Origin of the sequence: Streptantibioticus rubrisoli, assembly GCF_024436055.1 — a bacterium.
Taxonomy (GTDB): Bacteria; Actinomycetota; Actinomycetes; order Streptomycetales; family Streptomycetaceae; genus Streptantibioticus_A; species Streptantibioticus_A rubrisoli.
The window spans coordinates 449,336-505,599 of the sequence record NZ_JANFNH010000001.1 but is presented as its reverse complement, the minus strand read 5'-3'; the positions used below and the strand labels follow the sequence as shown (position 1 = coordinate 505,599).

Below are 56,264 nucleotides of genomic sequence, written 5' to 3'. Positions count from 1 at the left end.
GGGCCGCCACGCCCGCGATGGCCTCCTCCCCGCCCCAGGCGGCGACCGCGTCGGCTGCGGCGCACAGCCGCTCCAGCCAGCTGGTGCGGCTGGAGGGGAAGCCGAGCACGACCACCCGACTGGCGATCTGCCCGGTGGGATCGAGTTCACCGAGACTGGCCAGCAGTCCGTGGGTGAAGCGTGAACCGCCGCTGGTCTTGGCCACGTTGACGTTTCCGGCGAGCAGCCCCTCGACCACGCTGAGCGCTCCGGCGGCGGGCGCGTTGCCAGGGGTGATGTGCACCAGCAGGCCGACCGGCAGCCAGGCCTCGAAGACCTCCCGGCGCAGGTCGAAGCGGGCCAGCCGACCGGGGTCGATGCCGCCCAGCTCGCGGGTCAGCTTGGTCTCCAGGGCCTCCCGGCCGAGGGCCGCGGCGATGTCGCGCAGGGTGCGTGCCGACTCCTCCTCGGGCACCGCGGCCTGGCGCAGCAGTGCGGTGAGCCGCTGGGTGTGCGGGTCGTCCGGGTCGCTGAGCGCGGTGGCCAGGCGGTCGCACGCGGCGATCACGAGGAGTGGGCTGAGGGGGCGGGCCAGCGCCTCGGGGACGTAGTCGTCCAGCGCGTCGAGTCGGCGTTCCGCCTCGGCGTCGTCGACCCACTCGCCCTGCCAGTAGTGTCCGTCGGGCAGCAACTCGCTGGTCATGACTTCCCCTTGATCAGTTCGGCGGCGGCGATGGCACAGCTGCGGTTGCGGCTCAGCCCGGCCCGGCCGTGCACGGTGAACCAGGGCGTGGGCAGCCCGCAGCCGCACTCCTCGGGGCCGTACTGCGTGACCAGGTCGCCCATGAGCACGGACTGGGCCGGGACCGACGTGATGTACGGGGAGATGAACTGGGCGTAGCCGGGCTCCCCGTGGGGCAGCGGCTCCAGCGTGCGCACCGAGCGGACCAGCATCCTGGACCAGGTGGGTACGTGCAGGCGGTGCCGTGGGCACTCCATGTAGAGCACGGAGTGCTCGGCGGCGCCGAAGCCGTCGCGGATGCGTTCGTCGGGGATGCCCAACTGGTCGTGGATGCGCTGGTACAGCTCGGGTTTGGCCACCTGCTTGTCGGCGTGGCCCTTCCAGCCGCCGCCGAAGACGACCAGCGACCGCGGGTCGAGCTCCAGCGGCGGGATGCCCAGCTCCCGCATCCGGTCGAGGGTGAAGGAGAGGAAGGCCGGGAACCCCAGGATGCGTACCGGCGCGCCCTCCTCGGCGTAGCGGATGAGCGCGCGAACGCAGCCGAACGGGTCGAACTCGTGGCCGCCGCCGGTGTGCTTGAGCGCGTACTCGACCGACCGCACCGGTGCGAAGTGACACAGGTACTCGTCGGTGAACGAGCTGCCCAGGTTCAGCCCGGGACGCGGCTGGTAGTTGGAGAGCAGGTAGTTGACCGGCTCGCTCTCGCCGATCCAGCCGTAGTGGTCGAAGATCCGGGCGACCATGCGCTGGCCGTTGCGCAGCGTGAAGTCGTCGAAGAACATCTGCGACTTCTGGCCGGTGGTGCCGGAGGAGGTGACGTGCAGCTTCACGTCGTCGGCGGGGATGGACACCACTTCGTGCGCCTTGTAGAAGTTGGCGTGCACGAACGGCAGCCGGTGCAGGTCGGCCACGTCCTCCAGCGGACGGTCGGCGGCCGCGCTGGCGGCCAGCAGCCGGTCGAAGAACGGGGAGCGGGCGGCGTGCCAGGCGTTGGACTCGTTCATCGCCCGCGCGAACAGCCGGTCGCTGTCCGGGCCCGCGAGGTACGGCTCGGCGATGTCGCACAGCCGTTGCACGGCGGCGAGGGCGTCGGGATCGGGTACCGAGACCGGTCCCAGGTACTGGTTCACTGGAAAACCCCGCAGGTGTTGAGGTATTGCTGCTTCCACAGCTCGATGTACTGCTCGGTGAAGGGCTGGAACGCCATGTCGATGGCCAGGTCGTGGAAGTCCAGCGGCTGGAGGGTGCGGGCCATCACGACGTGGTCGCGGAACCGTGTGCCCTCCCGGCGCATCGCCGGGTAGGCGGCGGCGGGCAGGAAGCCGTGGGCGAGCAACCGGCACAGTTCTTCGTAGCGGTCCAGCGGCACCAGGGTTTCGATGTAGGAGGCGCCGTAGCCGCCCAGCCGCTCGATGAGCGGTTCCAGGTCGTCACCGAGGGCGGAGAATCCGGGAGCGGTGCCGATCAGCGCGCAGTACCCGTCGGACCGGCTGAGTTGGGCGTACAGCTCGTATGCCCCGTCGGTGGCGGCCAGCATGATGTTGGGCGCGTGGAACGGGTAGAAGCGCCGGGCGGGGTCGGGCATGACCTCGGCGAAGCGGCGCAGGACGAACTCGGGCGCGTCCACGAGCTCGACGGCGCGGTCCGCCGGGCGGCCACCGGTGACGCGCGGCGGTACCTCGTCGGTGACCTCGGTGTCGAGCGCGAACCCGGCCGAACGCAGTGCCTGGACCAGGCCGCCGAGTTGGGCCGGGACCCGGGGCACCGGAAGGCGTCGTTCGAGCACGCCTTCGCGGTGGCGGGCCAGCAGCACCATGGTCTCGTGCCGGGCGGCCTTGCGGAGGTTGGGGAAGATGCCCAGGGCGTGGAAACCACTGCGCAGGCAGATGCGTTGGGGTGCGGTGGAGTTGGTGCGCGCGGTGGCGTAGACGGAGTCGGCGGGCTGCTCGCCGCTGAGCAGGGTGTCACTGAGTTGCTGGACCGCCTGCCGCGCGGCGCCCGAGCCCCGGGCGTCGGGGTGGATCACCAGGCCCTGGAGCTTGCCCAAGCCGTTTGACGGGTCGTGGTTGCCCACGATCGACCCCACCAACCGTCCGGTTCCCGGCTCGTCGGCGACCAGCCAGGTGGTCAGCGGTGCGCAGATCTCCCGGGCCATCACCTCCGGGTCGGTGCCGAGCGGCAGCGCGTAGTCGCGCCCGTAGACCCGTCGGTAGAGCTGGAGCAACCCGTCGATGTCTTCCAGAGTCGCGACGCGGAAATCGAGGGCCAAGGTACCTCCACACGGACATGGCACACCGGCGGATCGACGCTGGTGTGCACGGGAAGGCGTTCCGCGGACGGACATGGGCTGCCCGGTCGGGGCATCCCACAACGTCCCGAAAACGGCGGAAGCGTAGGGAGAAGCGATGTGTTGGCAGGATCTGCCGACACATCACACACTAGCGTGCGAAGTCAGTTGAAGATCGTACGGAGCGTTACTGACCAGGCATTATGGAGGCGGTGTGCGACCAAGCTCACAGATTGGTCACATCCGGGAACTGAACGCGACAGGGCGGAATTTGGGGTGCCTCGGCGGCAATTCCCGCTCCTGCCAGGGTCGTTGGTCCAAGCGCGGGTGAAGTCCACTGCGGTCCGGTAGCGCCCCGAAGGGCCGCGGGGCTGTGTTCATGTGCGGCTCCGCCGCCTGGGCGCGACCAGCCGCAACGGCGCTGTAGACGATCGACGGCACATCGCCGCACTCCCAGCGGAGCGCCTAGGCACTGCCGGGCAACGGCTGTTCGGCCCAGATGGTCTTGCCGTCGGAGGTGTAGCGGGTGCCCCAGCGTTGGGCGAACTGGGCCACCAGGAACAGCCCCCGGCCTCCCTCGTCGTTGTAGCGTGCGCGACGCAGGTGCGGGGAGGTGTTGCTGCCGTCGGACACCTCGCAGATCAGGTGTACGTCGCGGATCAGCCGCAGGCTGATCGGCTCGGAGGCGTAGCGGATCGCGTTGGTGACCAGCTCGCTGACGATCAGTTCGGTGGTGAACGCCAGCTCCTCCACGCCCCAGCGCTCCAGTTGCCGCCCGGTGATGGCCCGGGCGTACGCGACCGCGGTGGGCTCGCTGCTCAGGTCCCAGGTGGCGAAGTTGTCGGCGCTGAGCGCGTGCGGGCGGGCGACGAGGAAGGCGACATCGTCATGCGGACGGTCCGGCAGCAGGGTGCGCACCATGCCGTCGCATATCTCCTCCAGCGGGCGGTCGGGGTGGGCCAGCGCGAAGCACAGCCGCTCCAGGCCGGTCTCCACGTCACGGTCCGGGGAGGCGGTGATCAGACCGTCGGTGTAGAAGGCGAGCACACAGCCGTCGGGAATGGGTACCTCCGCGGCCTCGAACGGCAGACCGCCGAGGCCGAGCGGAGGTCCGGCCGGGATGTCGGGGAACTCGACGGCCTTGTCCAGGTGGGCGATGGCCGGTGGCGGATGCCCGGCGCGGGCGAAGGTGGCGGACCGGCAGATGGGGTCGTACACCCCGTACAGGCAGGTGGCGCCGAGCACCCCGGTGCCGGGCCGGTCCGCGGCGTCCTCCTCGGCGGCCAGCCGCAGCACCAGGTCATCGAGGTGGGAGAGGAGTTCGTCGGGCGGCAGGTCGAGGTCGGCCAGGGTGTGCACGGCGGTGCGCAGCCGTCCCATGGTGGCGGCGGCGTGCATGCCGTGGCCCACCACGTCGCCGACGACCAGGGCCACCCGGCTGCCGGACAGCGACAGCACGTCGAACCAGTCGCCGCCGACCCCTGCCTGGGTGTCGGCCGGCAGGTAGCGGTAGGCGGCCTCCACCGCGGTGTGGGCGGGCAGGTCCTGCGGGAGCAGACTGCGCTGCAGGGTGAGGGCGGCGCGGTGTTCGCGGGTGAAGCGCCGGGCGTTGTCGATGCACACCGCGGCGCGGGCGGCGAGTTCCTCGGCCAGCAGCAGGTCGTCGGCGTCGAAGGGCTCGGCGTTCTTCCAGCGCATCAAGGTGGCCACTCCCGTGGTGATGCCACGGGCGCGCAGCGGGACCACCATGTGGGAGTGGACGCCCACGTCGTGCAGGTGCTTGGCGCGTGGCGGGTCCTTGCGCAGCCAGGGCGTGGACAGGTCCACCACGGCGTCCAGCACCGGCCGGCCGGTGGCCAGGCAGCGGGCCTGTGGTGACACCTGCGGGTAGTGGGCCGGTTCACCGAGCGCCACCAGGACCTTCGGCGGGCCCGGCCGGATGGACCGATGGGCGGTGCGGCGCAACTCGGTGGCGTCGGAGACCAGCACCACTTCCGGGTCCTGCTCGCAGATCACGGAGGCCAGCAGGTCGACGGCGACGAAGTCGGCGACCCGCGGGACCAGCACCTCCGCCAGTTCCTGGACCGTGCGGTCGAGGTCCAGGGTGCTGCCGATCAGCACGCTGGCCTCGTTGACCAGGGCGAGGCGCTGCCGGGCGCGATGGTGGCTGGTGACGTCGAGCACCGCGTGTCCGACGCCGACGGTGCGCCCGGCCGAGTCCTGCAGCCGGAAGGAGGAGCCGGACCGTACGTGCTGCCGGTGCGGGTCGGTCGCGGAGTCCACCTGCTCGACGGTGACCAGCGGTTCACCGGTCTCCAGTACCTCCCTGGCCCGCTCCTCCGCCAGCGGTCCCCCGGCTCCGGGCAACGTGTCGCGCAGGCGGCGGCCCAGCCGCAGCCGCGCCGGGACGCCGTCCATCCGCTCCAGCGCGGGGTTGATCATCAGGAACCGCAGTTGCGGGTCGACCACGGCCAGCCCGAACGGGGACTGGGTGAACAGCCCGCGCAGCACCGCCTGCTCGCGCTCCCATGCCTGCGTGGTGGCCAGGTCGGCGGCGACCACCAGCCAGCTCGCGCCCTTGCGGTCGGCGCCCAGCGGGCACGCCTGCGCGCCGACCTCAAGGCTGTGCCCGTCGCGGTGGCGTACCGACAGCGACGCCTGCCAGCCGCTGCCGGTGCGGTGGCGCAGCTTCGGTCCCTCGCCGGGGGTGGCCAGCAGGTCCGTGGCGGGGCGTCCGATGACCTCCTGCTCCCGGTAGCCGAGCAGTTCCTGTGCGCCGCGACTCCACCCCTGGATCAGGCCCTTGGGATCCACCACCAGGACGGCGGCATCGGTGACGTCGAACGGGCAGCGCCGAGTGTCGCCGCCGGACGCCTCGGGAGTGTTCATCGCCCTTGGCCGCACCTGTCAATTATCGCCCCTCCGGCGATCAGCCGCATGGCACGGTTCGGGCCGCGGGACCGGCTGGCGGTGGCACTCCGGCCGGTGCGAGGCGGTGCCGCAACTCCTCACCGGGGCGGGCGACTTGTCACTCCACCACCAGTTCCACCGGGATGTTGCCCCGGGTGGCCTTGGAGTACGGGCAGAAGGCGTGCGCCTTCTCGACCAGCTCGCGGCCCGCCGGACCCTGCAGCGACTCGGGCAGTTCGACGCGGAGCGTCACCGCCAGCCCGAAGCCGCCGTCGGTGTCCTTGCCGATGCCCACCTCGGCGGTGACCGAGGCGTCGCTGGTGTCAACCTTGGCCTCACGGCCGACCGCGCCGAGAGCGCTGGCGAAGCAGGCCGCGTATCCGGCGGCGAACAACTGCTCGGGGTTGGTGCCGTTGCCGTTCCCGCCCAGCGCGGGCGGGAACGCCAACTGGAGGTCGAGCCTGCCGTCCGAGCTGACGGTGCGGCCCTCTCGGCCGTTGGCGGTGGCGGCTGTGGTGTAGAGCGCGTCCATGGGAAAGCCTCTCAACTCCTGGCATGTGCATTGTGCACAACTAAGTTGTGTACAACTAAACAGCACGCGCGAGCCCTGGTCAAGTCCGACTGGCCGGGTCCCTTCCGGTGCCGGAAGATGGTGCACGGTTCTTTGCGTGCCGGAGCCGCAGCCCTGAGGAGGCGGGCGCCCATGAGTGAACCCACACCGAAACCGCGGCTGATCGGCGAGCTCTCCGCGGAGTTCGCCGGAACGATGGTGCTGATCCTCTTCGGCTGCGGCGTGGTGGCACAGGTGGTGGCGGCAGGCGCCCTGACCAGCCCCAAAGGCGGCCTCGGCAACCACGACAGCATCGCCTGGGCCTGGGGTTGGGGGGTGACGTTCGGCGTCTACATGGCGGGACGCATCAGCGGCGCCCACCTCAACCCCGCGGTCACCCTCGCGCTGGCCGCGTTCAAGGGCTTCCCCTGGCCCAAGGTGCTGCCCTACGCGGTGGCCCAGACGGCCGGGGCCTTCGTCGCGGCCCTACTGGTCCGCTGGAACTTCACCGAGGTACTGGCCCGCGCCGACCCCAAACACACCACCGCGACCCAGATCGTCTTCTCCACCCTGCCCGGCAACGGCTCACTCACCGCGGGCATCCACGAGTGGGGCGCCTTCCGCGACCAGGTGATCGGCACCGCGCTGCTGATGATGCTGATCCTCGCGGTCACCGATCTGCTCAACACGCCCCCCCGCGCGAACCTGGCGCCGTTCGTCATCGGCCTGATCGTGGTGGTGATCGGCATGGCGTTCGGCGCCGACGCGGGCTACGCCATCAACCCGGCCCGTGACTTCGGCCCCCGGCTGGCCAGCTTCATCACCGGCTACCGGGGCGCCTTCCGCGACCAGTGGGGGAACCTCTACTTCTGGGTGCCCATCGTCGCACCGCTGATCGGCGGGCTGGTCGGCGCGGCCTTCTACAAGCTGTCCATCAGCCGCTATCTGCCGGTCCCCCAGCCCCAGGAACCCGGCGAGATCCCGACGCCGCCCGGCAGCGGACCACCCACCGCGTGAGAGGCGACCAGCCATGGCGGACTTCGTCGGCGCGATCGACCAGGGGACCACCAGCAGCCGCTTCATGATCTTCGACCACGACGGCAACGAGGTGGCCAGGCACCAGCTGGAACACACTCAGATCCTGCCGCGCCCCGGCTGGGTCGAGCACGATCCGGTGGAGATCTGGGAGCGCACCAACGTCACCATCCAGACCGCCACCCGTACCGCCGGGATCGCCCCGTCCGACCTGGCCGCCATCGGCATCACCAACCAGCGCGAGACCACCGTGGTGTGGGACCCGCGCACCGGCCAGCCGTACTGCAACGCCATCGTCTGGCAGGACACCCGTACCGACACCATCGCCTCCGCGCTGGAGCGGGACGGCCACGGCGACCTGATCCGCCGCCGGGCAGGACTGCCGCCCGCCACCTACTTCTCCGGCGGCAAGGTGCGGTGGATCCTGGAGAACGTACCCGGCGTGCGCGAGGCCGCCGAGCGCGGGCACGCGCTGTTCGGCACCACCGACTGCTGGGTGCTGTGGAACCTCACCGGCGGCCCCAGCGGCGGCATCCACGCGACCGACGTCACCAACGCCAGCCGCACCATGCTGATGGACCTGGAAACCCTCGACTGGGACGAGGAGTTGCTCGAACTGTTCGGCATACCCCGCGCCATGCTGCCGAAGATCAACCCCTCATCCCACCCCGAGGCGTTCGGCCAGGCCCGCACCACCAGACCGCTGCGCACCGCGGTCCCGATCACCGGAGTGCTGGGCGACCAACAGGCCGCCACCGTCGGGCAGGTGTGCTTCGCGCCCGGCGAGGCGAAGAACACCTACGGCACCGGCAACTTCCTGCTGCTCAACACCGGTACCCAGCCGGTGCGTTCGGAGCACGGCCTGATCACCACGGTCTGCTACCGGTTCGGCGACTCCCCCGCCGTCTACGCGCTGGAGGGGTCGATCGCCGTCACCGGATCCGCGGTGCAGTGGCTGCGCGACCAGATGCGCACCATCCGGGACGCCGCCGAGAGCGAGACGCTCGCCCTTACCGTCGAGGACAGCGGAGGCATCTACTTCGTACCCGCGTTCTCCGGACTGTTCGCACCGTACTGGCGTTCCGACGCGCGCGGCGCGATCGTGGGGCTGGCCCGCTACCACACCAACGGACACCTGGCCCGGGCCACCCTGGAAGCCATCTGCTACCAGAGCCGCGACGTGGTCGAGGCGATGTTCCAGGACTCCGGGGTCCACCTGGACGTGCTCAAGGTGGACGGCGGGGTCACCGCCAACGACCTGTGCATGCAGACCCAGGCCGACATCCTCGGGGTCCCGGTCAGCCGCCCGGTCGTCGCCGAGACCACCGCGCTCGGCGCGGCCTACGCGGCCGGGCTCGCCACCGGCTTCTGGCGCGACACCGACGAACTGCGCGCGCACTGGCACGAGTCCAAGCGCTGGTACCCGCGATGGAGCGAACAGCGGCGCGCCGAAGGCTACGCGGGCTGGCAGAAGGCCGTGCAGCGCACCCTCGACTGGGTCGAGGTCCCTTAAGCGCACACCGGTGGTGTGGCCCGGGAGCCGCCCCGCGAGGGAGCAGCATACAGAAATCCGTGGCGCCAACTGCCAGTTGCCGCAAAGAGAATGATTATGCGTCAGGCACAGGCGGAGCATGGCTATGCTGCTTCGCGGCTCAGCGTGTTGCGGCAGTTACGCCGCGTCGCCCCTGTGTGCTGTTGGGGTTGCCGCTGATGCCGTATCCGCCTTTCGTTCATCCAAGTCTGCTGACGGTTTGAGGATGCTGATGGTTCCTGCTGGATCGTCATCCGGAGTCCCCCGGCCCGCCTCGGTTGTCCCGTGGTTACTGCCTGCCGCCGGGACCGCTTTGTGCGCGACCGTCGCCGTCGCGGTCGCCTCCGCGCAGGCGCGCGGGCTCGTCGCCTGGTGCGGTGCCGTGGCGACGGTGGCGGTGGCCCTGGTCACCGCGGAGACGGCGCGCCGGGGACGCGTGGTCGCGGTACTGCGCGACCGGCTCGCCGAGCAGGAGGCCACCCTCAACGCCCGGCTCGCCCAACAACGGGCCGACACCATGTGGTTGGCGGACGTCCTGCTCCCCGAGGCGGTGGGCCGCATCCAACGGGGCGAGTTCCCCGAGGACGTCATCAGGGCGGTCGCCGCCAACCAGCAGGGGCGCGGCGATCCCGAATCCAACGCCGTCAACCTGAAGGTGGTGCGCACCGTCCTGGAGGCGGTCTCCGCCGAGGAGGACATGCGTGACTCCGCGCAGCGCGCCTTCGTCAACATCGCCCGGCGCGTACAGGCCATCGTCCACCAACAGGCCCGCGGCCTGCGGGAGATGGAGGACCGGCACGGCAACGACCCCGAAGTCTTCGGTGACCTGCTGCGGTTGGACCACGGCACGGCGCTGATCGGCCGCCTCGCCGACAGCATCGCGGTGCTCGGCGGTGCCCGGCCCGGCAGGCAGTGGAGCAAGGCGGTACCGCTGTTCAGTTGCCTGCGCGGTGCCATGTCGCGGATCCTCGACTACCAACGGGTGGAACTGCACTCGGTGTCGGAGATCGCCATCATCGGCCCCACGGTGGAACCGCTGATCCACGCGCTGTCCGAACTGCTGGACAACGCCACTCGTTACTCGCCGCCGGAGACCAAGGTGCATCTGACCGCGGTCGAGGTGCAGTCCGGTATCGCGGTGGAGATCGAGGACGGCGGGGTGAGCCTCAGCGAGGAGGCCCGGGCCCGCGCCGAACGGATGCTGGCGCAGGCACAGGCCGGTATCGACCTCAACGACCTGGGCGAGACGCCCCGGCTCGGTCTGGCGGTGGTGGGACGGCTGTCCCAGGCCTACGGCTTCCAGGTCTCGCTGCGGCCCTCGGCGTACGGCGGGGTACGGGCGGTGCTGATCGTCCCGCAGGAACACCTGACCACGGCCGCGGCGACGGGCAGGGCACACGGCATCGGCGCGGTCGCCATCACCAAGCAGGACCCCACGGCGCCCAAGATCTCGATTCCGCGGCCCATCACCGCCGCCAGCCCCCGTCGCGGCATGCCGCGCGGCACCATGGACGACGATGTGCCGGTGGTGACCGAGCGCACCGCCAACGGGCTGCCGCAGCGGCGTCGCCGCACCCCTGTGCCGCCGCCGCGAACGCGTTCTGTCTCGGCCCCCGCCGCCAAGTCCCCCGCCGCGGACGCTTCGGAGCAGGGCAAGGAGCCACCGGGTATGTGGCTGGCCGCTTTCCACAGCGCCGTGAACGGCGATGCGTCAACCAGCGCTCCAGTCCACGACAACAGTGACGAGTCATCGGATAAGGGTGAATAGCCATGATGCAGTTGCGGGCCAACATGGACTGGATGCTCAAGGACCTGGCGGAGGGCGTTCCGTTCACCCGTCAGGTGGTGGTGCTCTCCTCGGACGGTCTGCGGATGGCGCAGTACGGCGCCGACACCGACGCCGCCGACCGGCTCGCCGCCGCCTGTGCCGGGTTGCAGAGCCTGGCCGCGGCGGTGGCCGCCGAGTTCCCGCACAGCAACGGCCTGATGCGGCTGGTCGTGATCGAGATCAACGGCGGCTTCTTCTACCTGATGGCGGCAGGCGCCGGCGCGTATCTGGCGGTGCTCGCCGACGAGGGGGTCGACGCGGGCCTGATGGGACAGCGCATGCGGGACCTGGTGGCCCGTATCGGTGAGCACCTGAGCAGCCCGCCGCGCAACGACGGGCAGGCCACATGAGCGATGCGGAAGAGAAGAAGAACGAGCCGGAGTGGAACGAAGGTGACCCGGAACGCCTGTACGTGATCACCAAGGGACGCAGCGGTTCGACCGCGAAGGCCACGATCGACCTGGTCACGCTGATCGTCTCGCGGTCGGGGCCGACATCGGGGATGCAGCCGGAGCACTCGGCGATCGTACGGCTGTGCCAGTCCCCGCTGTCGGTGGCCGAGATCTCGGCGTACTTACATCTGCCCGTCAGCGTGGTGAGCGTGCTGGTCGCGGACCTGCTGGCCGACGAACGGGTGGAGGCGCGTGCGCTGGTACCGCCCGCCCAACTTCCCGATGCTGCGCTCATTGAGGCGGTGATGCATGGACTTCAAAAGCTCTGAACTGGTCGACGCCGACAGCGTTGTCGGGCCGCGGGCCGAGGACACGTTGCCCTCGTCGGCCACCGCCGCGGTGAAGATCGTGATCGTAGGGGGGTTCGGGGTCGGCAAGACGACCCTGGTCGGCTCGGTGAGCGAGATCCGTCCGCTGACCACCGAGGAGACGATGACCCAGGCCGGTGTCGGGGTGGACGACATCGCCGGGGTGGAACGCAAGACGGCGACCACCGTCGCCATGGACTTCGGCCGGATCAGCATCAACGAGGAACTGGTGCTCTACCTGTTCGGCACACCCGGCCAACAGCGCTTCTGGTTCCTGTGGAACGGCCTGTTCCGAGGTGCGTTGGGAGCCGTGGTCCTGGTGGACACCCGCCGCCTGGAGGTCAGCTTCGATGTGATCGGACGGCTGGAGGAACGGGACGTCCCCTTCGTCGTCGCCATAAACACCTTCCCGGACGCCCCCACATACCCCACCGAGGAACTACGCGCCGCCCTCGACCTGCCCGCACACGTCCCCATCGTCGACTGCGACGCCCGCAAGCGGGCCTCCAGCCGCGACGTCCTGTTGACCCTGATGCGCTACCTGCACTCCCTCGCAGTTACTCCGGAGCACTCGTGACCACTACTCCGTCCAACTCCCCTCTCGCCCCGCCCCCCGGCTGCCCCGCCCACCGCGTCGGGCCCATCGGCCCCGGCGGGGTACGGCGCCTCTACGGCCCGGAGGCGGAGGCCGACCCCATCGGCCTGTACAACAAGCTCCGCGCGGAACACGGGGCGGTGGCACCGGTGTTGGTGCATGGTGACCTGCCCGCGTGGCTCGTCCTGGGATACGCCGAGAACCTCGAGGTGATGCGGACGCCGTCGCGGTTCTCGCGGGACTCACGGCGGTGGCGCGAACTCCAGGAGGGGCGGGTGCCGATGGACTCGCCGCTGTTGCCGGTGGTCGCCTGGCAGCCACTTTGTGTCTTCGCCGACGGCGAGGAGCACGAACGGCTGCGTGCCGCGGTGACCGAGAGCATGGGCCGCTTCGACCGGCGCGGGATCCGGCGCTACGTCGTTCGGTTCGCCAACCAGCTCGTGGACGGCTTCGCCGCCGACGGCAAGGCCGAGTTGGTGGAACAGTTCGCCGAGCACCTGCCCATGCTGACCTTGACCCAGCTTCTCGGAATGCCCGACGAGTACGGCCCACGCCTCGTCCAAGCGGCCCGGGACATGGTCAAGGGGACCGAGACGGCCATCGCCAGCAACGAGTACGTGATGAAGACTCTGCGCCAACTGGTGGTGGCCAAGCGCGCTCTGCCCGGAAGCGACTTCGCGTCATGGCTACTGGAACACCGGGCCGGCCTCAGTGACGACGAGGCGGCGGAACACCTACGACTCGTCCTCATCACCGCCTACGAGACCACCGCCAACCTCATCGCCAACACCTTGCTGATGGTCCTGACCGACCCCCGGTTCCGCGCCTCCCTGGCCGGTGGGCACATGACCCTCCCCGATGCCGTCGAGCAGGTGCTCTGGGACGCACCGCCGTTCAGCCGGGTCTACGGCCGCTGGGCCACCGGGAACGCGGAGTTCGCCGATCAGAAGATCAAGTCCGGTGACTTGATGATCCTCGGCCTGGCCGCAGGCAACATCGACCCGGCGATCCGCCCCGACCTCTCCGTCCCCGTCCACGGCAACCGGTCACACCTGTCCTTCAGCAGCGGGCCTCACGAATGCCCCGGCCAGGACATCGGCCGCGCCATCGCCGACACCGGCATCGACGCTCTCCTGGCGCGCCTGCCCGACCTGGAGCTGGCGGTTCCGGAGGACCAACTGCACTGGGAGTCCTCCCTGTTGTCCCGGCGGCTGGTCGCCGTGCCGGTGGAGTTCACCCCACGGGAGCCTGAGCCAGAACTGTTCGGGGAGTCCTTGGTGATGCCTGCGCCACCCGTGGCACCGAGGTACCCGATGCCGGAGCCGCCCCGCGAGGAGATGCCGACTCCGTCGTCCTTCTCCCATCGGGTCGCCACCCGATGCCGTTCACTGCTCCGGTGGTTGCGGAAGCGGTAGGACGTGCCGATGCCGGGCATCCGCCTGCCCGTCCTCCCCCGCATCCCGTCCCAGAAACCGACGTGCCGGGCGGCCTCTTGGCCGCCCGGCACGTCGCACGTCAGCTACTTTCGCCAGTGCACGGTGACGCGCAGCCTCGTGCCGTCCTCCAGACGGTGCACCGGCGAGTAGCGCGGGGAGAGTTGATGCCCGGTCACCAGCCCGGCCATTAGGTGGCGGACCGCGTCCAGCCACCAGGCGATCTCGGGGTTGCGGTTTCGCAGGTGCTGGTCGACCGTGTGGAACTGACACAGGTACCGGGCATGCAGACGGGCCACTTCCTCGCTCGCCTCGGCCCAACTGAGGCCGTCGTGGTGAGCGATGGAGAAGACCAGGTTGGGCCAGTCGGCCCGCGAGTCCATGGTGATGCCGTGCAGATCGTTGTCAGCGAGGTGCACGCTGCCGACGAGTTCGTAGATGCGCTCCAGATCGATATCAAGAGCGCTGGTGGGAAGTTCGCGCCCCAGGGCGAATTCGATCAGCGCCACCCACGGCCCCATACCAGCAGCCCGGTTACGGATTCCGGAATAGATCCCGACTTCTGGATACCGTCCCCAGTTGGCGACCATCTGGGCTTCGGCCCGGACCGCGTCCTGCCAGGCCCCGTATCGCTCTCCGAAGCGATGGCACCATTTAGGGCTGGCCAGTTTCGCGAAGTCCTGTCCGATCTCCCACCAGGCCCGGATCTCCCGGTCAGCAGTGACGGGGGGCTCTGTCAGCGCTCCGGTCAGAGCACAGCGGATGAGATCGGCGCGGTCCTTGGAGATGCCGCCTTCACTTTCCAGCCGGTCGTCGTGCCGCGTCCACAGCGCGAGGAACCTCGCGATCACGTCAAGCGCACCGGGCCGGGCATCGGGATAGCAGTGAACCGCGAAGATCCTGGACTGCAGATCCTTCACGAACGCGCGGTCCTCCACTGTCTCGAGGTAACCAAGGCGTTTGAGCCAGGGAATCTCCGGGGCACCCTGGAGAGTCGTGCTGGGCGGTCGTGACCACTTCGCGGGATACGTCAGAACTACCTCTCGCGTGGTGGAGGCCTCTACCGAGGACAAAGCAACAGGCATAAAGGATCCTTCCTGGAGAATCTCAACTCACGGGCCCTGCCCCGCGGATAGTTGGCTGTGACGCCGCGAACGTCATCCCTCAGGGCGCACCGGCGCCACGCGCCGCGACCTGCTCCCCAGCAGGGGGAAAACGTCGAACGAACGCCAGAGCGTTCGGCAGCCCACGCAACACGTCGTCCTGGCACGTCGCCTAATAGACGTACGGCTCAACCGCCCCCGTCAGCGCTACGGCGCCGAACAGCCGAATTTCCCAGTACGCTCCATCTCAGCCGCACGACATCAGGCGCCGTGGCCTGGCCCGATCCGAGCCCGTCGGCCAATACGGCCAACAGGGGCGACTTCAACTGAGATTGACCCAGTCACGCCCCGATATCCCGGACGAAACGCACCCTCAAGTAGGGGAGCCGGAAGGTACAGGGAAACAGCTTCTCTTTCCGCTGTCGGGCAACTTGAACCTCTCCGGCCATGCATAAGCCGCCTCCCCCACAAGGCAGGTGGACTACACGCTGCTGTCAGACCGTGCGAGCACGGCACACGTTTTCGATTCTTCCGGCGCCGCTAGCTTCTCGCCACGTGCCATTAAACGCCCGAAGCCACCTTCAGGGAATAGCGTATACCGCTTCTGATACGAGAGCGTCTGTTGCCGCGATTGAACTCGTAGGGGGGGGCTTGATCCCTTATGAGGGAGAGAAACAGCCCGGCCTCCACCTGGGGCCCTGAACGGCAAATCTCCACAAGGCCTCAGAACTGGTACAGGTACGGCGTAGTCGTGCTCAATCGAACAAAACCCAGCCGTCCGAGAATTGGCCGACTCTCGTCCGACGCGTCCACCTGCAGGTACTGGTAGCCCCGCTCGGCGGCGATCGCGGCCCGGTACGCGATCAGCGCGCGGTAGATGCCCTTGCCGCGCCAAGCGGGGAGCGTGCCACCGCCCCACAGGCTGGCGAAGTCGGCTCCCGCGTGGAGCTCCAAGCGGGCAGCGCAGACGGGCTGGTCGGCTGCCATGGCGAGGACCGCCATCACCGTGTCGGGCGCTTCGGCGAGTTGGGCGAGCAGTCGGTGTCGGAGGCGGGAACCGTCCGCACCGAAGACCCGTTCGTGAACGTCCACCACCAGGTCCACATCGGCGGCGGTTGCGACGGGGCGCAGATGGATACCCGCTGGGAGGTTCACCCCCGTGGCGAGTTCGCCGATCTCCGCGACCATCAGAGCCTCCTGGGGGCGCGGGGTGAACCCCGCCGCGCCGAGGCGTCGCCCGAGATCGGCCGGGCGGTCATGGGAGTAGAGCTTCCACTCGAAGTCGTCAACACCCAACGCCCCGAAGAACGCGACTTGTTCGGCGATCGCCGCGTCCGCGGTGTCCGCGTCCAGGTCCGACCACAGGACGCCATTCCAGTCCCGCTCCGTGCCAAAGTGGCGTACCACGTTGCCGATTCGCTCGACCCGGGCGCCCGGACCATCGGCCCTGGCTCCCCGCCGCATCTGCTGGTCGTACGCCGCCAGCACCGTCTCACTGTGCACGCGGTCATCCCAGCACCGGGCAGTCACACGCGGCAACGCGTTTCCCAACTGGCCAGCGCCCGCGACGCCGTCCCTTGTGCGGGGCGGATACCACAGAGAAGTTGGGCCGTGGGTATGCAACCGCCAACGGCCGCGCCGCAGTCTCCGTCCCGGAAGTACCCGAAGAAGTTGGCCAATGGGGTGGGCGGGATGGCGAAGCACGACATTCAGAGCAGGATCACACGCTCAGCGAGGCGGCTGCGGGCAACCGCCGCCTACGTAGCGGCACTACTGCTGACGGCTTGGTGGCTGAAGGGCCAACCAGCCGCGGAACAGGCCCGCTTCATGCGGCACAACAGCAGCAATGTGCATCACATGGAGGTCGGCAAGTGGTGGACCCTGTTCACCAGCGGGCTGGTGGTCGACGGTGTGCCCGTGCTGCTCGGCGTCGTCGCCGTGGCCGCCGTGCTGGGCACCGCGGAGTGGCGTTGGGGCTCGCGACGGGCGGTGGGGGTGTTCGTCTTCGGGCACCTCACCGCGACGTTGCTCACCGAGGGCGCGCTGTGGTTGATGCGTCTGGCGCACATGCCCGGCATCACCACCCGCGCCCGTGATGTCGGCATCAGCTACGGGCTGGTCACCACGGGCGCCTGTCTCCTCGCGCTGGCAGCGGGTCCGCCGCGCCGGTACGGACTGCCGCTGCTCGCCGCGGGGCTGACCGCCGCGTGGCTGTACGACCAGCAACTCGCCGACGCCGGACACCTGATCTCGCTCGCCCTCGGCTGCCTCGCCGCACGCACCCGCTGGCTGCGGCCGAGCCCCTGGGAGCCCCGGCTGCCCGCCCCCACCGAGCTGCGCCCACTCGACGCCTAGGCGTGCCTGTCCGACGGGACGACGACGGGCCCGGCGGTGAATCGCTCCATCCGGTGTGGGACAGGCTAAAACAACGCGAGGGCGCGGGCGCGTGTTGGGATGTGCCGTCACGCGCCAGATACACATGGGCATCGGCACCCACAACGTCCAGCCCCGCCAGCTCCGCGCTGCGAGCACGGTGCGGCCGACTGGCCACAAGGGCGCCGAGCGGGCTCGCTGGCGGGCGGCCGCGCCTCAGCCGGTCCGGGTGACGGGGGCGTCCCAGGGGATGCGGTGGTCGTACTGCCAGGCCATCTTCTCGGGCTTGGCCAGCAGCCTCATCGTCGTCGGCATCAGCAGGTCGCGCAGCACGCGGGCGATCGGGCCCGCGGCCTTGTCGCTGTTGGTGCGCGCGGCCGCGGCGATGATCTTCTCGGCGCGGGCCCGGCGCAGCCGCTCGAAGGCGGCGAACGCCTGCTCATGCGGCAAGTCCCGCAGGCAGCGGGCGAGTTCCACGGCGCTCTCCGCGGCCAGTGAGGCGCCCTGTCCCGAACTGGGTGAGGTGGCGTGCGCGGCGTCGCCGATCAGGACCGTGCGGCCCCGGTGCCAGGTGGGCACGGTGGGGATGTCCTCCATCGGGCCGACGACCAGGAGGTCGGCGGGCTCGGTGCGGCGCAGCAGTTGCAGTGCAGGGGTGCGGTCGTCGGCGAAGGCCTCGCGCAGCACGCGCAGCCACTCCTCGGCGGGCACCTGCCGGGTCTCGGCCAGCGTGATCGGCGCGCGATGCGGCAGGTTGACGAACCATCCGCCGCTGCCGTCGTCAAGCACCTGGTAGCCGAAGAAAGCACGCTTGCCGAAGACCATGTGCATCTTGCCGCCGGTGGGTGCTGCCCCGGTGTCCGTCAACCGCGCACCGAAGCTGATCAGACCCGTGTAACGCGGTCGAGGGGCGGCTGGGTCTATCAGCGTCCGGGTCGTGGAGCGGATGCCGTCGGCTCCCACGAGGATGTCGGCGGTCGCCTGGGTGCCGTCGGCGAAGTGCGCGGTCACCTCGTCACCGGTGTCGGTGAGATGGACCAGCCGTTTGCCGTGCTCGGTGCGGATGCCGCGCCGGGCCGCCTCGTCGTACAGCGCCCGGTACAGCTCGCTGCGCCAGACGAACTGCATGGTCGGCAGGCCGGGCAGGCCGCCGAACTCGGCGAGCCGTTTGCCCGTCCAACTCTGCACGACCATGGCCGTCATCGGTGTGCCGATCCGCCGCACGGCGTCGTCGGCGGTGAGGACGCCTAGCGCGTTCAGGCCGTTGGGGGCGATGCTCAGGCCACCGCCGACGCCGTCGGCGGTGGCGCGGTAGGCCTCGTACACGGTGGCGTCGACGCCTGCCTTCCGCAGCGCCATCGCGGCCACCGGACCGGCGATCCCGCCGCCGACGACCAGGGCGGTGCGTATGTGGGTCATGGTGCTTTCTCCTCGCCGTTGGGGGCGGGCTCACCGTGGAACTCGGCCCAGCCACCCGCCCAGTCGGTCCGCGGATCGGTGATCTGTGCAATGAAGCGCTCGGCGAACGACGACTCGGTCTCCAACAGGGCGAGCCGGTACTCCTCCTCGATCAGGAACAGGCCCGGGACGCCCTTGCCGGTCGCGTCGTCGATCAGGGTGCGGATCTCGGCACGTTGTTCGGCGAGCCGATCGAGCCGCCGCCGCAGCAGTTCGAGGACCTCGCTCGGCGGCAGCGCGCCGATCAGCGACAGCGCGGCCACGAACCGCGGGTACTCATGTTCCGGCTCCTCGACCAACTCGCGCAGCCAGTCGTGCAGTTCCTCGCGGCCGCTGTCGGTGAGGGCGTAGACGGTGCGTTCCGGCCGCTGCCCCTCGCGATGGGTATCCACATCGGTGACGAACCCGGCCTTGGCCAGTTGCTGGACCACCATGTACAGCGAGCCGTGGGTGAACTTGATGCTCCGCGCGTCGCCGTTGTCGCGCAGCGTGCGACTCAACTCGTAGGGGTGCATGGGCTTCTGGCGCAGGTAGGACAACACCGCCAGCGCCAGCAGGTTGCCGACTTTCCGCTTCTTCGCCATGCGTTTCTCCTGGGTCGTGCGTTACGGACGTGCTTGGCGCCGCCGGGGCGGCGGGCAGTTCAGTGGGTGCCAGCCGGGTCGGCCACGGTCGGCATGCCACCCTCCTGGTGCGCCCGCCGCACGTCGGCGAGGTACGCGCGGGAGCACATGGCGGTCAACACGGCGAAGCCGCCGCGCTGGACACGGATCTCGCCGCTGTGCATCCGGCCGACGATCACGATCCGGCGGCCGGCTTGCGCCTGCGGGCGCTGTGTGTCCTTGACCCGTCCGCGTCCGGTGCGCCGCAGGTCCCAGTCGTCGAGCGTGGCGTCGTCGGCGACCAGCAGCTTGAGCACGGCGTGGTCGAGGTCGACGTCGATCCGGATGTCGCCGTCCGGGATCTGCGGGGAGCGCAGGTCCAGCACGGCCTGCCCGCGGTGGGCCCGCACCTCGAACCGGCGGTCGGTGGTCCAGTGCCCGAGGCGCTTGGTCACCGTGGCGTTGGCGGCGATCCGGACCGGGGCGGCGGAGGCGGCGGCCGGGCTGATGCGCGTGGTGCTCATCGGGGTTTCCTTTCCCGAGACGGGCTACTGCTGTGGACTAGCCGGGATCAACTATCCACCCTCAACTAGTCAGTGTCAACTATTTGGGAGGCGAGCCCGGGTGGGGAGGCGAGGTGCCGCATCGTTCAGACAGCCACCGGATCGTCTCGCCACGCGCCTTGACACGTTCGCGCGCGGCCTCGAACTGGAGCGCGTCGGCGGCAACGCCGGGCTCGGCACACCGCGCCAACGCCCGCAGGAAGGCCAGGGGTGGCTACGACGGGGAAAGCCGAGGCGGCAGACCACCTGCCTTCGACCGGAAGACCTACAAGCAGCGCAACACCGTCGAACGGTGCATCAACCGCCTCAAGCAGTGGCGAGGCATCGCCACCCGCTACGAGAAGACCGCATCCATCCACCTGCCCGGACTCCACATCGCAGGAATCTTCCTCGGGTCCGCCCGCTGATCCAAACGAAACTGCCTAGGCACGCGTCCCCTCCTGGCCAGGCGATTTCCTAAATCCTTTAGGCTAATGCATAATCACCTATGCCGGACAGGAGGCACACTATGGCACGCGCAGGACTGACCCCGGAGCGCCTGGCCCGGGCGGGGGCGGAGCTGGCCGACGAGGTCGGCTTCGACCAGGTGACCGTCTCCGCGCTCGCCAGGAGGTTCGACGTGAAGGTCGCGAGCCTGTACTCGCACCTGAAGAGCTCCCAGGACCTCAAGACCAAGATCGCCCTGCTCGCCCTGGAGGAACTCGCCGACCGAGCCGCTGACGCCCTGGCCGGCCGCGCTGGCAAGGACGCCCTGACCGCCTTCGCGAACGTCTACCGCGACTACGCCCGCGAGCATCCCGGCCGTTTCACCGCAGCCCAGATGAGACTCGACGCGCACACGGCGGCCGCCAGCGCAGGTGGCAGGCACGCACAGATGACGCGGGCTGTCCTGCGCGGCTACCACCTGACGGAACCGGACCAGACACACGCGGTCCGGCTGCTGGGCAGCGTCTTCCACGGCTACGTGACTCTGGAGCTGGGGGGAGGGTTCAGCCACAGCTCCCCCGACACACAGGAAACCTGGTCACGGGTCCTGGACGCCCTCGACGCCCTGCTGCGCAACTGGCCCGCCCCCTGACCCCGCACCCCGTGGCCACCAGCGCATCAGAACCACACCAAACCCCGAAACAACAGGCTGAGACCATGCGCACCGAGCACAACCGGATCACCACGCCCATCACCGCGAGCCTCCTGCGCGGCGCCCTCGAGTTGGAGCCCACAGCTCACGGTGTGCTGCCACACCGGCTGCCCGCCCGGGCCCGCGCCCAGTGCCCGGACCACGACGGACAACTCGCCATGGTGGAGGCCCAACCCTCCGGTGTGCGGCTGGTGTTCCGCACGCAGGCCACCGCCATCGAGTTGGACACGCTGCGCACCAAGCGGGTCTACGTGGGCGCACCACCCCGCCCGGACGGTGTCTACGACCTGCTCGTCGACGGTCGCCTGGTCAGCCAGGCCAGCGTGAGCGGGGGCCACACGCTGACCATCGACATGGTCACCGGGACCACTGAGCACCAGCCAGGCCCGGTCGGTACCGTCCGCTTCCCCGGACTGCCGGACGGCGTCAAGGACATCGAGATCTGGCTGCCGCACAACGAGACGACCGAACTCGTCGCCCTGCGCACCGACGCCCCCGTCGAGCCCGCGGTCGACCGCGGCCGCAAGGTGTGGCTGCACCACGGCAGTTCGATCAGCCACGGCTCCGACGCCGCGAGCCCCACCGCCATCTGGCCAGCGCTCGCCGCCTCCCTCGGCGGCGTGGAGCTGATCAACCTCGGTCTGGGCGGCAGCGCCCTGCTCGACCCGTTCACCGCCCGCACCCTGCGGGACACCCCCGCCGACCTGATCAGCGTCAAGATCGGCATCAACCTGGTCAACACCGACCTGATGCGACTGCGCGCCTTCACCCCCGCTGTCCACGGATTCCTCGACACCATCCGCGACGGTCATCCCACCGCACCGCTGCTGGTCGTGTCACCCATCCTGTGTCCCATCCACGAAGACACCCCCGGTCCCACCGCTCCGGACCTCACCGCCCTCGGCGACGGACAACTGCTGTTCCGGGCCGCGGGCGATCCGGCGGAGCGTGCGAGCGGGAAACTCACCCTCACCGTCATCCGGGAAGAGTTGGCACGGATCGTGCGGCAGCGGGCGGCCGAGGACCCGAACCTGCACTACCTCGACGGCCGCGCTCTCTACGGTCCGGACGACGCGGCCGAGTTGCCGCTACCCGACCAGATCCACCCGGACGCCGCCACCCACCGCCGCATCGGCGACCGCTTCGCCAAGCTGGCCTTCGGCACTGACGGCCCGTTCTCAGGCGCCTGACGCGTGGCGGCACCGGACGCGCCTACGGGCATCCAGTACCTCCGCACCACCTGAGCCACACAGCGGTAAGTCCGCGACATTGCCCGCGTCCAACGCGGCATCGCGCCGCGAACTCTCCACGGCCACCACATGAGTTGGCACCGGGTGTCCGGTGCGGACTCCTGTGGTGGCCGCGTGACGTTCGCGCAACAGCAGTGGCGCCGCAGGCGACCTCCGGCGCAGCCAACCGCCACCTCACCGAGCAGGACCGAGTTCGCCCCTTGTTCGCGTCGACGGCACCCATACTTGGTTGAAGTATTGACCGACGCCTGACAACTCGCTACGTTCTCAGCCGCACACCACTCCGCGTGGTGGCACCCATCAGCAACCACCACAGTCGTCCGGCCATCCCCCCACCCAAGGCACGGATTCCACAGCCAGCCCCGCCCGCGCCGCACTCATCTCGGCGAGCAATGTCATGTGCACAACATGCCGAGAAGCCGTGCCCCGCGCCGTCGGCGCATGGCCGTGGGGGCCCGCCCGTCACCAGCGGACGGACCCGATCGCCCCCTGTCGGCAACCCTCACAGAAGGACACCATGTTGCTGAGCACACCCCACACCAGACACATGCTGTCGCGCCGCGCCGGCCTCGCCGCCGTCGCCGCCGCCTCGCTGGCGGCATCCGCCCTGGTCCTGGCCGCGCCCGCGGGCGCTTCGCCGAATTCCGCCCATGCGATGTCCCCGCATTCCAGCGCCGCCCAGGCCACCGCTTCCGGGGGCAACCTCGCGTACGGCGGCGGTGCCGTCGTCACCAACCCCAAGATCTACATCGTCTATTGGGGAAACCAGTGGGGCAGCGGCTCCACGGTGACCAACGACCCGTCCGGCGAAGTCCCGGTGCAGCTGTCGTTCTTCCAACACACCTACGGCAGCGGTGACACCTGGTCCAACAGCCAGACCCAGTACTGCGAAGGCGTCGCCACCGGGACCACCCAGTGCAACGGTGCGGGCACCCCCGTCGGACACCCGGCCTCCAACCCCGTCGCCGGCACCTGGCTGGACAGCTCCACCAACGCGCCGTCGAAACCCACCTCGTCGAGCATCGCCGCCGAAGCAGTCAAGGCGGCCTCCCACTTCGGCGTTTCGGGCGACAACGTCGAGATCATCGTCGACGCACCGCACGGTGTCGTGCCGCAGGGCTTCAAGACGAGCTACTGCGCGTGGCACGACCACACCACCGCGGCGAACGGCGCTGACCTGCCATACACCAACATGCCGTACGTTCCCGACGCGGGTAGCGGGTGCGGCGCCAACTTCGTGTCGACCGGCAGCAGCGGGGTCAACGGCGCTACCGAGGGGGTGACCATCGTCGGCGGGCACGAGTACGCCGAGACCCTCACCGACCCGGCGCCCAGCAGTGGTTGGGTCGACTCGACCGGGTCCGAGACCGGCGACAAGTGCGCCTGGATATCCAGTGGTCAGGGCGCGTCGTCCATCGTCACGTTGAACGGTGCCGACTTCGCCGTTCAGTCGCTGTGGAGCAACAACTTCAACGGCGGCGCGGGCGGTTGTGTGACCCACTACGTCAGCTCGGGCAACCAGGGCTGAGCCCAGTTCCGTACCAGGAGGGTAAGTGAAGTGCCGTCGCTGTCCCCCGCGTTGTGGCTTGGGACAGCGACGGCCGTGCGGGGTGTGCCCCGCAGTGGCGGTGGGCAGCAGGCAAGGACGGCGGTGAGGGTTGTGCGGGGAGCGAAGTCGAAGCGCAGGCAGCACAGGGGGCCGCGAGTGCCCTGTGCGCTGGGCGGCCTGGCGGCGCTGGCCGTGCTGGTGTCCGGATGCGGTCATGAGGCCGTCGCGCAGAGCCCCGCTACGCCCTGCCGCACGCTGCCGCCCGCCCAACTGCCGCACTCCGCGGGCACGCTCACCCAGAGCGACTCCGGGACGTACTGCCTTCACGTCGGTGGGCAACTCGATGTCTTCCTCAGCGCCGACGGCCCGCAGATGTCCGCACGGTGGAGTCCCATCACCAGCTCCGCCCCGCAGCGCCTCGCTCCGGCCAACAGCGGCGTACTCACCCCGCCCGTCGGCGTGACGCCCGGTGTCTTCGTGGCCACCGCGCCCGGCACGGTCCAACTCAGCAGCCGCACGTCCGACGGCAAACGCTGGCAGGCAACCGTGCGGATCGAGTAGGTAAGCGAGTTCAGCGACACACAGGTCGGCCCGATGACTATCTGTCCTGGTCTCGGCCAGGGTCAGTCAGGGCGGGTACGGCTGACGAGGGCCGCGTTCTACGGGGGTTGGCGCCGGGGGTGGACCTGATGCCTCGTCGGGGTGAGCTCGGGGTCGGCTCAGGGGCGATCCCGATACCTGACGCATCGGCGGCTGAGCAGGATGGAGCACGTTCGACAGGACCGCTCAGCAGAGCTGATCTAATGGAGTTACTCCATGAAGCCACTGGCCCACCGTGTCACCGCGCTCAGCCTGGTCGGCGCTGCCTTCGTCGGCCTGACCGCCGGGTCGGGCACACAGGCCTTCGCCGCAACGAGCGCGCGTACCAGCACTGTTATCGCCTTTCCATCTCTCGACCCGTCCGCGCTCCAGGCCGCCATACAGACCCGGCCCACCGACGACACCTCGGGTGCGATCGCCCGGGTCGGTGAGCCGGGCCAGTTGTGGAAGGGCTCCACCATCGACAGCCAGACCGGTCGGAAGATCCCGGACAACGCGCACTTCCACATCGGCAGCATCTCCAAGGTCTTCGAGACCACCGTCATCCTGCAGCTCGCCAGCGAAGGCCGGATCGACCTCGACCAGACCGTCCAGCACTACATGCCCGGCCTGCTCCCGGGCATCTTCCAGCCGATCACCGTCCGAGAGCTGATCAACTACACCAGCGGCCTACCGGACGTTGACGAAGCCAAGCCCGCCGACAACGTCGACGAGACGATCGCGAACCGCTTCCGCTACCGCACCTTCGACGAGATCATCCAGACCACCCTGCGTCCCACCGGCCGCCCGTGGCCCGGCCCGCACTTCGCGCCCGGCACCAAGCAGGAGTACAACTCCCTCGGCTTCCGTATCGCGGGCAAACTCATCGAGCGGATCACCGGCCACTCGTTCAAGGAAGAAGTCACAGCGCGCGTTCTCAAGCCGCTGCGCCTCGACCAGACCTCAGTGCCCGAGGACGACCCCCGGATGCCCCAGCCCTACCTGCACGGCTACATCACCAACAGTCAGGGCAGGGCAGTGGACGTCAGCGAGCAGGGCGGCGACCCGTCCAACATGATCTCCACCCCGGCCGACCTGGACCGCTTCATCACCGCGCTGTTCCGGGGGCGGCTGCTGCCAGCTGCCCAGTTGAACGAGATGTTCACCCTGCCCAGGGACCATGCGGGCAACCTGGTCCCGTTCGTCGGCGGCACCTCCTGCAACAAGCAGGCGTGTTTCGGTGCCGGTCTGATGTCCACCCCACTGCCCGACGGTAGCGTTCTGTGGGGCAAGACCGGCCACGACGACGGCTACGCCAACGGCATGTTCGCCACCCGCGACCTGTCCCTGCGCGGCATCTACTCGGTCTCCAACCTCAGCCTCGACTTCGGCGCCCCGACCCCGCTGGCCAACCGGCTGCTCACGGCGGTCCTGACGCCCGCCGCCTCTCACGGCTGAGGAGCTGGCCCCCGTCCGCGTCCGCCGAGTGGTTTGCCAGGAGTACCTCGCCGCTGTCGGGTTAGGGGAAGCGAAGAGGCGAACGCACAACGAGTAAGGGGGCGAACGCCATGACGCTACCGTGGCGTGAGGATGAGCACTGGCGCCGTCGGTACCCACAGGCCGGGCCCGACTGGACGCAAGGGATGCCCCAGGGAGCGGCAGACCCGTTGACCCCCATGGGGCGAGTCGAGCAGTACGGGCGGATGGGCAGTGCACTTCGCGGCGGTTACACCGCTCCCTGGCAGCAGAAGGTGATGTGGGCATTCGTCGTCGGCGCGGCCGCCGTCATCCTGGTCTCGGTCCTGCTGGTGGCCTTCGGCTGACGGTCGACACCACGAACCGCGGCCGGGGAACTACGCCGGGGCGTACCACAACGGTCACGTGGGCGCCCCCGGCAACGGCCCCCCGGGAGGCGGAGCGGGCGAGCTACCCGCAGGCTGTCGGCTACTGGCCGCTGTTGGGGCTACGAGTGGCCCACACCTCGACGAATGCGCCCCGGTCAACGTGGTCGACTCACCACCGTCTCGCCTACTCCGTCACCACGGCCCCGCCCCCGCGAGCCACAACTGCGCACTCAACTGACCGCGGCGCCGAACCACTTGGACAGCTGGCTGAGCAGATCGCACTGATCTTCTCCGACCCACGCCACATGGCCGTCCGGCCGCAGCAGTACCGCGGGGACATCCAACTCCTCACTTACGTCGACGACATGGTCGACCCGATCCGCCCAGCCCGCCACCGAGAGCTGGCCGGCCTGGTCGAGCAGTAGTCCGCGGCCGCCATGCGTCAACTCGTAGAGACGGCTCTGCTTCAGTTCCACGTCCCGCAACCGTCGGCCGAGCAGTTCGTGGCCCTCGCCGAAGTCGTAGCGGACGCCGACCGCGGTGATGATCCCGGTCACGTACCGGTTCACCTCCTCGAAGTCCATCAGCTTCGAGAGCAACTCCCGCAGGGCCGTCGCCCCCCGATCGGTTCCCATCAGCGTCATCTGCGCGCGGGTGTTGTCCAGCACCTGGCTGCCCACCGGGTGACGCTCGGTGTGGTAACTGTCCAGCAGCCCCTCCGGCGCCCAGCCATTCACCTCGGCGGCGAGTTTCCAACCGAGGTTGAACGCGTCCTGGATGCCGAGGCTGAGCCCCTGCCCGCCGGTCGGCGGGTGGATGTGCGCCGCGTCGCCAGCCAACAGCAACCGGCCGACGCGGTAGCGCTCGGCCTGCCGGGTGGCGTTGCCGAACCGGGAGAGCCACCGCGGTGAGTGCGCGCCGAAGTCGGTACCCGCGAAGGCCCGCAGCTGCTGCTTGAACTCCTGGAGGGTCGGCGGGACCATGCGGTCCTCCGCCACTCCCTCGGCGGGCACCACGATGCGGTACACCGCCTCGTTCCCGTCCACGTTGGGGATGGCACCGAACCGCAGTTGGGTCTTGCGGACTTCCGCGACGACGGCGGCGATCGTCGCCGGATCCTCGGTGACCTCCATCTCGCCCAGCAGCGTCTCCACCGTGGCGGGCTCGCCGGGAAAGCCGACGCCGAGCCGCTTGCGCACCGTGCTGCGGCCGCCGTCGCAACCGACCAGGTAGCGCGAGCGCAGCTGCGTGCCGTCGGCCAGCTCGACGGTCACCCCGTCCCCGCCCTGGCTCAGGCCGACCACTTCGCAGCCGCGCCGGATCTCGGCACCGAGCTCGACGGCACGCTCGTTGAGCAACCGCTCGGCGACCGACTGCGGGATGGTGAGGCCGTACGGGTGAGCCGTGTCCAGCCGGTCCGGCCACGGCTTGTGGATACCGCCGAAGAAACCGCCGACCTGGAACTTCTCACTGACCGCGAGGAACCGGTCCAGCAGCCCGCGCTGGTCCATGATCTCGACGCTGCGCGCGTGCAGGCCACGTCCGCGGGACTGCACGGACGGCTCGGTCAGCTTCTCCAGGACGACCACGTGCACGCCGTGCAGCCGCAACTCACTGGCCAGCATCAAGCCCGTCGGTCCACCGCCGACCACGATGACGTCAATCATCACGCCCCCCATTCACGAGATTGGATGTCAGCCAGCTACTCCGCGCAGACCGGGACGCCCACCCGCGCATCCACGTGCCCACGCGCCCCGCGCTTCCGCGCCGAGTGCCCGCAGACGCACTGCGAGTCTTCCGGAGGTTCGGCGTCCCCCAAGGCCCCTACAGCGCCAAAAACGCACGTGTTCCGCGGGTCCCTGATGTCCACAGATTCTGGCTTCGATCGGAGATTCTGCGGCACGACCGGGGCCTTGCCGCAAGACCCCTGGTGCGCTATACATTGAGAGTGGCAAGGAGTGGGCACTCCTTGCCTTTCTCTTTGGTCGTCCGTTTTTCGTCCGGTTTTTCGTCCGGTTTTTCGTCCGCTGCGGACGGACATCCCTCACACAGCGGCAGCGCGCGCCGCATATGGCGGAACGTTGATACGGGAGCTGCCAGCAGATGCCTGCGCATCCGAGCGCGGCTTCGAGATGACTGTCGCGTAACGCGAGGTCGTGGCTCGAGACGCTGCTTCGTTGACTCACGTCGGAATCCGGTGCGCGAGGGCTGGAGCGGAGCGACCGGTGGCTCGTGAAAGGAAACATTTGCCGCAGCTTGGGCTCGGCCAACGCAATCCCGGCGACCTTGAGGATCAAGCGTGCCTGCGTCGCCTTGTCCGCCTCATGGTGTAGGTCTTCTAGGACCAGGCTTCAAGGCCGGGTCGTCAAACCGGAGAGGAGTTCGACTCCTCGGCTCCGCGACGGCGAGACGTGCCTGCGGTCGCCAATTCCGGGTAGAGGTCTGGATCTGCGGGAGTTGGTGGCTCATGGCGATCAGAACGGGAGGATTTCGGGGTCACCGCCGCCGTCTGACTGATGCCTGCGCCCAGGATGCCGCTATCGCAACGAGACTGATCACGAGTTCTGCACCAGGAGGTCGATTCACATGCCTGGCAAGTTGGTCGAGGTGGAGCGTAAGCGCCAACTCCCCGACGGCGGGGAGCACTTGGAGGCGCTGCTGGCCAATCTGGGCTGGCAGGCCGGACCGTCGGTGGCCGAGGTGGATACGTACTACTCCCGGCCGGACGTCGACTACCTGGAGACGATGGAGTGTCTCTGGGTGCGGCAGCGCGGCGAATCCACGGAGATCACCTACAAACCGGCGTCCGATGATGGGGCTCGCGGTGCGACGCACATGGTGTCTGGGCCGGAGACGAACCTCGTACTCGGCCCTGGGCAAGCCGCGACGGCGGAGGAAATGCTGGTGCGCATCGGGATGCGCCTGCTTGTGCGGCTGGAGAAGACCCGCACCGTCTACCGGCATCCGGCATACCGGGAGGTGGTGGTCGCCATCGATACCGTGGCGGGCGTCGGCAGCTTCGTGGAGGTCGAGGTGCTGAGCGCGGACGCCGACGACGCCGCGGAGTTGGTGGGACAGGTCGAGGAGCAACTCGACCTGCTTGACTGCCCGGCGGTGGATCTGCCCTACAGGGACCTGGCTCTCAGCCGGGCGGGCACTGGCTGAATGGCTGCCGTCGCAGCACTCCGGCAAGGGCACCCGTCACACCGGACGGTTGTGGTCGCACGCTCGGTTGTCACCCGAGAGGGCAGTCTCGGGTGACAAGCACACGCATCTGGGCGCTGCCAGGCTACTTCGGCCGGTGGCGCCAACGGAGTTCGGGCCACGTCGGCCTGGTTGAGCGCCCGTACGGTCGCTGGGCTGTTCAGCCCTGGGGGTCCGCAGGCGGTTCAGGTGCGGAAGGTTCCCCGGGCCGGTACCGGGGCCGTCACTGAACAGGGCTCCTGGTTTCAGGATGCGCGCAGTCGGCTGGCAGACATGCCGGGCGCGAGACGGACTACTCCGAACGGGTGACTGTGAATAACGGCGGGCCCCTGCGAGGCCTCACATAACATCATCTGGGAAAACAAGCACGCCGCCGATATTCGCTTGCGGGGCCTCGTCACCCGGGTCACCGTCACCTGACACCTGACGAAGGCAGAGAAGATGACCACACAGACCCATCCCGTCGACCACGAACTCATCCAGGCCGCAGCGCACGTCGCCCGCACTCGCTGCCGGGGCGACAACCACACCGTGGCAGCCGCGGCCCGTGCCCGGGACGGCCGGATCGTCACAGCGGTGAATGCCTACCACTTCACGGGAGGGCCCTGCGCTGAGCTGGTCCTCATCGGCGCGGCAGCCGCCGAGGGCGCCTACGAGTTGGACACAATAGTCGCCGTGGGCGACCGCGACCGAGGGGTTGCTCCCCCGTGCGGCCGGTGCCGTCAAGTCCTCCTTGACTACTTCCCCGCCCTCAAGGTCATCGTCCGCGAAGCCGACCGCATCCGAACTGTCCCTATCACCGACTTGCTGCCCGACAGCTACGTCTGGGCCGACCACCAGCTAGAGGCCGAGTAGACCGCGTCACTCAGCATGGGCTGAATCCACCAGCCGACAGCAGGGCGAACGTTGCACGATGCGGCACTAGCTCCGACGGCCGCACTCCCAACCACAGTGGGAGACCCGATGCACCGGGAAGCCGACGCGGCGCGTGTGCATCGGCCACATCTGCGCCTCGACCGCAAAGCAGTCCTGGATGTGCGGGTGTTCGTGGCCCCTTGGGGGCGATGTCGATCGGGCAGAACGGTGAGCAGCCGGGCGCTGTGCGGAGATGCTCCGGCCGTTGTCGGTGGCCCGGCCTAGGCTGGAGGCATCCGAACGTTTGCTCCGACTCTGGAGGTTCTTATGGCCTCGCGGCTCAACCCGTACCTCACCTTCGGTGGCGATGCCCGGCAGGCGATGGAGTTCTACCGGGAGGCCTTCGGCGGCACGCTGACGCTGCACACTTTTGGCGAGTTCGGCCAGGCCGACGCGCCGGAGGCAGACAAGGTCATGCACAGCATGCTGGAGACGCCGACAGGCTTCGTCCTGATGGCTGGCGACACCGCGCCGGGGATGAAACACACTCCGGGCAACAACATCTCCGTGAGCCTCAGCGGCGACGACGGTGCCGAGCTGCGTGGCTACTGGGAGAAGCTGTCCGCTGGCGGCTCCGTGGCCGTGCCTCTGGAGAGACAGATGTGGGGCGATGTCTTCGGCATGTGCACGGACCGGTTCGGTATCCCCTGGCTGGTCAACATCAGCGAGCCGCAAGGCTGATCGGCAGGCCGCACCAGCACAACGGCATTGAGGTGAAGGGGGCCTTTAGGACTCCCGCCCGGCCGGGCACCCGGCGGGGCGGGAGCGATGCGGGACGTGTCAGCTCAACCGCCGTCGCGGCGAGGATGGGCTGACGCGTCGGCCACCGTTAACCGCTCCGGGCGCCCCGGGGGGACGGTGACCGGGGTTGGCCCGCAGGGCGCCGCGAGTTGGCGGCGTAGGAACGGCAGCAGGCCGCGTTCCCACAGCGTGGCCTGCCACACCGCGCGGGCGTGCGCGACAGCCGGATCCGCAAGGGGCGGGGCGCCGGGACCCGACGGCGTGCGGGCGGCGGCGGCCACCAGTGCGATGGCGCCGCCGAGCGCCACCACCGCTGAAACCAGCGCGGACGTCCACCCCGCGATCACCAGCGAGCGCGCCAACTCCAGCTGGCCGGTGGTGAGTTCCAGACCGTAGCCCAGCAGCAGGAACACGGCTGCGGCAACACCGGCCAGTGGCGGGACCAACGCGGCCAGGATGGCGGCGAGTTGTGCCCGACCACGCCCTGCGGGCGTCGACCCGGGCGGCCATGGTTGCGCCGCTGCGGCCGCCATCCGCCGCCGAAGGTAGGCGGCGTACTCGGCGGTGGCGCTGGCCGCGATCTCCGCGCTCGCTCGCATCGCCAGGGTCCGCAACTGCTCGGCGTTGACCACGCCGCGAGTGCGCCGCAGCGCCTGTCGGATCTCCGCGCAGTTCAACGCCTGGTGCACGAGTCGTTCGAAGTCGGCGCCATCCTCGCGCAACAGGCGGTCAGGGCAGGGCATGTGCCTCCTCTCGGCCAGCGCGGCGCATCGGTGGTCCCGAGCGGCGGGCGTCGCGACGGGCCACGCCCTGGGTGCAGGCAACGGCGGGAGGTGATGGACGAGCCATGGGAAACCTGCCTTCCTTGGAGAGGGGGGAAGGCAGCACGCTAACCTCCGGGAAACGGGCACAAGCACGTGTCCCGGGGGCGATGGCGGGTTTTATGGCCTGCTTAAGGAGGAGTTGCGGCCGGGTTAACGCTCCGGGGACGCATCGTGTCCTGACTGGTTGTTTCTTTCCTTGGCATCGGCGGCGACGGCCGGTGGTTTGGGGGCGTCGTCCCAGGCCGCGCGGGGTCGCCGCCCGGAGCCGTGGCGCGCGGCGCGGTCAGCTCCTGGCCGCCGCGATCACCGTGAGGAGGATCAGAACCAGCCCGACGGTCAGTGCCGCGATGCCCCCTCCCAAGATCCAGCCGCGGTAGTCGACCAGCGTCTCGACCGCGCTGCACTTGAGGTTGACCGACTGGTCGCCGAACTGGGCGAGTCGGCCGAGGAGCGACGTGCACTCGTCGTCGTACGTACGCAGCCGCGGGATGGCGAAGAGTCCCACGGCGGTCAGCACCGCCCCGAGGAGTGCCAGCCGGATACCGTTCATGAGTGCCCCCGTGAGGTCTTCGTGGTGGGTTCGGGGTCGTGGCGCTGTCACAGCGTGCCGCCCAGGCCGAGCGGGTGGCCGCACAAGTCGGCGATGTGCTCGGTGGCGGCCAGCAGATCCGCGCCGGTGGTGGAGTTGGACCCGGCGATCCGGTGCAGGCGCGCCGCGTCCGCCGACAGGTCGGGCGGGCCGGGGTAGCGGGAGGTGAGCCCCGCCAGGTCGCCGGTCTGATGGAACAGCGGGTCGTCGAAGACGCCGTTCGCGGCCAGCATGCGGTCGCCGAGCTTGTCGAAGCTGCGGCATACCTCGGCCCTGGAGGACGGACCGGACTCACCGCCGCACCCGGCGAGCGCGACGGTGGCGGTGACCAGTACCAGGGCCGCGAATGCGCGGTGGGGGCGGATCATGGCTTGCGCCACCCCCAGCGGCGGCGCTCGCGGCCGACGGTGATGTCGCCGTTCGCCACCAACCCGCGGGAGATGGACAGGTCACCGCCCGAGGTGAACGACACGCCCCCGGGGCGCGGTTCGGCCTCCGTCCGCCGGTCCGCTGCCGCCGTGTGCGTACGGGCGGCGATCGCCCGCGCGGTCGCGTCGTCGCCCGGGACACGCAGCCAGGCCCGCGTCCGCGTCTCCTTGACGGCCACGTCCACGGGATGGAACGCCCCCGGGTCGAGGGCAGGGTGGCCATCGTGGGCCACGGTCTCGTACAGGGCCTCCGAGACCAGCAGGGCGCTGTCGCCGCGCGCCGCGGCGAGCGCCTCGCGCAGGGGTGCGCTGTCGGCGAGCCGGACGGCGTGGTTGACGGCGTGGCCGCCGATGCCGTGCTCGTCGAAGCGCACGTCGCCCGCGTGCGCGGCCACGCGTAGGCGCAGCGGCGGGTCGCCGCGGTGGCGGCGCGCCAGCCCCGCGTCGAGCGCGTGCAGCGCCTCGCCGAGGACGACCGCCTTGGGGACCTGCGGGGGAACGACGAGCAGCACGCCGTCGCCGCGGTCCTCGCACATGCAGGCCCGCCACGCCGCCGGGCCGAGCGCGGCCCGCAGCACCTTGTAGAGGTCGTCGCGGGTGCGCATCTGCTCGCGGTCGCTGCGCGGGCCGAACCCTTCGACGTCGGTGACCAGGACGAGTGCGTGCCGGGGCGCATCGTGCGCGGTGTGTCCGGAGGCGGGCCGGAGGCTGGTGCCGCGGGCGGGCAGGTTCGGTTCGGTCGTCATGGCAGCGGGATCCCGCCCAGCGTGAGCTGTCCGCTCTGCGAGTCGACGAGTGAGAGGAAGACACCGCCCGCCAACTCGGTCATGGCCGCGTAGCCGCTGCCCATCTGCCAGCGGCCACCGGACCAGGTGAGCGGTACGGTGCCCTGCTCCTTGCCGTTCCAACTCACCGGGACCTGGGCGCTGGTGCCGGACAGCCGCGGGGTGCCTATCTGGACCTGGTCGACGCGGTCCCGGTAGGACTGGGAGCGGCGCTGGAACTGGCCGCCCATGGTGTTCTGGCACCCCGAGTCGGTGGGAGCGGCCAACGTGCACCACGCGGCGGGGTCACCGGCCTTCTCGGCGGCGCGGATCTGACGCGCGGTGTCGGTCGCACCCCGAGCACCCGGCTCGCTGACCACGGAGGTGTCGACGCCATCGCCGCCGGAGCCCCCGCCGATCTGCGTCAGGGCCACCCCGCCGCCGACCGTCGTTCCGGCCGCGAGAAGCACCAGCAGGGCGAACCCGACAGGGTGGCGCTGCTTCAAGGTGTTCTTGGTGGTGTGCTGGCTGTTGTCCTGAGTGATGTCGCCGTTCGCGATGAGGTTGCCGTCGCCGAAGGTGGCGTCTCCGCCGGTGTTGAACGTGATGCCGCTGTTGCCGTTGGCGCTGTTGCCGACGGTGGCGTCGCGGTTCACGCTGCGGTCGGCTGACCGGTTCTGTCTCAACTGTTCAGTCACGTGTTTCTCCTGGGCCGGTCCGAGTGGGGGTCGCAGCATCACAACAGCTCAGGAGTGACCGAAAAGCGTCAACTGCCGCATAGGGAGTCACTATCGGATGACACTTGCGGCATGTCACCGGTGAGGTTCTGGGACCTGCTGACTGAAGCGGAGCGCGCCGAACTGGTCGGCTCCGGCCATAGCCGCCGCTTCCACAGGGGCGAGCGTGTGTTCTCCGAGGCAGAGGACGACGGCAGCACCGCCGTGATCGCCAGCGGCAAGTGCCGGGTGGTCGCGCACGGGGAGGATGGGGTGGGGACGTACCTGGCGCTGCGCGGCGAGGGCGACATCATCGGTGAGATGGCGGCGATCCGCGGCGGCCCGCGCAGCGCGACGGTCACAGTGGTCTCGCCTCTGGTGATGGCGCACGTTTTCGCCAAGGCCACGTTCCACAGACTGCTCGCGGCGCGCCCGGCGCTGACGGCGCATCTGCTGGTCGTGATGATCGAGCGGCTGCGGGAGGCGGACCAGTGCCAGGCCGATCTGGCCGTCGCCTCCACGGAGTTGCGCTTCAACCGGCTTCTGCTGCGGCTGGCCCGGGCCGAGGGCGTGCACACGCGGGACGGGGTGGAGATCGCCGGGGTCACGCAGTTGGACCTGGCCGGTTGGTGCGGCATCAGCCGCGAGTCGGTGGGACGGCACGTCAGGCGACTGCAGAGCAACGGCGTGCTCGCCGCCGGGCGCAGTAGGGGGCGGCTGGTGGTACGTGACCTGGAGGCGCTGCGGCACGGCACGCTGCTCACGCCGTCGTGAACTGAACTGCCGCAACTGCTGGTCAATCCAGCAGGCGCCCAGCCATCGGCTGCGTCGCTCCCGCCAGACTGCGCAGAGCGGAGCAGTTCCAACAAAACAGTCACAAACCGCCACAAGAGCTGTAGGCATCGTTTCCGGCCGAACCAGCAGCCCCCGCGAAGCCCGCAGGACTTCGCGGTCCGACGATGCGGAGGCGCACGTCACGGCCATCGAGCCGAAGCGCCGCCAGTCGGCGGACCGATGTGGCCCGGCTACTACGAGACCTGGGTCACAGAATTCGGCCACCTGTCCACATACCGGGTTACCGTGCTGCGGAACTCACCGATCTGTGTCGATCTCTGCCGGTTCAAAAGAGAGACCGGCCGGATCCCGGTGGATCCTTGCGCACGCTGGTGGATGGACATCCCCCGTGCGGCCACGGGCCGACAGGCCGTGTGGCGCCCCTGCGTGGATCACCGACGGCTGACGAGGAGGAGCCATGTCCCACTCCGACCAGGCCCCGGACGACAGTGCGGTACGGCGGCGCGACCGAGGGCTGCGGCGGGTGGGAAAGGCGACCCGCTGGGCCGCCGCGTCCGCCACCGTCGCTTTCGTAGCCCTCGGCGCCGGGTACGCCCATGCGCTGCCGGGGATGTCTTCGGCCTTCGCCAGCAGCGCTGTCCGTCCCGCCACCGCCTCCCCCTGTCCGCGGCCGGGCGCGCCGACCTCCGCCGCGGTTTCCTCGCCGTCGGCCGACCCCGCCGGGGCACCCGCCTCACCGCAGGCACCGACGCGGACGCCGCCTGTACCTCCGATTCCGTCGCACTCCGCATACCGAGCGTCATGACCGGCACCGCGCTCCCACCCGTCGCGCTCTGGCTGCCCTCCGGCAACAGATCCGCGGCCGACACGGGAGACATCCGATGACCGGCATCATGCAGTTCGCCGCGAGCGGTCCCCGTCCCCTGTGGTACGCCACCCGGGCAAGCGGCACCATCGCTCTGCTGCTGCTCACGGCGACCGCCGTACTCGGCATCGCGGTAGGAGGCCGCTACGCCCCCCAGCGGATCGCCCGCTTCGAGATCAGCGCACTGCACCGCAACCTGTCGGTGCTCACCCTCGCCTTCCTGGGACTGCACATCGTCACGACGATCGCCGATCCCCTCGTCCCGGTGAGTTGGTGGGCCGCGGCGGTGCCGTTCGTCTCCTCGTACCGGGCGCCGTGGCTCGGGCTGGCCACAGTCGCTTCCGACATGTTGCTGGCCGTCGCGGTCACGAGCGCCGTACGGCTGCGCTTGGGTCGGCGCCGCTGGAAGGCGGTGCACTGGCTGGCCTACGCGGCCTGGCCGGTGGCGCTTGTGCACGCCACGCCGGGTACGGACGCGCGGTTGCCGCTTCAGTTGGGGCTGTACACGGGATGTCTCGCGGCCGTCGTCACCGTGGTCTGCTGGCGGCTGTACCGGGCGGGCCCCGGTCGGGTCGCGGCCCGCCTCTCGGCCGCGTTGACCGCGCTGGCGGTTCCGGCCGCCTTGGGCGGATTCCTGTTCTCCGGCCCGACGCATGCCAGGGGTGGCGCGCCCGCGACACCGTTGACCGTCCGATACGGGCAGTCCTCCGCCCGCGCACCCCACGGAGGCTCCCCATGACGGAGCAGCCCGCTGTCCTCTCCAGCACCAGCGCTCTGGACGACCTGACCGGACCGCATGGCGCCCGCCTGTTGCACGGCTGGTTGACCACCGGCGGACCCGCCGACCTCAACGAGCACCTGAACAGGTACGGGCCGCCCCCGTTGCCGCGCACCACCCGCCGCCGGACGGTCGCACCCCTCGTGCGAGCGGTGGAGGACGCGGGACTCACCGGCCGTGGTGGCGCCGCCTTCCCCACCGGCCGCAAACTGCGCACCGTCGCCGAGGCGCGCGGTCCCGCCGTGGTCGTTGCCAACGGTATGGAGAGCGAGCCTGCCAGCCGCAAGGACGAGGTGCTGCTCGCCCTCGCACCGCACCTGGTGCTGGACGGCGCGGTACTGGCTGCCGTCGCCGTGGGGGCGCAGGTGGTGCACCTGTGTCTGCCCCGCACCCGGCAGGACCAGATACGCCAGCTCGCCGAAGCCGTACAACAGCGCCGCCAGCGCGGCATCGACCCGGTTCCGACGCAGGTGCACGCGCTGCCCCACCACTATGTGTCCAGCGAGGAGACCTCGCTGGTGAGCTGGTTGAACGGCGGTGACGCCCGCCCGGCGGTCACTCCGCCGCGCCCCTTCGAAAAAGGGGTCGACAGCCGCCCCACCCTGATCGACAACGTCGAGACGCTCGCCCACATCGCGTTGATCGCCCGGTACGGTCCGACGTGGTTCCGCCGCGCCGGTCGGCCCGAGGCGCCCGGCACCACACTGGTGACGCTCTCCGGTGCCGTCCGCCAGCCCGGCGTCTATGAGGTGCCGATGGGGCTGCCGCTCGATGCTGTGCTGGACGTCGCCGGGGGCCGGTCCGCACCGCTGGGCGCGGTACTGCTCGGCGGGTTCTTCGGCAGTTGGCTGGCGGCACGGGAGGCCATGGCGGTGCCGTTCACCAAAAGCGCGCTGGCCGAGGTCGGCGCGGGACCGGGCGCCGGGGTGGTCATCGCGCTGCCGGAGAGCGCCTGCGGCTTGGTCGAGACCGCGCGGGTGCTGGAGTACCTGGCAGCCCAGAGCGCCCAGCAGTGTGGTCCGTGCCGACTGGGACTGCCCGCCGTCGCCGCCGACTTCGCCGAACTGGCCGCTGGCGGTGCCGGTGACCTGGAGCGGCTGGAGCGCAGGGTCGGCCTGCTCCCGGGGCGCGGCGCCTGCCGCCATCCTGATGGGGCGTCACGGCTGGCCGCGACGGCGCTGCGGGTCTTCGCCGAGGACGTCCGCCACCACGTGCGCAACGGTCCCTGCGCAGGTGCCGAGCGCGAACCAGTGCTCGGTGTGGGCGCATCACACGCGCCCGAAGGACGGGACTGGCGGTGAGCGGCATGCCCAAGCGCCACTCCCTGCGCGTCGATCCCATCTCCTGCGACGGCCACGGCCTGTGCGCGGAACTGCTTCCGGAGCTCATCGGCCTCGACGAGTGGGGTTACCCCGTGCTGCGGGCCACCGAGGTCCCGGGCACGCTCCTCGACCACGCGCGCCGCGCGGTCGCAGCCTGCCCGGTACTGGCCCTCAGGCTGGACCGAGCCAGCCGCTGACCCGCCCATGTACCCCCGGCAGCGGTCAGCGCGGTCAGGGGTACATAGACCTGGGCGCTGACCCGTCCCTGTACCCCCGGCAGGGAGAATTCAAACCATCGGCCGACGGATCTTCCGGTCGGTATCGCAGCAGGCGTGGGCGAGTTGGCCGGAATACTGACGGTGCCTGTCGCGTTGGACAGTCGGTTGCCAGGCGAAACCACGCGTCTGGCGCTCTATCGCGCGGAAAGGCACTCACATGGCCACAGACGTAGCGATACCCCAGCCCAGCGATGGCGGATCGGCTGAGGGCCCGTCCTCCCGCCCGCGCCGAGGACTCGTCCTCGGCGGCGGCGGAATCCTCGGTGCGGCGTGGACGATCGGCGCACTGTGCGCGCTGGAGGAAGCCCTTGACTGGGATCCGCGCACCGCCGACGTGATCCTCGGCACCTCCGCGGGTGCCATCATCGCCTCGGGCCTCGCACTGGGGGTACGTACGAGCGAGCTGCGCGACCACCAACGCGGCCTGGAGGTAACCACCGGCCCACTGCGCGGCGTGCGCGTGGACTACGACACCTGGGTCGGAGGCGCCCGACCGATGCGCCCCGGCATGGGGATGGGTTCGCCACGCCTTCTGCGAGGGCTGGCTCTGCACCCACGCCGCCTCCCACTACCGACCATGATCGCCGCGCTGCTCCCTCCAGGACGCGGACCACTGCTCGGCGTCCGGTCCGCCTTCGCAGCGCTCAACCCGAGCAACGCCTGGCCCGCGGGCGACGCGCTGCGCATCGTGAGCGTGGACTTCGACAGCGGCGACCGCGTCGTCTTCGGCACTCCGGGGGCGCCGCGCGTTGGATTGGCCGACGCGGTCGTGGCCTCGTGCGCATTGCCTGCCTGGTTCGCACCGATACCCATCGACGGGCACCGCTACATCGACGGCGGCGTCTGGTCCGAGACGAACCTGGACCTCATGGCGCCGGGGGGGTTGGACGAGGTGTTCGTGCTGGCGCCGACCGCCACCCGGACCACCGACCAGCCCCACGGCGTGGCCAACCGGCTGGATCGCCGCCTGCGTCACACCGCCAGCCGACGCGTACTACGCGAAGCCAAGCTGGTGCGCGACGCGGGAGCAAAGGTCCGGATCATCGCCCCCAGCCCAGCGGATCTGACCGTGATGGGCGCGAACCTGATGGATGCCACACGGCGCCTGACCGTCCTTGAGACATCTCTGCGCACCACCGCCGCCTTGCACCCACCGGCCGCCACACGCCGGTAACCGCTTCCCACGCTGCCAGGCACGGCATCGCTGGGGCGTCAAGCGTGCCGACCCGCGGCGGCGGAATCGGTGTCAGTCGTTGCTCTCGGCCGACTCCTTCCTTGCACTGGACATCTCGCGTGTGGCTCGTCAGCCTGGAAAAGAGATGCGCTCCTGGAATTGACTTCAAGGAGGCAACCATGAGGCTGGGCAGAAAGCTTGCTGTGGGTGTCGTCGAGGAAACCGAGCGGATACCCGAGTCCGAGCTCTCGCGTGATGGTGCCGACATCCCGCCGCGAGGCGAAGCCGAAGTCAGTGCACCGTCCGAGGAGCGTCCGTGCCCGGAGGAGTTCGCCAGCAGCGCCGCCGACAGCTAGGCCATGGTGGGCTGGTTCACCGCCCGGAGGATCCCACGGGAGCGGCAGCAGGTGCCGCTGCGCGGCTACAAGCTTGCCTACCCCGTGGTTTCCGCGGACGGTACGGAAGCGGGGTTCACCGGCGTTTCCCTGGGCCGCTCGCGTGCCTACGGGATCACCGCCGACGCTGAGTGCGTGGGCAACGCCGCCCACCACTGCCCCGCGACCTGGTGCGGCTGCGGGTTTTACTGCTTCCACTCCCTCAGTGACGCGCGAGCGCTGGCGTGTGACTCCGAATTCCAGCACAGCGTGCTGCTTGAGGTGGAGGCACGTGGACACTACATCCGCTGTGAGAAGGGGTTGCGCTACTCGCGGCAGACGGTGACAGCGGTGCGAGCCGGACGCTGCGGTTGCGGTTGGCCGGCAAAGGCGTTCGCCGATGCTGGCGACGGGCTCGTGGGCTGGCGTCGGCTCCTGCCTTTGTGCGCGGCGTGCGCCGCGTCGCGCCCGGTGCTGAGCCTGGAGGAGTTCGCTCGATTGGCCGGTGGCGTGTCGGTCAGCCGCGATGAGCAGGCGGTGGCCTGGGCTGCCAACTCCGCAGTGCCAGCGAGCGACGCCGACATGGTTCCCCTGCTGTCCGCCGAAGCGGCTTTGCTGCACGCCCGCCTTGACCAACTGCAATCCCAACTCGACCGGCTGACCGGGGAAAACTGAAGTCTCCGCCTCCAAGTGCCGTACTGAGTAACGTGTTTGCTGCTGCTCAGCGCTGCTACACCGAGGCGCTGGCGCCGGACTCCCGATGCGAGGAGTCCGGCGCCAGGCTCTTCATGAGTTGGGGTTGGCTGGGCTTCGCGACACCACACCCAGGTCAGCGCCGCCCCTCAACTCGCCTGCGGCCGCCTGCGGTTGCGGCGCCACACCGTGATGGCGCCACCGGCGAACGCGGCCGCCACCACTCCCGCTACGCCGAGTCGCGTGGGCGACGAGGACGGAGGTGACGGCGTGGATGCCAGGCCGTAGCCACCGGCCAGACCCTTGCGGTCATACCCGGACCCCGGCAGTTTGTCCGCGTAGCGGCTGTGCACCAGCTTCTGGTAGTCAGCCAGCGTCACCGCCCGCTTGCCTCGCAGTCCTGAGGCTGCTTCCCGGTTGAGCGGTTCGACGGTGTTGTCGTTCAAGCGGTACCAGGCGTGGATCTGCGGCTCGGTGAAGACCATGGAGCGGCCTGTGGTCTGTTGCTCATAGCTGACATCACTGTCGCCGTCGCGCACGCCCGCCAAGTGCCAACTGCCGCCGCTCTTGGCCGTGGAGGAGAGCAGGACCGTGGCCTTGTGCCCGTTGGCGCCAGTGGCCAAGGAGGCCAAGTACGACAGGCGTGCCACGTTGCCTGCGGTGGGCTTCGCCTTTCCGGTGACGAAATCGGGCGCGAGTTCGTACAGCGCGACCGGGTCGTTCAAGTTGAACGCCTGCTGATCGCCATGCGCCCCGGCCGCCGTTGGTGCCGCAGCGCCGGAGCCGCCGTCGGCGCCGACGTTCGCCGTCACATTGAGGAACCGGGAGACCGCGTTGTGCACCTGTGTGGTCTGGAGTACCTGCCGTGCGCCTTCGTAGTCGGGGATGGCACTCGGGGCATCGGCCGCCTGCGCCTGGCCGGACAAGGCGGTGGAGAGCGCAGCCGCCACCGCACCGAGAGAAAGGGACAGGCCCGCGAGACGAGCAGCACCCCGTTGTTCAGAAATTCTCTTGCCGCGCATTGCCGACCGCCTTACTTGTGTATCCCGACACGTGAATGGGTCCACTGGAACGACGAGTTGCTGACGTAGTCGTTGTAGTTCCACCATGTGTAGGTCTGCGTGGACGGCCAGGGGTCGCCGACCGCGATCATTTGCGATGACGGGTCGTAGCCGTAGATGACGTTCATGTGGCCGCCGCCAGAATTCCATCCGATACGGACGGCGAAGGGACGGCCGCCGTAGATCTCCTTGCCTACCTGGGAGAAGGAGGCACTGCGGTCAAGGTCGTATCCGGTGTTGTTCAGCCCCACGTTCGCCAGGCCGTTGGCGATGTCGTCGAGCGTGGCAGGCTGGTCGTCGCAGCTGAGGTTTCCGTTCTGGGCCGCAAGGCGGCAGAAGTCGTACTGGTTGTACTGGGTGTAACCCCAGTACTTGGCGATGGTCAGGCCGGTGGCGTCCCAGCACCATTCGTCCTGGACCTGCTTTTGCATGTCTATGGTGAGGGCCACCCGTCCACTGGGGTGGGAGCGGGAGGGTGAGCAGACCGGCAGGTTGCCGGTGTTTCCTTTGATGAAAGCGGCGGCTATGTAGAAGGATCCGGAGTCCGACCAGATCCATCGGGGGTCGTTCTCCACCGCGTCACCCTGGACACGGCAGGTCATCGCGACCGTGCTGCCGACCGCGGCCTGACCGACGATATGGGCGGAAAGGCTGGCCGATGACCTTTCGTTGATGCTGCCGTAGTGGCCCTGACCGCCGGTCACGGAACCGGTCACGGAACCGGCCCGGGCGTTGCCACCGCTGAGCAGGAACGCGGCGGTGATCGCGGTTATCGCGATCACCGCGAATGGTCTCCACAAAGTTATGACGCGCGAACGTCGCATGTACGGAACTCTTTCAAGATGTGGGGGGAAGTGACGCGCTTGGCGCTGGAGCATGCCGGGTCATCACCCGGCGGCGTTCCTGCACGATCGGCCGGTGTGCGGTTCACGGAATACGGTTCGGACCCATGGCGCCCGAACTCTTTCCTTGCACACGTGCTGCAACCGACTAATTCTGCTGCGCATACCCGCTGCCACGCGAGAGCGCCGAACGGCAGCGGTCGCCAGTTGCACCGCCCTGGCCTGTGGTGATCAGTAAGCGCGGGAAAATTACTACATCATCTTCACCGGCACCGCAAATGACTCCACGTCAACTCCCTTAATTTACTGACCAGTAGCCAGGGCCCGGCCGCAGGGTTAGCCGTATCCGATGCCCCTTTATGCGGCTTGCGGTGTCACAACAGGTATGACGAGTCACTACCGACAGTCACTCACCACGCGAAATCCCCTACAGCGAAGCGGAGTTGCAACGAAGACCCTGAACACCGCTACGATGCGCGGCAATCCGTTCGCCGATCACTCGGCGCCCCCCCCTCACGGAGGAAGTTGCCCATGAAGCACGCCAAGCACGCACGAAGAAACCACGGCCGGTTGCGTGCCCGGGTCGCCGGTACCACAGGCACACTGGCCGTCGTCCTTGGCGCCGGGATCGTGCCAGCCACCGCTGCTGACCAGGCCGCCGGGACGCCCACGGCCAAGACGGCGCCCCTGGGCGCGGCGGAGACCCCGGGCGAGCTGACGCTCCCCGCTCCGACCGGGCCCCATCGCGTCGGGACGGTCGACCTCCACCTGCACGACACGACACGCACGGACCCATGGGAGCCCGGCAACAAGCCGCGCGAGCTGATGGTGTCGCTGTGGTACCCGGCCACGGACACCGCGCACCATCCCGCCGCACCTTGGCTGCCGTCGGCCGCCGCCGCGCACTTCCTGGGCAACTGGCAGATCCCGCCGAACACGGTGACCCTGCCCACGACCGCCGGGCACACCGGAGCCCCCGTTGATCACAAGGTCGGCAAGTTGCCGGTGGTGCTGTACTCGACTGGGCGAGGCTCGGACCGCGCGACGGGCACCGCGCTCGCCGAAGACCTGGCCAGCCGCGGCTACCTGGTCGTCACCCTCGACGACACCCACGATGACAGCGAAGTGCAGTTCCCCGGCGGACGGCTCGAAGTTGGCACCATGCCGCCCACCACCCCGGCGTCCCGCGTGATCGCCACCCGGGTCGCTGACACCCGCTTCGTCATCGACCAGTTGAACGTGATCGCCCACGGCCACAACCCGGACGTGGACCACGCGCCCCTCCCCCACGGGCTGTCCGGCGCGATAGACATGAGCCGCATCGGGATGTTCGGCGCTTCCCTCGGCGGAGCAGTGGTGCCCGCGGCGATGCAGGCAGACTCAAGGATCGGTGCCGGTGCGAACCTGGACGGACAGTTCTTCGGACCGGAGACCACTCGGGACCTCAACCGCCCGTTCCTGCTGTTCAGTTCCCAGAACCACTCCCGCAACGACGATCCGAGCTGGGCGACCTTCTGGGAGCACCTGCACGGCGAGCGGTTCGACCTGAAGCTGCTCGGCGCCCAGCACGTCTCCTTCATCGACTACGAAGCTCTCTGGTCCCAGGCGCCCGGCCCCTTCAAGCTGTCCCCCACCCAACTCGTCCAAGACCTGGGCACGATCGCCCCCGACCGCGCCATCGAGCTCCAACGCGTCTATCTCGCGGCGTTCTTCGACAAGGAACTACGCCACCAGCACAGCCCCCTGCTCGATGGTCCGTCCCCGAACTACCCGGAAGTCGCGTTCGCGGACTCGCCCGGCCATCAGCCGCACCCACCCACCGCCCTCTACCGCTGCTACAACCCCGCCAACGGCCACCACCTCACCACCACCGACGTCAGCACCACCAGCACCAGCTGCGAGGGCTACCCCGACCTCGACGGCCGCCTCGGCCACATCCCCGACCGCCAGGTCGCCGACACCATCCCCCTCTACCGCTGCGACAACCCCGCCAACGGCGACCACCTCGACACCACCGACCCCAACTGCGAGGGCTACCCCCACAAGGACGAACGCCTCGGCTACATCTACACGACCCAGGTCCCTGGTTCCGTACCTCTCTACCGCTGCTACAACCCCGCCGACGGCGACCACATGACCAGCACCGACCCCAACTGCGAGGGCTACCCGCACAAAGACGGCCGCCTCGGCTACGCACTCCCGTAGCCGGACGGTCCGGCGGGTCGTCTGACGGGCCTGGCGGTGGATCGCCCATCCCGTGTGAGACGGGACGAAGCAGCGGGCGCCAATTCGGCCTACCGCGCCCGCAGTCGGTCGTGCAGGGATCGGGCCACATGTGCCATCACGGCCTCCGCCGTCGGCTGGGTGGCGGCGGGCACCGTGGACTCGGTCAGGGCCGCGATGGCGTACCGCGAGCCGTCGTCGTGCTCGACCACGCCGATCTCATGGCGCAGATTGAGCAGTGTGCCGGTCTTGGACGACCAGCGTGTGGCATCCGAACTGAAGTCGGGTGCGAGTCGGTGCCGTACCACGTTCGCGCCCATGAGCGAGCGCACCTGCGCGGCGACCTCAGCCGGGACATGTACCGGAACCCACAGGGCCTGCAGAAGGTCGACGCATGCTCTGGCCGTCCCCGAGTTCGTACGGGTGACGTCCAGTTGGGAGAGCGGGTGCCCGTGCCCCGCGGTGCGGGAGCCGATCGCCAGGGACTGGGCGAGATGAACGTCGCGCGGCTCGAACCGCTGCACAGGTGTCTGGATGAGTTCGCGCATCAGGTGGCGGATGGTGATGCCGGTGATACCGGCGTTCACCAGGGTGCGGTTGACGTCTGCGGGTGGGACGAGGCCGAACAGGGCGTCCGACGCGGTGTTGTCGCTGAGCGCGGTACTGAGGTAGAGCAGGTCCTCGACGGCGATCCGGGCCGGGTGGCGGAATCTGCTCAGTCCCACTTGGGCGGGCGAGGTGTTGCGTCCCGGTGGCACGTCGATCATGGCGGCGCCGTCGAGCCGCCCGTCCTGGACGCGCTGCAGCACGGCTACCGCGAGCGGCACCTTCACCAGGGATGCGATCGGCAACTCGACATCGGGGGTGATGCCGAGTTCGTCACCGGTGGCCAGGTCCCGGACCAGGAACGAGCCGGACAGCCCCGCCTCCTTGAGCATGGCCCGCAGTTCCCGGATGGCCCGCTGGGTGTTCACGGCCGCTCCTGTCGGTTGCCGGGTACGCCCAGGCAGCGCGCGATCGGCTCCCAGAGGCCTTCGCTCAGGCGCCGCGCGTCGTCGCCGCTGCCAGCGCGCAGGTGGTACCCGCGGGCAACGGGTGCGCCCGCCAACTCCCGCCAGTACAGCCCCAGTTCGTCGGCCTGCGCGGACGAGCACAGCAGCAGTGCGTTGCTCCGTAGAGTCTCGGACACGGCCGCGGTGAGCGAGGCCGCGACGGTGATCTGCGCGGGTAGGAGGGCGGCACGGTGGCCCAGTTGCTCCAGGGGGTCCCGGATGTGCGGCAGGTCGTCTTCCGGTTGGATCCGGATCCGCTGGAAGGGGCGCTGGGGTTGCCGGGGCCGCAGCGTTTCGATGCGCAGGGGCCGCGCGTCCGTGGTGACCGCGGTGGCCACTCCCAGGGGGACGGTCCAGGTGGCCTCCTGCGGCGGAACGGCGACGAGCGCCAGACGTACCTCGTGGGCGCTGAGCAGTTCCCCGCGCGCGGCGGGGCCAGCGGTCCGGAAACCGAGGACCGTACCCAACTCCCGCGCGGCCGCCTCAAGTGCGGCCAGTTCCCGGACGGGGCAGATGTCGGGGACGGCGAACGAAACCGGCCTGAGCCTGGCCTGTTCGGCGTCGCACTCCAGCGTGTCCGCGAGCTCAACCAGCCGCTTCGCGGACGGCAGCAGGTCCCGCCCGAACGGGGTCAGCGCGGCGCGCCGCCCTGACCGGTCGAACAGGGCGTTGCCCAGGTGCTTTTCCAGAGCGGCGATCCGCCGACTCGCCACCGGCTGCGGCACTCCGGCCGCAGCGGCGCCCAGAGTGAAGCTCCCCCGCTCGCCCACCCGCACGAACACACGGCACGCCCCCACCAAGTCCACGACCACATCTTATGCCGAAAGTGCATGGAAGCGACCACATCTGTCTTTGCCCGCATGAGTGGTGGGCGGCAGCCTGTCGATCATGCTCTTCACAAAGCTTCGTACCGCTCTGCTCGCCGCCCCGCTGTCGGCTGCCATGGTGTTGACCGGATGCGCCGCGAACGGCGCCAGCGCACCGGCGGGTTCCCACAGCGGTGCCTCCACAGCCCCGGCGGCCAACTCCTTCCACCAGCTTGAGCAGCGCTTCGGCGCCCGGCTCGGGGTGTACGTGCTGGACACCGGCACCGGTCGGGAGGTGACCTACCGCGCGGACGAACGGTTCGCGCACGCCTCGACCTTCAAGGCTCTCGCCGCGGGCGTCCTGCTGCGCCACGCCTCGGACGGGGAGTTGGACCAGGTGGTGAGGTACCGCTCCACGGACCTGCAGCAGTGGGCGCCGGTCACCTCGCGGCACCTGGCCACGGGCATGCCGCTACGCGAACTGGCCAGCGCGGCCGTGGAGTACAGCGACAACACGGCGGCCAACCTCGTCCTCGACCACCTCGGCGGCCCGGCAGGCCTGCAACGCGCACTGCGCGATCTGGGAGATACGACCACCAACACCAACCGCACCGAGCCGACCCTCAACGAGGCGACCCCGGGCGACAAGCGAGACACCAGCACGCCCCGCGCACTCGCCACCGACCTGCGCCGCCTCGTCCTCGGCGACGCACTCGCGCACAACCGGCAACAGCTGCTCAGGAACTGGCTACTGGGCAACACGACCGGCGGCCCTTACATCCGGGCCGGTGTCCCCGCGGGCTGGAAGGTCGGCGACAAGACCGGGAACGGCAAGTACGGAACCCGCAACGACATCGCGGTCACCTGGCCGAACCACGGCGGCGGTCCCATCGCCATCGCCGTCCTGTCCGACCGGGGCGAGGTCAACGCCCGTTCGGACGACGCCCTGATCGCGCAGGCCACCAAGACGGCTCTGGCCGCCCTGAACTGATCAGTCCCGAGCCGCGGGTCGTCGGGGCCGACACCCGTCGAACCGCTCGGCAGCACCGTGGTCGAACCCCGCCACCTCGCCCAACTCCGGCTCTGACGCGGATGCTTGAGCTGACGCGTCAGAGCTCCCAGTTCTTCCATTCCTCCCAGTAGTCACGCCATGGCAGTTCGACCCATGTGTCGGGTGGCCCTACCACGGCGCGTGCGTCGGTCAGGCGCAATCCCACCCGGTCACACGAGTAGGCCACCGGGTTGCAGTCGTAGAGGTACGAGACCAGGACTTCATCGGGTGTGTCGTCCAGGTTCGGTCCGCCGCCCGGGTGGAGGTCCCAGCCTTCGATGGTTTTGTCGCGGACGATGCTGCCCTGGTTGCCGCTCTTGGGGTTGGCGTACATGCCGTAGCAGACGGTGCCGACGGACAGCCGGGTCAGCACGCCCGGCGCTGTCGGCGCGTAACCCCACGGCTGGGTGATGACACAGCCGCCCGGCACGGTCGTCACGCCGACGATCCGCAGGGCCTCGTCCGGGTCGTACTCGTGGGGTGCCGCCAGCAGTACGTCCAACTCCTCGGTGGTGGCTGGCTTCCCGGCCAAGCGGCGTATCGCTTCCTCGGCGTGGATCCCGGCCACGCAGGCCAGGCCCGTTCCCTCGTAGTAGATATCTCCCAACGCCGTGATCAGCCGACTGCCTTCCTGCGCGAGCGCACGCTCCGCCGCGGTCAGCCCGCGCTCCCCCTCAGACAGGGCGAACAGGTCCGGCGTCGGTCCGGCCAAGCTGAGCCGACCCGCCGACCAGCCTCCGATCAAGGGCCGCCAGGGGTCCGCTCCGGCAGCGGCGAGGGCCCGCGCGTTGTCGGGGCGGCGGGAGACGACCGCCTCCCACAACGCGGTCGTCCCGTTCTCCAGCGCGTCCACATCCGCGACGCGGCGGGCCAGTTCCGCGACGACGTCCGGTGAGCCGAACACCGCTGCCCGGTGCAGCGGCCGTCCACCGCTCCACGCCTCTGGGTCGGCTCCCTGGTCCAGGCGCCGCCGGATGCTGCCGTAGTCCCGCCATTCCTCACATCCCATGCCTGTCCAGCCGTCACCCCGAACTGCCACCATGCCCCCTCCAGCGTCGATCCGGGCGGCTCCTGCCCCCCAGCCGCGTACCCACACCATCGCAGACGGGTCTGACAACGCCCGTGGCTCCTCGGCGCGTTGGGGCTCAGGCGTCTCCCGGAGGGTTGACCCGGCGGTGGTGGCGGGCCTACAGTCACGCGTCACGGATAGGAAACTTTCCTAACCGCCGCTCCGTTGGCGACCCATCAACCTCCTCCCCCACAAACGGAGGCCTCGATGAAGCGCTCCACCGCTCGCTGCCTGCTGTCCGCAGCGCCGTGGGCGGCCGAGTTCAACGTCACCGTCACGGACCCGCACCACTGAGTCGCACGGATCCACACGGATCCACACGGACCGCACGCCGAGAGGTTCGCGCACTCCCTCGCCCCTCGGCGCGCACACCACGCACGCGGGTCCGCCCCCCACATAGGAGAACCCATGCGTCATCGTCTGACCCCACCCCTGTTGATAGCCGCGGGCGCCCTCTCGCTCGCCCTCGTCCCGCCCTCCGCGTCGGCGCACACCAACTCCCCCGCCGCGGGCGCCCGTTCTCTCGTGACGCGGCCCGCGGACAGCCAGACCATCAACGTCAACGTGACGTCGTACGGGTACAACGACAACGACGACGGGAACGGCCACTACGGCACCGCTCAGATCGCCTATCCGCAGATCCACAGCGAGGCGACCGAGGACCTCGGCACGTACGACCGACCCGCGACCTTCGCCACCGACCCGGGCGAGTTCGCCCCCGGCACCCGCATCTACGTCCCGTTCCTCCAGAAGTACTTCATCATGGAGGACGGCTGCGCGGAGTGCAGTTCCGACTGGCAAAACGGCGTCCACCACGTCGACTTGTGGATGGGGCCCGCCAGTTCGCAGCCGGAACCCGCGCTCGACGACTGCGAGGGGTCGATCACCCAGAGCGCCGACATCGTGGTCAACGCCGAGCCCGGCCTGCCCGTTGACACCACTCCGATGTTCTCCGACGGACAGTGCACGGCCGTCCACCACTGAGCCGGTGGCCGAGTGGGGCAACTCCGCCGCGCGTCACGCGTCAGAGCTGCTCTTCCATTCCGATCGCCTCCTCAAGGCACTCCCGCGCCTTGCCCGGCTCGCCTTGCCACTGGTGAAGCATGGCGGTCGCGAGGGCGTCCAGCTTCCGCTGGACGGCGTGCTCCGCACGGCGCTCCGCGTTCTTCAACAACGCCAGCAACAGCAGCGTGACCGCGCCCATCGCATCGCCCGCGACGTGCTGCCAATGCAACGACAGCCCCGCCGCGTGCACCGCGACGAACGCTCCGACGAGCAGCGCGCAGAACGAGAAGAACAGCGGCGAACTGGTGAGGTTGGAACCCCACTCGGCAAACCGCGCGAACGTACCGCGGCTCGCGCCGCCACGCTCCGCGGGGTGTTGGATGGTCATGACAGCAGCGCAGCCGACGCGGCTGCTCGCAACGCTGGGCAGGTCCTCACGACCTCACCAACGTTCGCCGCTTCGCCTGGGCACGGGACGGACCCGGCAACCACCGGGACGGACACGAAGTACGCACCAGCGGGCGAACGGACATACCGGGGTTTCCGCGTGTCCGGCGCGGAAACCCGGTCGCCCCCGGCCGTCGCGCTGCGTACGCTCGACGCATGAGCACGCGCGGGCCGCTTGTCGTCGTTCTCAGTGGGGCTGGGATTTCCACGGATTCCGGTATCCCGGACTACCGGGGGCCGAACGGGCTGTGGCGGCGCGATCCGGGGGCGGAGAAGCTCGTCACATACGAGCACTACATGGCGGACCCTGAGATCCGGCGCCGGTCGTGGCGTATGCGGTGCGACAGCCCGACGCTGCGGGCCCGGCCGAACGAGGCGCACCGGGCGGTGGTCCGGCTGGAGCGTTCGGGCGTGCCGGTGCGGGTGATCACCCAGAACGTGGACGGCCTGCACCAGCTCGCGGGTATGCCCGCCAGGAAGGTGCTTGAACTGCACGGCACCGCGCGCGAAGTGGTGTGCACCGGGTGTGCGGCGCGCTCCCCGATGGAGGACGCGCTGGGGCGGGTGCGGGCGGGCGAGTTGGATCCGGCGTGCGCGCGATGCGGCGGAATCCTGAAGTCGGCCACGGTGATGTTCGGTCAGGCGCTGGATCCCGAGGTGCTGGGCCAGGCGTTGGCCATCACGAAGGCCGCCGAGGTCTTCGTCGCGGTCGGCACGAGTCTTAAGGTCCAGCCCGCCGCGTCGCTCGCCGGACTCGCGGCCCGGCACGGCGCCCGCCTGATCATCGTCAACGCCGAGCCGACCCCGTACGACCCGATCGCCGACGAGATCATCCGCGAACCCATCGGCGCGGCGCTGCCCGCGCTGCTTGACGGCATCGCGGCGCGGGCGGCGTGAGGGCGTTTCACGCGAACGGCGGGCCAAAGCGGACGATGTCCTCAGCCGATGTCCTCAGCCGATGGCCTTAATGGAAACAGCCGTCAGGCATGTGCCGTCGCCTTCGGCCGCTTGCTGAGGCTGCGTGGTGGCTGGCCGGCGTAACGGGCTATCAGGTGACGACGGTCCGCCCGGCGTCGGTGAAGTGGCCGCTGCCGGTACGAACAGGCAGCACCGGCTCTCCCCCCGGCCTCGGCTTTGAGCCCGCCCACCCCGTTCGGGCGCGCGCCGAGAGGGCCGGTTCCGGACGGCCTGGGCTGCCGGGGGCCGTACGGTGCGGCGATCCGCGGCCAGCGCCGTCGGCCTGGCCCGGCCTCGACCGTCCTGTGATTCGGGCCCAGAAGCGATAGAAATGGTGTCATGTGGAGGGCATTGGGTGGATTCGGACGTAGCTCGTCCGAGGGAACCCATGTGCCCGGTCGGCGTTCCCATCCTGGGTCTGGCGATCAGGGGGACCCGCGTCAGGGGAAGCCCTGGCGGCTGCTGCGTCGGGTGGTCTCCCTGCTGAGCGTGCGCAGCCTCGCCGGGCAGGTGCTCCTCCTGCAGCTGGCCGTCGTCGTGCTGCTCGTCGCCGCCGCGCTGGCCGCCCTCGTGGTGCAGGCGCAACGCGACACCATGGCCGGTGCCCGCAGCCGGACCCTTGCCGTGGCGCAGTCGTTCGCGCACTCCCCGGGGATCCTGGCGGCACTGGCCGGTCCGGATCCGACCGCGGTGCTGCAGCCGCGCGCCGAGGCGGCGCGTAAGGCCGCTGGTGTCGATGCGATCATTGTGTACAGGCTGGACGGGATCACCCTCACCCACAGCGACCCGAGCCAGATCGGCAAGCACGTCATCGGCCCCTACGCCCAGGCCGCGGCCGGGCAGCCGTTCACCAGGACCTTCCAGGGCTCCTTGGGGCTCTCCGTGACCTCGGCGGTGCCCGTCACGGACGCCCATGGCTCGGTGGTCGCCATCGTCTCCTGCCCGGTGCGGGTCGAAAGCGTGCAGCACAGGGTGAACCGCCAGCTTCCGGTGCTGTTCGGGAGCGCGGCCGGGGCTCTGGTCATCGCCGCGGGCGGGGCCGGTCTGCTGACCCGCCGGTTGCGGCGGCAGACGCACGGGCTCGGCCCGATCGAGATGACCCAGATGTACGAGCACCACGACGCGGTCCTGCACGCGGTACGGGAGGGGGTGCTGATCATCGGCAGTGACGGTCGGCTGCTGCTGGCCAACGACGAGGCGCTGCGGCTGCTGGACCTGCCAGCGGCCGCGGAGCAGCGCCACGTCACCGAGCTGGGGCTGGAAGCGGACCTGGCCCAGCGGTTGGCCTCCGACCGCCCGGCCACCGACGAGGTGTACCTGGTGGCCGACCGGCTGGTGGCGGTCAACAAGCGGCTTGCCGCCCCCCACGGCCTGGCCAGCTCGGTGGTGACGCTACGCGACACCACCGAGCTGCGGGCCCTGTACGGCAGGGCCGAGACGGCCCGTGAACGGTTGAAGCTGCTGTACGACGCCGGGGGACGGATCGGGACCACGCTGGACGTGACACGCACCGCCGAGGAACTGGCGGACGTGGCGGTCCCCCGGTTCGCCGACATCGTCAGCGTCGAGCTCCTGGACGCGGTACTGCGGGGCCAGGAGCCCTCTGGCCTGAGCACCCCGATGCGCCGCACCGCGGCCGTGGGCATGAAGGGGGACGATGCCTTCTACCCTGTCGGCACGCTGGTCCGGTTCTCCCCCGCCCACCCGATCGCCGAGTGCCTGGTCAGCGGCCGGGCGGTCCGCGTGGAGCGCCTGAGGGGCTCCCCCGGCTGGCGGTCCCAGGATCCCGAACGTGCTCGGCGGATCCTCGACTACGGCGTTCACTCCTTGATCGCGGTCCCGCTGCGGGCCCGGGGGGTTGTGCTCGGCACGGTCGCCTTCTGGCGGACGAGCGCCTCCGCGGCCTTCGAGGAGGAGGACGTGTCCGTCGGCGAGGAACTGGCCGCCCAGGCGGCGGTGTGCATCGACAACGCCCGCCGCTACACCCGCGAGCACACCATGGCCGTCGCGCTGCAGCGCAGCCTGCTGCCCCGAGGGATGCCCGAGCAGACCGCCCTTGAGGTGGCCTACCGCTACCTACCCGCCCAGGCCGGGGTCGGAGGGGACTGGTTCGATGTCATCCCGCTGTCGGGTACCCGGGTGGCCCTGGTGGTCGGCGATGTCGTCGGCCACGGACTGCACGCCGCGGCCACCATGGGTCGGTTGCGCACCGCCGTTCTCAACTTCGCCGCGCTGGAGATGCCGCCGGACGAGCTGCTGGGCCGCCTGGATGAGCTGGTGGCCCAGATCGACGCGGAGGAAGGTGCCGCCGAGGCAGACGGAGGCGGGATCATCGGAGCCACCTGCCAGTACGCCGTCTACGACCCCGTCTCCGGGCAGGTGATCACCGCCACCGCAGGCCACCCGGGGCTGGCGGTGGTCCACCCCGACGGGGACGCGGGCTTCCCCCCGATGCCCATCTGCCCGCCGCTGGGCCTGGGCGCCCGGCTGCCGTTCGAGAGCGCCGAGCTGACCGTTCCCGAGGGGTCCCGGCTGGTGCTCTACACCGACGGCCTCATCGAGGACCGCGACCGTGACCTGGACGCTGGCATGGAGGCCCTGCGCACTGCCCTGACCGGGCCTGACCGCACCCCGGAGGCCACCTGTGCGGCGGTGATGGAGGCCATGCTGCCCGCGCAGCCGAAGGATGACATCGCGCTGCTGGTGGCCCGCACCCAGCGACTCGACCCCAGCCGGGTCGCCCAGTGGGACGTGCCCCGCGACCCGGCGGCGGTAGCCCCGCTGCGCAACGCCTGCGCCCGGCAACTGGCGGACTGGGACCTGGAAGCGATCGCCTTCACCACCGAACTCATCCTCAGCGAGCTGATCACCAACGCCATCCGCTACGGCACCGAGCCCATCGCCGTCCGGCTGCTGCGGGACCGCACCCTCATCTGCGAGGTGTCCGACGGCAGCAGCACCTCGCCCCGCCTGCGCCGCGCCCAGGCCACTGACGAGGGTGGCCGCGGCCTCTTCCTGGTCGCCCAGCTCGCCCAATCCTGGGGCACCCGCTACACCCCCACCGGCAAGGTCATCTGGGCCGAACAGTCCCTCCACGACGGCGCCACCGCGGCCCCGGAAGGCTTCATCGAGTTCCTGTTCGACGAGGAACTGCCTCCGAGCGGTAGCTGAGGAAAGGACGATCCGGCACGGTGAGCGTGATCGCGCGCGGGTACGCCGCGGAGCTGGTGGACGGCGGAAAATGGGGGTGGCCGCCCGGAGCGGACGCGTCGTCCGCCCCACGACACGACGCGACCGCAACCGACCAGACGTCCATCGGTGATTAGGCTCGTCCCTCTATTCCCGCCTGGAGCCGTCGTGACCGCACCTCGCGTCCGAGCAGCAGCCGCCTTGGGCTGCCTCGTCCTCGCGGCCGTGGGGCTGGGCTCTTGCGGCTCCGCACCGCCCGCCAAACCCGTGAAGCCATCGGTGGCCACCTCCGCCAAGGAGGTGGGCGGCATGGACGCACTGATCGCCGCTGCCAGGAAAGAGGGCAGGCTCAACGCGATCGCCCTGCCGCGCGACTGGGCCAACTACGGCGGACTGATCGACGACTTCGAGAAGAAGTACGGCATCAAGGTAGCGGTCAGCGATCCGTACGGACACAGCGAGGACGAGCTGAGCGCCGTGGCGAGGAGCGGGACCCGTCCCAACGCCCCCGACGTGATCGACGTGGGGGACACGTTCGCCCGGACCGCCGCCGGGCAGCAGCTGCTCGCCCCCTACCGGGTCGCCCAGTACGACGCGATCCCCGACAGCCAGAAGGATCCGCAGGCCCGCTGGTACAACAACTACGGCGGCTACATCTCCATCGGTTGCGACGCCAAACGCGTCATGACCTGCCCGGAGACCTTCGCCGATCTGCTGAAACCCGAGTACAAGGGCAAGGTCGCCCTGGAGGGCGACCCAACCCGCTCCGGTACCGCCTTCGCCAGCGTGTACGCCGCCGCCTTGGCGAACAACGGGTCGTTCGACAACATCCAGCCCGGCCTCGACTTCTTCGCCAAGCTCCGGAAGATCGGCAACTTCGACCGCGTCCAGGCCACCTCGGCCGCGGTCGAACACGGCCAGACACCCGTCGCCCTCAACTGGGACTACACCAACCTCGGCTACACCGACCAGTTCCGCGGCGAAGGCGTCGACTGGCAGGTCTCGATCCCCTTCGACGGCAGCTTCGCCCAGTACTACGCGCAGGCGATCAACAAGAACGCCCCGCACCCCGCCGCCGCACGCCTGTGGCAGGAATTCCTCTTCAGTACCGAGGGCCAGAACCTCCGGCTGCGCGGCTACGCCCGTCCGGTGCTGATGGCCGCCATGGAGCAGAACGGCACCCTCGACAAGGTCGCCGCCGCGAAACTGCCGACAGTGGAGGGAACGCCGCAGTTCCCGACGGAATCACAACTGGAGAAGGCGCGGGAGACGGTGGCCCAGGGCTGGACGAAGGCCGTCTCGGGCGCTACCCCTACGCGCCACGCGGTGCGCTTACCGCCACCGGGGCAGCCGAGGTCGTGATGCGCGCCGGGCACGGGCGGGTCGGCACGCTGCGCTCGCCAACGTCCCGTCGGCAACCGGCTATTCAACGGTCAGGTCGGCCCACCGCCGCTACAGCGTCTGCGGTTGGGGGCCCAACCCACCGTAGCGCGGCGGTCGTTGGAGCGGTTCCGCTACGACCACACGTCCGGGCCGCCTCCCTGCCACTCGATCAGCTGCGGGTCGTCCAGCGCCACGTCGTCCGGGTCCAGACCGGCGCGGCGGAGGAACTCCTCGACGTCCGCCAGTCCGTAGGCCCGCCCCACCACTTCGCCCTGGACCGTCACCCGCCGAGCCCCGTCCTCCACCGGATGCACAACAACAGGTGGATGCTCCATGCCCTCAAGGCTCCGGCATCCGCGGTCCGCCCGCACCCGGGGCTACTCCGCGGGCGGTACGGCGGCCTGGCGGCCGCGGGTGCCGGTCGACAGTTGGACGCGGATGGTGCCGCCGCGCGCCATGCGGGCGCCGGAGGCCGGGAGCTGGCCGCAGACACGGCGCCTGGGAGCGTGCGCCGGGCAGCCGCCGAGGGCGGAGCGTACGACGCGCAGGCCGACGCTCTGCGCGCCCGTTCGTGCCTGGGAGACGGTCTTCCCCAGCAGATCCGGCACCG

55 protein-coding genes and 1 pseudogene (2 of these 56 running past the window's edge) are annotated in these 56,264 nt (G+C 69.8%); 31 read left to right on the top strand and 25 right to left on the bottom strand.

Annotation, left to right across the window (positions count from 1 at the left end):
* The 5 genes from NON19_RS02440 to NON19_RS02420 form a co-directional block, all read right to left on the bottom strand.
* Positions 1-682, bottom strand: the 5' end (the start) of a protein-coding gene (locus NON19_RS02440; RefSeq protein ID WP_255924845.1) for an acyl-CoA reductase. 1,850 nt of this gene lie to the left of the window's left edge; the window shows 682 of its 2,532 coding nt (coding positions 1-682); its start codon is at positions 680-682; the stop codon falls past the left edge of the window.
* Entirely contained in the window at positions 679-1,851 is a 1,173-nt protein-coding gene (locus tag NON19_RS02435) for a LuxE/PaaK family acyltransferase (RefSeq protein ID WP_255924844.1), read from the bottom strand. Before NON19_RS02435 ends, NON19_RS02440 begins: the two co-directional genes overlap by 4 nt.
* Positions 1,848-2,990 (bottom strand): GNAT family N-acetyltransferase, encoded by a 1,143-nt coding sequence (locus NON19_RS02430; protein ID WP_255924843.1) that lies wholly within the window; start codon positions 2,988-2,990, stop codon positions 1,848-1,850. The genes NON19_RS02435 and NON19_RS02430 overlap by 4 nt, the downstream gene beginning before the upstream one ends.
* 483 nt (positions 2,991-3,473) lie before the next feature.
* A complete protein-coding gene (locus tag NON19_RS02425; protein ID WP_255924840.1) occupies positions 3,474-5,897 on the bottom strand; it encodes a SpoIIE family protein phosphatase in 2,424 nt (807 codons plus the stop codon).
* Positions 5,898-6,036: 139 nt separating this feature from the next.
* The gene (locus NON19_RS02420; RefSeq protein ID WP_255924839.1) at positions 6,037-6,450 is read right to left on the bottom strand and encodes an organic hydroperoxide resistance protein; all 414 of its coding nucleotides are present in this window, start codon (positions 6,448-6,450) and stop codon (positions 6,037-6,039) included.
* A gap of 171 nt (positions 6,451-6,621) precedes the next feature.
* Here NON19_RS02420 and NON19_RS02415 point away from each other — a divergent pair, with 171 nt between their 5' ends.
* From NON19_RS02415 to NON19_RS02385, 7 genes are all read left to right on the top strand, one after another.
* Complete coding sequence (locus tag NON19_RS02415) at positions 6,622-7,485, top strand: MIP/aquaporin family protein (RefSeq protein ID WP_255924838.1); 864 nt, start codon at positions 6,622-6,624, stop codon at positions 7,483-7,485.
* 13 nt (positions 7,486-7,498) lie between these two features.
* A complete protein-coding gene (gene glpK, locus NON19_RS02410) occupies positions 7,499-9,016 on the top strand; it encodes a glycerol kinase GlpK (RefSeq protein WP_255924837.1) in 1,518 nt (505 codons plus the stop codon).
* A gap of 250 nt (positions 9,017-9,266) precedes the next feature.
* Complete coding sequence (locus tag NON19_RS02405; RefSeq protein ID WP_255925021.1) at positions 9,267-10,802, top strand: ATP-binding protein; 1,536 nt, start codon at positions 9,267-9,269, stop codon at positions 10,800-10,802.
* A 2-nt stretch (positions 10,803-10,804) separates the two neighbouring features.
* Positions 10,805-11,212, top strand: coding sequence for a roadblock/LC7 domain-containing protein (locus tag NON19_RS02400; protein ID WP_255924836.1), 408 nt, complete (start codon positions 10,805-10,807; stop codon positions 11,210-11,212).
* Complete coding sequence (locus tag NON19_RS02395) at positions 11,209-11,583, top strand: DUF742 domain-containing protein (protein ID WP_255924835.1); 375 nt, start codon at positions 11,209-11,211, stop codon at positions 11,581-11,583. The genes NON19_RS02400 and NON19_RS02395 overlap by 4 nt, the downstream gene beginning before the upstream one ends.
* Positions 11,564-12,199, top strand: coding sequence for a GTP-binding protein (locus NON19_RS02390; protein WP_255924834.1), 636 nt, complete (start codon positions 11,564-11,566; stop codon positions 12,197-12,199). Before NON19_RS02395 ends, NON19_RS02390 begins: the two co-directional genes overlap by 20 nt.
* Positions 12,196-13,632, top strand: a complete 1,437-nt coding sequence (locus NON19_RS02385; protein ID WP_255924833.1) for a cytochrome P450 — start codon at positions 12,196-12,198, stop codon at positions 13,630-13,632. Before NON19_RS02390 ends, NON19_RS02385 begins: the two co-directional genes overlap by 4 nt.
* 104 nt (positions 13,633-13,736) lie before the next feature.
* Here the strand turns inward: NON19_RS02385 and NON19_RS02380 are convergent, their stop codons facing one another.
* Positions 13,737-14,570, bottom strand: a complete 834-nt coding sequence (locus NON19_RS02380; protein WP_255924832.1) for a terpene synthase family protein — start codon at positions 14,568-14,570, stop codon at positions 13,737-13,739.
* Between the two features lie 906 nt (positions 14,571-15,476).
* Positions 15,477-16,256, bottom strand: coding sequence for a GNAT family N-acetyltransferase (locus tag NON19_RS02375; RefSeq protein WP_255924831.1), 780 nt, complete (start codon positions 16,254-16,256; stop codon positions 15,477-15,479).
* Between the two features lie 189 nt (positions 16,257-16,445).
* Between NON19_RS02375 and NON19_RS02370 the strand changes: the two genes are divergently transcribed.
* Positions 16,446-17,108, top strand: coding sequence for a rhomboid-like protein (locus tag NON19_RS02370; protein WP_255924830.1), 663 nt, complete (start codon positions 16,446-16,448; stop codon positions 17,106-17,108).
* A 234-nt stretch (positions 17,109-17,342) separates the two neighbouring features.
* Here NON19_RS02370 and NON19_RS02365 read toward each other — a convergent pair whose 3' ends face one another.
* From NON19_RS02365 to NON19_RS02355, 3 genes are read right to left on the bottom strand one after another with little or no spacing between them, the layout of a single operon-like run.
* Positions 17,343-18,545 carry an FAD-dependent oxidoreductase gene (locus tag NON19_RS02365; protein WP_255924829.1) on the bottom strand — a complete coding sequence of 401 codons (1,203 nt, stop codon included), beginning with the start codon at positions 18,543-18,545 and terminating at the stop codon, positions 17,343-17,345.
* Positions 18,542-19,168, bottom strand: coding sequence for a PadR family transcriptional regulator (locus tag NON19_RS02360; RefSeq protein WP_255924828.1), 627 nt, complete (start codon positions 19,166-19,168; stop codon positions 18,542-18,544). Before NON19_RS02360 ends, NON19_RS02365 begins: the two co-directional genes overlap by 4 nt.
* A 59-nt stretch (positions 19,169-19,227) precedes the next feature.
* Positions 19,228-19,710 carry a hypothetical protein gene (locus NON19_RS02355; protein WP_255924827.1) on the bottom strand — a complete coding sequence of 161 codons (483 nt, stop codon included), beginning with the start codon at positions 19,708-19,710 and terminating at the stop codon, positions 19,228-19,230.
* 230 nt (positions 19,711-19,940) lie between these two features.
* Here NON19_RS02355 and NON19_RS02350 point away from each other — a divergent pair.
* The 7 genes and pseudogenes from NON19_RS02350 to NON19_RS02320 all read left to right on the top strand — a co-directional run.
* Positions 19,941-20,156 (top strand): annotated as a pseudogene (locus NON19_RS02350) (hypothetical protein); the annotation flags it as partial.
* A gap of 101 nt (positions 20,157-20,257) precedes the next feature.
* Positions 20,258-20,827 carry a TetR/AcrR family transcriptional regulator gene (locus NON19_RS02345; RefSeq protein WP_255924826.1) on the top strand — a complete coding sequence of 190 codons (570 nt, stop codon included), beginning with the start codon at positions 20,258-20,260 and terminating at the stop codon, positions 20,825-20,827.
* 65 nt (positions 20,828-20,892) lie between these two features.
* Positions 20,893-22,077 carry a GDSL-type esterase/lipase family protein gene (locus tag NON19_RS02340; protein WP_255924825.1) on the top strand — a complete coding sequence of 395 codons (1,185 nt, stop codon included), beginning with the start codon at positions 20,893-20,895 and terminating at the stop codon, positions 22,075-22,077.
* Positions 22,078-22,654: 577 nt separating this feature from the next.
* Entirely contained in the window at positions 22,655-23,665 is a 1,011-nt protein-coding gene (locus NON19_RS02335; protein ID WP_255924824.1) for a hypothetical protein, read from the top strand.
* A gap of 177 nt (positions 23,666-23,842) precedes the next feature.
* Positions 23,843-24,247 carry a hypothetical protein gene (locus NON19_RS02330; RefSeq protein ID WP_255924823.1) on the top strand — a complete coding sequence of 135 codons (405 nt, stop codon included), beginning with the start codon at positions 23,843-23,845 and terminating at the stop codon, positions 24,245-24,247.
* Positions 24,248-24,502: 255 nt separating this feature from the next.
* Positions 24,503-25,723 carry a serine hydrolase domain-containing protein gene (locus tag NON19_RS02325; RefSeq protein WP_255924822.1) on the top strand — a complete coding sequence of 407 codons (1,221 nt, stop codon included), beginning with the start codon at positions 24,503-24,505 and terminating at the stop codon, positions 25,721-25,723.
* Between the two features lie 218 nt (positions 25,724-25,941).
* Positions 25,942-26,088 (top strand): hypothetical protein, encoded by a 147-nt coding sequence (locus tag NON19_RS02320; RefSeq protein WP_255924821.1) that lies wholly within the window; start codon positions 25,942-25,944, stop codon positions 26,086-26,088.
* Between the two features lie 251 nt (positions 26,089-26,339).
* On the opposite strand, the gene rox is transcribed toward NON19_RS02320, so the two are convergent.
* Complete coding sequence (gene rox, locus NON19_RS02315; RefSeq protein WP_255924820.1) at positions 26,340-27,776, bottom strand: rifampin monooxygenase; 1,437 nt, start codon at positions 27,774-27,776, stop codon at positions 26,340-26,342.
* 27 nt (positions 27,777-27,803) lie between these two features.
* Complete coding sequence (locus tag NON19_RS33570) at positions 27,804-28,457, bottom strand: DUF6193 family natural product biosynthesis protein (protein ID WP_372513981.1); 654 nt, start codon at positions 28,455-28,457, stop codon at positions 27,804-27,806.
* A 238-nt stretch (positions 28,458-28,695) separates the two neighbouring features.
* On the opposite strand from NON19_RS33570, the gene NON19_RS02310 reads away from it, so the two are divergent.
* The 3 genes from NON19_RS02310 to NON19_RS02300 all read left to right on the top strand — a co-directional run bounded on the left by NON19_RS02310 (position 28,696) and on the right by NON19_RS02300 (position 30,909).
* Complete coding sequence (locus tag NON19_RS02310; RefSeq protein WP_255924819.1) at positions 28,696-29,274, top strand: class IV adenylate cyclase; 579 nt, start codon at positions 28,696-28,698, stop codon at positions 29,272-29,274.
* A 480-nt stretch (positions 29,275-29,754) separates the two neighbouring features.
* Positions 29,755-30,168, top strand: coding sequence for a cytidine/deoxycytidylate deaminase family protein (locus tag NON19_RS02305; RefSeq protein WP_255924818.1), 414 nt, complete (start codon positions 29,755-29,757; stop codon positions 30,166-30,168).
* A gap of 327 nt (positions 30,169-30,495) precedes the next feature.
* Positions 30,496-30,909 carry a VOC family protein gene (locus NON19_RS02300; RefSeq protein ID WP_255924817.1) on the top strand — a complete coding sequence of 138 codons (414 nt, stop codon included), beginning with the start codon at positions 30,496-30,498 and terminating at the stop codon, positions 30,907-30,909.
* A gap of 104 nt (positions 30,910-31,013) precedes the next feature.
* On the opposite strand, the gene NON19_RS02295 is transcribed toward NON19_RS02300, so the two are convergent.
* From NON19_RS02295 to NON19_RS02275, 5 genes are all read right to left on the bottom strand, one after another.
* Positions 31,014-31,712, bottom strand: a complete 699-nt coding sequence (locus tag NON19_RS02295; protein ID WP_255924816.1) for a hypothetical protein — start codon at positions 31,710-31,712, stop codon at positions 31,014-31,016.
* 364 nt (positions 31,713-32,076) lie between these two features.
* Positions 32,077-32,343 carry a hypothetical protein gene (locus NON19_RS02290; RefSeq protein ID WP_255924815.1) on the bottom strand — a complete coding sequence of 89 codons (267 nt, stop codon included), beginning with the start codon at positions 32,341-32,343 and terminating at the stop codon, positions 32,077-32,079.
* A 47-nt stretch (positions 32,344-32,390) separates the two neighbouring features.
* Positions 32,391-32,750, bottom strand: coding sequence for a molybdenum ABC transporter substrate-binding protein (locus NON19_RS02285; protein WP_255924814.1), 360 nt, complete (start codon positions 32,748-32,750; stop codon positions 32,391-32,393).
* Positions 32,747-33,556: an adenylate/guanylate cyclase gene (locus NON19_RS02280; protein WP_255924813.1), complete on the bottom strand. Its 810-nt coding sequence runs from the start codon at positions 33,554-33,556 to the stop codon at positions 32,747-32,749. Before NON19_RS02280 ends, NON19_RS02285 begins: the two co-directional genes overlap by 4 nt.
* Positions 33,553-34,272: a hypothetical protein gene (locus NON19_RS02275; protein WP_255924812.1), complete on the bottom strand. Its 720-nt coding sequence runs from the start codon at positions 34,270-34,272 to the stop codon at positions 33,553-33,555. The genes NON19_RS02280 and NON19_RS02275 overlap by 4 nt, the downstream gene beginning before the upstream one ends.
* 111 nt (positions 34,273-34,383) lie before the next feature.
* Here NON19_RS02275 and NON19_RS02270 point away from each other — a divergent pair, with 111 nt between their 5' ends.
* The 7 genes from NON19_RS02270 (at position 34,384) to NON19_RS02240 (ending at position 40,551) form a co-directional block, all read left to right on the top strand.
* Positions 34,384-35,064, top strand: a complete 681-nt coding sequence (locus tag NON19_RS02270) for a Crp/Fnr family transcriptional regulator (protein WP_255924811.1) — start codon at positions 34,384-34,386, stop codon at positions 35,062-35,064.
* A 902-nt stretch (positions 35,065-35,966) separates the two neighbouring features.
* Positions 35,967-36,689 carry a ferric reductase-like transmembrane domain-containing protein gene (locus NON19_RS02265; RefSeq protein ID WP_255924810.1) on the top strand — a complete coding sequence of 241 codons (723 nt, stop codon included), beginning with the start codon at positions 35,967-35,969 and terminating at the stop codon, positions 36,687-36,689.
* Entirely contained in the window at positions 36,686-38,029 is a 1,344-nt protein-coding gene (locus NON19_RS02260; RefSeq protein ID WP_255924809.1) for an NADH-ubiquinone oxidoreductase-F iron-sulfur binding region domain-containing protein, read from the top strand. The genes NON19_RS02265 and NON19_RS02260 overlap by 4 nt, the downstream gene beginning before the upstream one ends.
* Before the next feature lie 5 nt (positions 38,030-38,034).
* On the top strand, positions 38,035-38,247 hold the full coding sequence (locus tag NON19_RS02255) for a ferredoxin (RefSeq protein WP_255925020.1): 213 nt from the start codon (positions 38,035-38,037) through the stop codon (positions 38,245-38,247).
* Positions 38,248-38,485: 238 nt separating this feature from the next.
* A complete protein-coding gene (locus NON19_RS02250; RefSeq protein ID WP_255924808.1) occupies positions 38,486-39,502 on the top strand; it encodes a patatin-like phospholipase family protein in 1,017 nt (338 codons plus the stop codon).
* A gap of 179 nt (positions 39,503-39,681) precedes the next feature.
* Positions 39,682-39,858: a hypothetical protein gene (locus NON19_RS02245; RefSeq protein WP_255924807.1), complete on the top strand. Its 177-nt coding sequence runs from the start codon at positions 39,682-39,684 to the stop codon at positions 39,856-39,858.
* 51 nt (positions 39,859-39,909) lie between these two features.
* Entirely contained in the window at positions 39,910-40,551 is a 642-nt protein-coding gene (locus NON19_RS02240) for a hypothetical protein (RefSeq protein ID WP_255924806.1), read from the top strand.
* Between the two features lie 167 nt (positions 40,552-40,718).
* Here NON19_RS02240 and NON19_RS02235 read toward each other — a convergent pair whose 3' ends face one another.
* Positions 40,719-41,519 (bottom strand): hypothetical protein, encoded by an 801-nt coding sequence (locus NON19_RS02235; RefSeq protein WP_255924805.1) that lies wholly within the window; start codon positions 41,517-41,519, stop codon positions 40,719-40,721.
* Between the two features lie 83 nt (positions 41,520-41,602).
* Positions 41,603-42,412, bottom strand: a complete 810-nt coding sequence (locus NON19_RS33270; protein ID WP_255924804.1) for a papain-like cysteine protease family protein — start codon at positions 42,410-42,412, stop codon at positions 41,603-41,605.
* Positions 42,413-43,003: 591 nt separating this feature from the next.
* On the opposite strand from NON19_RS33270, the gene NON19_RS02225 reads away from it, so the two are divergent.
* Positions 43,004-44,677 carry an alpha/beta hydrolase family protein gene (locus tag NON19_RS02225; RefSeq protein WP_255924803.1) on the top strand — a complete coding sequence of 558 codons (1,674 nt, stop codon included), beginning with the start codon at positions 43,004-43,006 and terminating at the stop codon, positions 44,675-44,677.
* 89 nt (positions 44,678-44,766) lie between these two features.
* On the opposite strand, the gene NON19_RS02220 is transcribed toward NON19_RS02225, so the two are convergent.
* Both NON19_RS02220 and NON19_RS02215 read right to left on the bottom strand, forming a co-directional pair.
* Positions 44,767-45,669 carry a serine hydrolase gene (locus tag NON19_RS02220; RefSeq protein ID WP_255924802.1) on the bottom strand — a complete coding sequence of 301 codons (903 nt, stop codon included), beginning with the start codon at positions 45,667-45,669 and terminating at the stop codon, positions 44,767-44,769.
* Positions 45,666-46,553 (bottom strand): LysR family transcriptional regulator, encoded by an 888-nt coding sequence (locus NON19_RS02215; RefSeq protein WP_255924801.1) that lies wholly within the window; start codon positions 46,551-46,553, stop codon positions 45,666-45,668. Before NON19_RS02215 ends, NON19_RS02220 begins: the two co-directional genes overlap by 4 nt.
* Before the next feature lie 136 nt (positions 46,554-46,689).
* On the opposite strand from NON19_RS02215, the gene bla reads away from it, so the two are divergent.
* A complete protein-coding gene (gene bla / locus NON19_RS02210; RefSeq protein ID WP_372513980.1) occupies positions 46,690-47,544 on the top strand; it encodes a class A beta-lactamase in 855 nt (284 codons plus the stop codon).
* A 118-nt stretch (positions 47,545-47,662) separates the two neighbouring features.
* On the opposite strand, the gene NON19_RS02205 is transcribed toward bla, so the two are convergent.
* Complete coding sequence (locus NON19_RS02205) at positions 47,663-48,646, bottom strand: ankyrin repeat domain-containing protein (protein ID WP_255924799.1); 984 nt, start codon at positions 48,644-48,646, stop codon at positions 47,663-47,665.
* 435 nt (positions 48,647-49,081) lie between these two features.
* On the opposite strand from NON19_RS02205, the gene NON19_RS02200 reads away from it, so the two are divergent.
* Positions 49,082-49,657 (top strand): hypothetical protein, encoded by a 576-nt coding sequence (locus NON19_RS02200; RefSeq protein WP_255924798.1) that lies wholly within the window; start codon positions 49,082-49,084, stop codon positions 49,655-49,657.
* A gap of 40 nt (positions 49,658-49,697) precedes the next feature.
* Here NON19_RS02200 and NON19_RS02195 read toward each other — a convergent pair whose 3' ends face one another.
* Entirely contained in the window at positions 49,698-50,066 is a 369-nt protein-coding gene (locus NON19_RS02195; protein WP_255924797.1) for a low affinity iron permease family protein, read from the bottom strand.
* Positions 50,067-50,281: 215 nt separating this feature from the next.
* Here NON19_RS02195 and NON19_RS02190 point away from each other — a divergent pair, with 215 nt between their 5' ends.
* The 3 genes from NON19_RS02190 (at position 50,282) to NON19_RS02180 (ending at position 55,633) form a co-directional block, all read left to right on the top strand.
* Positions 50,282-51,022 carry an SIR2 family NAD-dependent protein deacylase gene (locus NON19_RS02190; protein WP_255924796.1) on the top strand — a complete coding sequence of 247 codons (741 nt, stop codon included), beginning with the start codon at positions 50,282-50,284 and terminating at the stop codon, positions 51,020-51,022.
* Positions 51,023-51,562: 540 nt separating this feature from the next.
* On the top strand, positions 51,563-54,253 hold the full coding sequence (locus NON19_RS02185; RefSeq protein WP_255925019.1) for a SpoIIE family protein phosphatase: 2,691 nt from the start codon (positions 51,563-51,565) through the stop codon (positions 54,251-54,253).
* A gap of 186 nt (positions 54,254-54,439) precedes the next feature.
* The gene (locus NON19_RS02180; RefSeq protein ID WP_372513964.1) at positions 54,440-55,633 is read left to right on the top strand and encodes an ABC transporter substrate-binding protein; all 1,194 of its coding nucleotides are present in this window, start codon (positions 54,440-54,442) and stop codon (positions 55,631-55,633) included.
* 152 nt (positions 55,634-55,785) lie between these two features.
* On the opposite strand, the gene NON19_RS02175 is transcribed toward NON19_RS02180, so the two are convergent.
* Positions 55,786-55,989 carry a hypothetical protein gene (locus NON19_RS02175; protein ID WP_255924795.1) on the bottom strand — a complete coding sequence of 68 codons (204 nt, stop codon included), beginning with the start codon at positions 55,987-55,989 and terminating at the stop codon, positions 55,786-55,788.
* Between the two features lie 42 nt (positions 55,990-56,031).
* Positions 56,032-56,264 carry the 3' portion of a protein kinase domain-containing protein gene (locus NON19_RS02170; protein WP_255924794.1) on the bottom strand. 1,039 nt of this gene lie beyond the right edge of the window, so 233 of the gene's 1,272 nt are visible here — the last part of the coding sequence; its start codon lies beyond the right edge, outside the window; it ends in the stop codon at positions 56,032-56,034.

What these genes read in the sequence shown, in the direction of transcription:
- NON19_RS02425 (WP_255924840.1), bottom strand. Translation starts at nt 5,897, where the DNA reads ATGAACACTCCCGAGGCGTCCGGCGGCGACACTCGGCGCTGCCCGTTC.
- NON19_RS02420 (WP_255924839.1), bottom strand. Translation starts at nt 6,450, where the DNA reads ATGGACGCGCTCTACACCACAGCCGCCACCGCCAACGGCCGAGAGGGC.
- NON19_RS02415 (WP_255924838.1), top strand. Translation starts at nt 6,622, where the DNA reads ATGAGTGAACCCACACCGAAACCGCGGCTGATCGGCGAGCTCTCCGCG.
- glpK (WP_255924837.1), top strand. Translation starts at nt 7,499, where the DNA reads ATGGCGGACTTCGTCGGCGCGATCGACCAGGGGACCACCAGCAGCCGC.
- NON19_RS02405 (WP_255925021.1), top strand. Translation starts at nt 9,267, where the DNA reads ATGGTTCCTGCTGGATCGTCATCCGGAGTCCCCCGGCCCGCCTCGGTT.
- NON19_RS02400 (WP_255924836.1), top strand. Translation starts at nt 10,805, where the DNA reads ATGATGCAGTTGCGGGCCAACATGGACTGGATGCTCAAGGACCTGGCG.
- NON19_RS02395 (WP_255924835.1), top strand. Translation starts at nt 11,209, where the DNA reads ATGAGCGATGCGGAAGAGAAGAAGAACGAGCCGGAGTGGAACGAAGGT.
- NON19_RS02390 (WP_255924834.1), top strand. Translation starts at nt 11,564, where the DNA reads ATGGACTTCAAAAGCTCTGAACTGGTCGACGCCGACAGCGTTGTCGGG.
- NON19_RS02370 (WP_255924830.1), top strand. Translation starts at nt 16,446, where the DNA reads ATGGCGAAGCACGACATTCAGAGCAGGATCACACGCTCAGCGAGGCGG.
- NON19_RS02365 (WP_255924829.1), bottom strand. Translation starts at nt 18,545, where the DNA reads ATGACCCACATACGCACCGCCCTGGTCGTCGGCGGCGGGATCGCCGGT.
- NON19_RS02360 (WP_255924828.1), bottom strand. Translation starts at nt 19,168, where the DNA reads ATGGCGAAGAAGCGGAAAGTCGGCAACCTGCTGGCGCTGGCGGTGTTG.
- NON19_RS02355 (WP_255924827.1), bottom strand. Translation starts at nt 19,710, where the DNA reads ATGAGCACCACGCGCATCAGCCCGGCCGCCGCCTCCGCCGCCCCGGTC.
- NON19_RS02345 (WP_255924826.1), top strand. Translation starts at nt 20,258, where the DNA reads ATGGCACGCGCAGGACTGACCCCGGAGCGCCTGGCCCGGGCGGGGGCG.
- NON19_RS02340 (WP_255924825.1), top strand. Translation starts at nt 20,893, where the DNA reads ATGCGCACCGAGCACAACCGGATCACCACGCCCATCACCGCGAGCCTC.
- NON19_RS02335 (WP_255924824.1), top strand. Translation starts at nt 22,655, where the DNA reads ATGTTGCTGAGCACACCCCACACCAGACACATGCTGTCGCGCCGCGCC.
- NON19_RS02325 (WP_255924822.1), top strand. Translation starts at nt 24,503, where the DNA reads ATGAAGCCACTGGCCCACCGTGTCACCGCGCTCAGCCTGGTCGGCGCT.
- NON19_RS02320 (WP_255924821.1), top strand. Translation starts at nt 25,942, where the DNA reads ATGGGGCGAGTCGAGCAGTACGGGCGGATGGGCAGTGCACTTCGCGGC.
- rox (WP_255924820.1), bottom strand. Translation starts at nt 27,776, where the DNA reads ATGATTGACGTCATCGTGGTCGGCGGTGGACCGACGGGCTTGATGCTG.
- NON19_RS02310 (WP_255924819.1), top strand. Translation starts at nt 28,696, where the DNA reads ATGCCTGGCAAGTTGGTCGAGGTGGAGCGTAAGCGCCAACTCCCCGAC.
- NON19_RS02305 (WP_255924818.1), top strand. Translation starts at nt 29,755, where the DNA reads ATGACCACACAGACCCATCCCGTCGACCACGAACTCATCCAGGCCGCA.
- NON19_RS02300 (WP_255924817.1), top strand. Translation starts at nt 30,496, where the DNA reads ATGGCCTCGCGGCTCAACCCGTACCTCACCTTCGGTGGCGATGCCCGG.
- NON19_RS02295 (WP_255924816.1), bottom strand. Translation starts at nt 31,712, where the DNA reads ATGCCCTGCCCTGACCGCCTGTTGCGCGAGGATGGCGCCGACTTCGAA.
- NON19_RS02290 (WP_255924815.1), bottom strand. Translation starts at nt 32,343, where the DNA reads ATGAACGGTATCCGGCTGGCACTCCTCGGGGCGGTGCTGACCGCCGTG.
- NON19_RS02285 (WP_255924814.1), bottom strand. Translation starts at nt 32,750, where the DNA reads ATGATCCGCCCCCACCGCGCATTCGCGGCCCTGGTACTGGTCACCGCC.
- NON19_RS02280 (WP_255924813.1), bottom strand. Translation starts at nt 33,556, where the DNA reads ATGACGACCGAACCGAACCTGCCCGCCCGCGGCACCAGCCTCCGGCCC.
- NON19_RS02270 (WP_255924811.1), top strand. Translation starts at nt 34,384, where the DNA reads ATGTCACCGGTGAGGTTCTGGGACCTGCTGACTGAAGCGGAGCGCGCC.
- NON19_RS02265 (WP_255924810.1), top strand. Translation starts at nt 35,967, where the DNA reads ATGACCGGCATCATGCAGTTCGCCGCGAGCGGTCCCCGTCCCCTGTGG.
- NON19_RS02260 (WP_255924809.1), top strand. Translation starts at nt 36,686, where the DNA reads ATGACGGAGCAGCCCGCTGTCCTCTCCAGCACCAGCGCTCTGGACGAC.
- NON19_RS02255 (WP_255925020.1), top strand. Translation starts at nt 38,035, where the DNA reads ATGCCCAAGCGCCACTCCCTGCGCGTCGATCCCATCTCCTGCGACGGC.
- NON19_RS02250 (WP_255924808.1), top strand. Translation starts at nt 38,486, where the DNA reads ATGGCCACAGACGTAGCGATACCCCAGCCCAGCGATGGCGGATCGGCT.
- NON19_RS02245 (WP_255924807.1), top strand. Translation starts at nt 39,682, where the DNA reads ATGAGGCTGGGCAGAAAGCTTGCTGTGGGTGTCGTCGAGGAAACCGAG.
- NON19_RS02225 (WP_255924803.1), top strand. Translation starts at nt 43,004, where the DNA reads ATGAAGCACGCCAAGCACGCACGAAGAAACCACGGCCGGTTGCGTGCC.
- bla (WP_372513980.1), top strand. Translation starts at nt 46,690, where the DNA reads ATGGTGTTGACCGGATGCGCCGCGAACGGCGCCAGCGCACCGGCGGGT.
- NON19_RS02205 (WP_255924799.1), bottom strand. Translation starts at nt 48,646, where the DNA reads ATGGTGGCAGTTCGGGGTGACGGCTGGACAGGCATGGGATGTGAGGAA.
- NON19_RS02200 (WP_255924798.1), top strand. Translation starts at nt 49,082, where the DNA reads ATGCGTCATCGTCTGACCCCACCCCTGTTGATAGCCGCGGGCGCCCTC.
- NON19_RS02195 (WP_255924797.1), bottom strand. Translation starts at nt 50,066, where the DNA reads ATGACCATCCAACACCCCGCGGAGCGTGGCGGCGCGAGCCGCGGTACG.
- NON19_RS02190 (WP_255924796.1), top strand. Translation starts at nt 50,282, where the DNA reads ATGAGCACGCGCGGGCCGCTTGTCGTCGTTCTCAGTGGGGCTGGGATT.
- NON19_RS02175 (WP_255924795.1), bottom strand. Translation starts at nt 55,989, where the DNA reads ATGGAGCATCCACCTGTTGTTGTGCATCCGGTGGAGGACGGGGCTCGG.